The 56475-nt window shown below is 73.1% G+C and carries 51 protein-coding genes and 1 pseudogene (2 of these 52 cut by a window edge); 30 read left to right on the top strand and 22 right to left on the bottom strand.

Going from position 1 to position 56475, the window contains the following annotated elements; translation table 11 throughout:
• The 3 genes in view from HHL19_RS02505 to HHL19_RS02495 are tightly spaced (at most 51 nt apart) and all read left to right on the top strand, a layout consistent with a single transcriptional unit that may run on beyond the window.
• Positions 1-1402, top strand: partial view of an FGGY family carbohydrate kinase gene (locus HHL19_RS02505; RefSeq protein WP_169085062.1) — the 3' portion only. Its footprint begins 38 nt before the window's first position; only the last 1402 of its 1440 coding nucleotides appear in the window; its start codon lies off the left edge, out of view; it ends in the stop codon at positions 1400-1402.
• 51 nt (positions 1403-1453) lie between these two features.
• Positions 1454-3187: an ABC transporter ATP-binding protein gene (locus tag HHL19_RS02500; protein ID WP_169085060.1), complete on the top strand. Its 1734-nt coding sequence runs from the start codon at positions 1454-1456 to the stop codon at positions 3185-3187.
• Entirely contained in the window at positions 3187-5115 is a 1929-nt protein-coding gene (locus tag HHL19_RS02495) for an ABC transporter ATP-binding protein (protein WP_169085058.1), read from the top strand. Before HHL19_RS02500 ends, HHL19_RS02495 begins: the two co-directional genes overlap by 1 nt.
• Before the next feature lie 103 nt (positions 5116-5218).
• On the opposite strand, the pseudogene HHL19_RS02490 reads toward HHL19_RS02495, so the two are convergent.
• The 6 genes and pseudogenes from HHL19_RS02490 to HHL19_RS02465 all read right to left on the bottom strand — a co-directional run.
• A pseudogene (locus HHL19_RS02490) lies at positions 5219-6130 on the bottom strand (RNA polymerase sigma factor); the annotation flags it as partial.
• Positions 6131-6348: 218 nt separating this feature from the next.
• Entirely contained in the window at positions 6349-8253 is a 1905-nt protein-coding gene (dnaG, locus tag HHL19_RS02485) for a DNA primase (RefSeq protein ID WP_169085056.1), read from the bottom strand.
• Positions 8254-8275: 22 nt separating this feature from the next.
• A complete protein-coding gene (locus HHL19_RS02480) occupies positions 8276-9538 on the bottom strand; it encodes an FAD-dependent oxidoreductase (protein ID WP_169085054.1) in 1263 nt (420 codons plus the stop codon).
• A gap of 127 nt (positions 9539-9665) precedes the next feature.
• Positions 9666-10967: a deoxyguanosinetriphosphate triphosphohydrolase gene (locus tag HHL19_RS02475; protein ID WP_169085052.1), complete on the bottom strand. Its 1302-nt coding sequence runs from the start codon at positions 10965-10967 to the stop codon at positions 9666-9668.
• A gap of 35 nt (positions 10968-11002) precedes the next feature.
• Positions 11003-11872 carry a sirohydrochlorin chelatase gene (locus HHL19_RS02470; protein WP_206324480.1) on the bottom strand — a complete coding sequence of 290 codons (870 nt, stop codon included), beginning with the start codon at positions 11870-11872 and terminating at the stop codon, positions 11003-11005.
• A gap of 248 nt (positions 11873-12120) precedes the next feature.
• A complete protein-coding gene (locus HHL19_RS02465) occupies positions 12121-12582 on the bottom strand; it encodes a GNAT family N-acetyltransferase (RefSeq protein WP_169085050.1) in 462 nt (153 codons plus the stop codon).
• A 75-nt stretch (positions 12583-12657) separates the two neighbouring features.
• On the opposite strand from HHL19_RS02465, the gene HHL19_RS02460 reads away from it, so the two are divergent.
• From HHL19_RS02460 to HHL19_RS02450, 3 genes are all read left to right on the top strand, one after another.
• Positions 12658-13380 (top strand): aquaporin, encoded by a 723-nt coding sequence (locus HHL19_RS02460; RefSeq protein ID WP_169085048.1) that lies wholly within the window; start codon positions 12658-12660, stop codon positions 13378-13380.
• A gap of 56 nt (positions 13381-13436) precedes the next feature.
• Positions 13437-14114 (top strand): ElyC/SanA/YdcF family protein, encoded by a 678-nt coding sequence (locus HHL19_RS02455; protein ID WP_169085046.1) that lies wholly within the window; start codon positions 13437-13439, stop codon positions 14112-14114.
• Between the two features lie 73 nt (positions 14115-14187).
• Positions 14188-16269 carry a molybdopterin oxidoreductase family protein gene (locus HHL19_RS02450; RefSeq protein WP_169085045.1) on the top strand — a complete coding sequence of 694 codons (2082 nt, stop codon included), beginning with the start codon at positions 14188-14190 and terminating at the stop codon, positions 16267-16269.
• On the opposite strand, the gene HHL19_RS02445 is transcribed toward HHL19_RS02450, so the two are convergent.
• The 3 genes from HHL19_RS02445 to HHL19_RS02435 are packed head-to-tail and all read right to left on the bottom strand — an operon-like array spanning position 16235 to position 17593.
• On the bottom strand, positions 16235-16633 hold the full coding sequence (locus HHL19_RS02445) for a gamma-glutamylcyclotransferase family protein (protein WP_169085043.1): 399 nt from the start codon (positions 16631-16633) through the stop codon (positions 16235-16237). The genes HHL19_RS02450 and HHL19_RS02445 overlap by 35 nt on opposite strands.
• Positions 16630-16974 (bottom strand): divalent-cation tolerance protein CutA, encoded by a 345-nt coding sequence (cutA, locus tag HHL19_RS02440; protein ID WP_169085041.1) that lies wholly within the window; start codon positions 16972-16974, stop codon positions 16630-16632. Before cutA ends, HHL19_RS02445 begins: the two co-directional genes overlap by 4 nt.
• Before the next feature lie 19 nt (positions 16975-16993).
• Complete coding sequence (locus tag HHL19_RS02435) at positions 16994-17593, bottom strand: NAD(P)H-dependent oxidoreductase (RefSeq protein WP_169085039.1); 600 nt, start codon at positions 17591-17593, stop codon at positions 16994-16996.
• A gap of 102 nt (positions 17594-17695) precedes the next feature.
• On the opposite strand from HHL19_RS02435, the gene HHL19_RS02430 reads away from it, so the two are divergent.
• The 4 genes from HHL19_RS02430 (at position 17696) to HHL19_RS02415 (ending at position 20798) form a co-directional block, all read left to right on the top strand.
• A complete protein-coding gene (locus HHL19_RS02430) occupies positions 17696-18517 on the top strand; it encodes an aminotransferase class IV (protein WP_169085037.1) in 822 nt (273 codons plus the stop codon).
• Between the two features lie 9 nt (positions 18518-18526).
• On the top strand, positions 18527-19336 hold the full coding sequence (locus HHL19_RS02425) for a sporulation protein (RefSeq protein ID WP_169085035.1): 810 nt from the start codon (positions 18527-18529) through the stop codon (positions 19334-19336).
• Positions 19337-19579: 243 nt separating this feature from the next.
• Positions 19580-20092 carry a hypothetical protein gene (locus HHL19_RS02420; protein WP_169085033.1) on the top strand — a complete coding sequence of 171 codons (513 nt, stop codon included), beginning with the start codon at positions 19580-19582 and terminating at the stop codon, positions 20090-20092.
• 85 nt (positions 20093-20177) lie between these two features.
• Complete coding sequence (locus HHL19_RS02415) at positions 20178-20798, top strand: class F sortase (RefSeq protein WP_169085031.1); 621 nt, start codon at positions 20178-20180, stop codon at positions 20796-20798.
• Positions 20799-20810: 12 nt separating this feature from the next.
• Here HHL19_RS02415 and HHL19_RS02410 read toward each other — a convergent pair whose 3' ends face one another.
• The gene (locus HHL19_RS02410) at positions 20811-21596 is read right to left on the bottom strand and encodes a TSUP family transporter (RefSeq protein ID WP_169085029.1); all 786 of its coding nucleotides are present in this window, start codon (positions 21594-21596) and stop codon (positions 20811-20813) included.
• Between the two features lie 182 nt (positions 21597-21778).
• On the opposite strand from HHL19_RS02410, the gene HHL19_RS02405 reads away from it, so the two are divergent.
• From HHL19_RS02405 to HHL19_RS02380, 6 genes are all read left to right on the top strand, one after another.
• Positions 21779-22969 carry an FAD-dependent oxidoreductase gene (locus tag HHL19_RS02405; protein WP_169085027.1) on the top strand — a complete coding sequence of 397 codons (1191 nt, stop codon included), beginning with the start codon at positions 21779-21781 and terminating at the stop codon, positions 22967-22969.
• Positions 22966-25488: a nitrite reductase large subunit NirB gene (nirB, locus tag HHL19_RS02400; RefSeq protein ID WP_169085025.1), complete on the top strand. Its 2523-nt coding sequence runs from the start codon at positions 22966-22968 to the stop codon at positions 25486-25488. The genes HHL19_RS02405 and nirB overlap by 4 nt, the downstream gene beginning before the upstream one ends.
• On the top strand, positions 25485-25814 hold the full coding sequence (gene nirD / locus HHL19_RS02395; RefSeq protein WP_169085023.1) for a nitrite reductase small subunit NirD: 330 nt from the start codon (positions 25485-25487) through the stop codon (positions 25812-25814). The genes nirB and nirD overlap by 4 nt, the downstream gene beginning before the upstream one ends.
• 48 nt (positions 25815-25862) lie before the next feature.
• On the top strand, positions 25863-26447 hold the full coding sequence (locus HHL19_RS02390; protein ID WP_169085022.1) for a TetR/AcrR family transcriptional regulator: 585 nt from the start codon (positions 25863-25865) through the stop codon (positions 26445-26447).
• 99 nt (positions 26448-26546) lie between these two features.
• The gene (locus tag HHL19_RS02385; RefSeq protein WP_169085020.1) at positions 26547-27902 is read left to right on the top strand and encodes an MFS transporter; all 1356 of its coding nucleotides are present in this window, start codon (positions 26547-26549) and stop codon (positions 27900-27902) included.
• Positions 27903-27925: 23 nt separating this feature from the next.
• Complete coding sequence (locus HHL19_RS02380) at positions 27926-28687, top strand: SDR family oxidoreductase (RefSeq protein ID WP_169085018.1); 762 nt, start codon at positions 27926-27928, stop codon at positions 28685-28687.
• 17 nt (positions 28688-28704) lie between these two features.
• Here HHL19_RS02380 and HHL19_RS02375 read toward each other — a convergent pair whose 3' ends face one another.
• Positions 28705-29118, bottom strand: a complete 414-nt coding sequence (locus tag HHL19_RS02375; protein WP_169085016.1) for a VOC family protein — start codon at positions 29116-29118, stop codon at positions 28705-28707.
• Positions 29119-29247: 129 nt separating this feature from the next.
• On the bottom strand, positions 29248-29715 hold the full coding sequence (locus tag HHL19_RS02370) for a group III truncated hemoglobin (protein WP_169085014.1): 468 nt from the start codon (positions 29713-29715) through the stop codon (positions 29248-29250).
• Positions 29716-30066: 351 nt separating this feature from the next.
• On the opposite strand from HHL19_RS02370, the gene HHL19_RS02365 reads away from it, so the two are divergent.
• A complete protein-coding gene (locus HHL19_RS02365; protein ID WP_169085012.1) occupies positions 30067-31227 on the top strand; it encodes an alkaline phosphatase PhoX in 1161 nt (386 codons plus the stop codon).
• Here the strand turns inward: HHL19_RS02365 and HHL19_RS02360 are convergent.
• The 4 genes from HHL19_RS02360 to HHL19_RS02345 all read right to left on the bottom strand — a co-directional run bounded on the left by HHL19_RS02360 (position 31197) and on the right by HHL19_RS02345 (position 37967).
• Positions 31197-32225, bottom strand: coding sequence for a winged helix-turn-helix domain-containing protein (locus HHL19_RS02360; RefSeq protein ID WP_169085009.1), 1029 nt, complete (start codon positions 32223-32225; stop codon positions 31197-31199). The two genes, HHL19_RS02365 and HHL19_RS02360, sit on opposite strands and share 31 nt — an antisense overlap.
• 497 nt (positions 32226-32722) lie before the next feature.
• The gene (ppdK, locus tag HHL19_RS02355; RefSeq protein WP_169086222.1) at positions 32723-35434 is read right to left on the bottom strand and encodes a pyruvate, phosphate dikinase; all 2712 of its coding nucleotides are present in this window, start codon (positions 35432-35434) and stop codon (positions 32723-32725) included.
• 358 nt (positions 35435-35792) lie between these two features.
• Complete coding sequence (gene dusB / locus HHL19_RS02350) at positions 35793-36929, bottom strand: tRNA dihydrouridine synthase DusB (RefSeq protein WP_169085007.1); 1137 nt, start codon at positions 36927-36929, stop codon at positions 35793-35795.
• A gap of 165 nt (positions 36930-37094) precedes the next feature.
• Positions 37095-37967: a helix-turn-helix domain-containing protein gene (locus HHL19_RS02345; protein WP_169085005.1), complete on the bottom strand. Its 873-nt coding sequence runs from the start codon at positions 37965-37967 to the stop codon at positions 37095-37097.
• A gap of 100 nt (positions 37968-38067) precedes the next feature.
• Between HHL19_RS02345 and HHL19_RS02340 the strand changes: the two genes are divergently transcribed.
• Entirely contained in the window at positions 38068-39510 is a 1443-nt protein-coding gene (locus tag HHL19_RS02340; protein WP_169085003.1) for an MFS transporter, read from the top strand.
• A gap of 60 nt (positions 39511-39570) precedes the next feature.
• On the opposite strand, the gene HHL19_RS02335 is transcribed toward HHL19_RS02340, so the two are convergent.
• Positions 39571-39747, bottom strand: a complete 177-nt coding sequence (locus tag HHL19_RS02335) for a DUF6243 family protein (RefSeq protein WP_169085001.1) — start codon at positions 39745-39747, stop codon at positions 39571-39573.
• 244 nt (positions 39748-39991) lie between these two features.
• Between HHL19_RS02335 and HHL19_RS02330 the strand changes: the two genes are divergently transcribed.
• The 3 genes from HHL19_RS02330 (at position 39992) to HHL19_RS02320 (ending at position 42413) form a co-directional block, all read left to right on the top strand.
• Positions 39992-40999, top strand: coding sequence for an aldo/keto reductase (locus tag HHL19_RS02330; RefSeq protein ID WP_169084999.1), 1008 nt, complete (start codon positions 39992-39994; stop codon positions 40997-40999).
• Between the two features lie 17 nt (positions 41000-41016).
• Positions 41017-41610 carry a TetR family transcriptional regulator gene (locus tag HHL19_RS02325; protein ID WP_169084997.1) on the top strand — a complete coding sequence of 198 codons (594 nt, stop codon included), beginning with the start codon at positions 41017-41019 and terminating at the stop codon, positions 41608-41610.
• A gap of 92 nt (positions 41611-41702) precedes the next feature.
• On the top strand, positions 41703-42413 hold the full coding sequence (locus tag HHL19_RS02320) for a VC0807 family protein (RefSeq protein ID WP_169084995.1): 711 nt from the start codon (positions 41703-41705) through the stop codon (positions 42411-42413).
• An 86-nt stretch (positions 42414-42499) separates the two neighbouring features.
• Here HHL19_RS02320 and HHL19_RS02315 read toward each other — a convergent pair whose 3' ends face one another.
• Complete coding sequence (locus tag HHL19_RS02315) at positions 42500-43882, bottom strand: glycine--tRNA ligase (RefSeq protein WP_169084993.1); 1383 nt, start codon at positions 43880-43882, stop codon at positions 42500-42502.
• Positions 43883-44048: 166 nt separating this feature from the next.
• Between HHL19_RS02315 and HHL19_RS02310 the strand changes: the two genes are divergently transcribed.
• The 4 genes from HHL19_RS02310 to HHL19_RS02295 are packed head-to-tail and all read left to right on the top strand — an operon-like array spanning position 44049 to position 47199.
• Positions 44049-45056, top strand: coding sequence for a metal ABC transporter substrate-binding protein (locus tag HHL19_RS02310; protein ID WP_169084991.1), 1008 nt, complete (start codon positions 44049-44051; stop codon positions 45054-45056).
• A 9-nt stretch (positions 45057-45065) separates the two neighbouring features.
• Positions 45066-45830: a metal ABC transporter ATP-binding protein gene (locus tag HHL19_RS02305; protein WP_169084989.1), complete on the top strand. Its 765-nt coding sequence runs from the start codon at positions 45066-45068 to the stop codon at positions 45828-45830.
• 2 nt (positions 45831-45832) lie between these two features.
• Positions 45833-46729 carry a metal ABC transporter permease gene (locus tag HHL19_RS02300; protein ID WP_169084987.1) on the top strand — a complete coding sequence of 299 codons (897 nt, stop codon included), beginning with the start codon at positions 45833-45835 and terminating at the stop codon, positions 46727-46729.
• A 59-nt stretch (positions 46730-46788) separates the two neighbouring features.
• Positions 46789-47199 carry a Fur family transcriptional regulator gene (locus HHL19_RS02295; protein WP_169084985.1) on the top strand — a complete coding sequence of 137 codons (411 nt, stop codon included), beginning with the start codon at positions 46789-46791 and terminating at the stop codon, positions 47197-47199.
• Between the two features lie 149 nt (positions 47200-47348).
• On the opposite strand, the gene HHL19_RS02290 is transcribed toward HHL19_RS02295, so the two are convergent.
• The 3 genes from HHL19_RS02290 to HHL19_RS02280 form a co-directional block, all read right to left on the bottom strand.
• Positions 47349-48173 (bottom strand): isoprenyl transferase, encoded by an 825-nt coding sequence (locus tag HHL19_RS02290; protein WP_169084983.1) that lies wholly within the window; start codon positions 48171-48173, stop codon positions 47349-47351.
• 13 nt (positions 48174-48186) lie between these two features.
• A complete protein-coding gene (gene recO, locus HHL19_RS02285; protein ID WP_169084981.1) occupies positions 48187-48936 on the bottom strand; it encodes a DNA repair protein RecO in 750 nt (249 codons plus the stop codon).
• Positions 48937-49070: 134 nt separating this feature from the next.
• Complete coding sequence (locus HHL19_RS02280) at positions 49071-49286, bottom strand: hypothetical protein (RefSeq protein WP_169084979.1); 216 nt, start codon at positions 49284-49286, stop codon at positions 49071-49073.
• A gap of 671 nt (positions 49287-49957) precedes the next feature.
• Here HHL19_RS02280 and HHL19_RS02275 point away from each other — a divergent pair.
• From HHL19_RS02275 to HHL19_RS02255, 5 genes are all read left to right on the top strand, one after another.
• The gene (locus HHL19_RS02275) at positions 49958-50398 is read left to right on the top strand and encodes a hypothetical protein (RefSeq protein ID WP_169084977.1); all 441 of its coding nucleotides are present in this window, start codon (positions 49958-49960) and stop codon (positions 50396-50398) included.
• A 33-nt stretch (positions 50399-50431) separates the two neighbouring features.
• Positions 50432-51235: a hypothetical protein gene (locus HHL19_RS02270; RefSeq protein ID WP_169084975.1), complete on the top strand. Its 804-nt coding sequence runs from the start codon at positions 50432-50434 to the stop codon at positions 51233-51235.
• A gap of 144 nt (positions 51236-51379) precedes the next feature.
• Entirely contained in the window at positions 51380-52747 is a 1368-nt protein-coding gene (locus HHL19_RS02265; protein ID WP_169084973.1) for an FAD-dependent oxidoreductase, read from the top strand.
• Positions 52748-52839: 92 nt separating this feature from the next.
• A complete protein-coding gene (locus tag HHL19_RS02260) occupies positions 52840-54489 on the top strand; it encodes a helix-turn-helix transcriptional regulator (RefSeq protein WP_346768234.1) in 1650 nt (549 codons plus the stop codon).
• Between the two features lie 79 nt (positions 54490-54568).
• Positions 54569-55939, top strand: a complete 1371-nt coding sequence (locus HHL19_RS02255) for an FAD-binding oxidoreductase (RefSeq protein ID WP_169084971.1) — start codon at positions 54569-54571, stop codon at positions 55937-55939.
• 17 nt (positions 55940-55956) lie between these two features.
• Here the strand turns inward: HHL19_RS02255 and HHL19_RS02250 are convergent, their stop codons facing one another.
• Positions 55957-56475: the 3' portion of a TerB family tellurite resistance protein gene (locus HHL19_RS02250; RefSeq protein WP_169084969.1), read on the bottom strand. The gene runs 174 nt beyond the window's last position; only the last 519 of its 693 coding nucleotides appear in the window; the start codon falls outside the window, past its right edge; its stop codon occupies positions 55957-55959.

Below are 56475 nucleotides of genomic sequence, written 5' to 3'. Positions count from 1 at the left end.
CACGCGCATCGTGGTCTGTGACACGGACACCGGGGCCGTACTGCGGCAGGGGCACGCCCCGCACCCGGTCGACGCCAAGGCCACCGACGTCGATCCGCAGACCTGGCTGCTCTCGCTCGGGGAGGCCGCGACCGGCGGGCTCCTCGAAGGCGTGGAGGCCATCGGCGTCTGCGCGCAGGCCCACGGCGTCGTCCCGCTGGACGCGCAGGGCGGGCTCGTGCGGCCCGCACTCGTCGGCAACGACAAGCGGGCCCAGGTCGCCGCCGCCGACCTCGTCGAGGCCCTCGGCGGGCGCGAGGCCTGGGGCGAGGCCGTCGGCGGCGTCCCCCAGTCCGGCCTCCCCGTCGCCAAGCTCCGCTGGCTCGCCCGGAACGAACCCGAGCACGCCGCCCGGATCGCCGCCGTCCTCCAGCCGCACGACTGGCTGGTCTGGCAGCTCCTCGGCCGCCCGGCCCGCCGCACCACCGACCGGGGCGCCGCCTCCGGCACCGGCTACTGGTCCGCCCGCACCGGCGCCTACCGCCCCGACCTCGTCGAGCTCGCGCTCGGACACGGCGTCGCGCTGCCCGAGGTGCTCGGGCCCGCGGAGCCCGCCGGGACCACGCCCGAGGGGCTGCTGATCTCCGCCGGCACCGGCGAGACCATGGCCGCCGCCTTCGGGCTCGGGCTCGGCGCCGGCGACGCCGTCGTCTCCCTCGGCGCCTCCGGCTCCGTCATGGCCGTGCACCACGAGGCCCTCGACCGGCCGGGCGCCGCCGTCACCTCGTACGCCGACGCCACCGGCATGCACCTGCCGGTCGTCTCCGTCAGCAACGCCGTCCGCACCCTGCGCGGCACCGCCGAGATGCTCGGCGCCGAGTCGCTGGAGGAACTCTCCGCGCTCGCCCTGAAGTCCACCCCTGGCTCCTCCGGCCTGGTGCTCCTCCCCTACCTGGAGGGCGAGCGGGTCCCGCACCTGCCGCACGCCGCCGGCACCCTCACCGGGCTGCGCCGCGAGGCGATGAAGCCCGAGCACCTGGCACGGGCCGCCTTCGAGGGCATGCTGTGCGGGCTCGCCGACGCCCTGGACGTGGTGCGCGGCCGCGGGGTCGAGGTCCGGCGGATCTTCCTGCTCGGCGCCACGGCCGCGCTGCCCGCCGTGCAGGCCTTGGCGCCCGCGCTGTTCGGCACCCAGGTCGTCGTCCCCCAGCCGGCCGACTACGCGGCGCTCGGCGCCGCCAAGCAGGCCGCCTGGGCGCTCGGCGTCGCCCGCGGCACGCTCTCGCCGTCCGCTCCCCCGGCCTGGCAGGGCGCCGCCGCGCAGGTCCTGGAGCCGGGCGAGGAGCTGGCGGTCGGACAGGCGGTGCGCCAGCAGTACGTGGCGACGCGGGAGCAGATCCACCCGGGGGCCTTCGGCGGCTGACAGGCCTAAACCAGTCGTAACGCCCGGCGCCCTCGGGCGATAGTGGGAACCGTGCTCATAAGACTTCTCCGAACCCACCTGCGGCCCTATCGAAAACCCATCGCCCTGCTCGTCCTGCTCCAGTTCCTGGCGACCTGCGCGAGCCTCTACCTGCCCACCCTGAACGCCGACATCATCGACGAGGGCGTCGTCAACGGGGACACCGGCTACATCCTGCGCTTCGGCGCGCTGATGATCGGCGTCTCGGTCGTCCAGGTGGTGTGCAACATCGGGGCCGTGTACTACGGCGCGCGGACCGCCTCCGCGGTCGGCCGTGACCTGCGCGGCGCCGTCTACGACCGGGTGCAGTCCTTCTCGGCCCGCGAGCTGGGGCAGTTCGGCGCGCCCTCGCTGATCACCCGGACGACCAACGACGTCCAGCAGGTCCAGATGCTGGTCCTGATGGCCTTCACCCTGATGGTCTCCGCGCCCATCATGTGCGTCGGCGGCATCGTGATGGCCCTCGGCCAGGACGTGCCGCTCTCCGGCGTGCTGCTCGCCGTGGTGCCGGTGCTCGGCATCTCGGTCACGCTGATCGTGAAGAGGATGCGGCCGCTGTTCCGGACCATGCAGGAGCGGCTCGACACGGTGAACCGGGTGCTGCGCGAGCAGATCACCGGCAACCGCGTCATCCGCGCCTTCGTGAAGGACGGGTACGAGGAGGAGCGTTTCCGCGGTGCCAACGGCGAGCTGACAAGTGTGTCGCTCTCCACCGGCCGGCTGATGGCGCTGATGTTCCCGACCGTGATGACGGTCGTGAACGTGTCCAGCGTGGCCGTGGTCTGGTTCGGCGCGCACCGCATCGACAGCGGCGGGATGGAGATCGGCGCGCTGACCGCCTTCCTCGCCTATCTGATGCAGATCGTGATGGCGGTCATGATGGCCACCTTCATGTTCATGATGGTGCCGCGCGCCGAGGTCTGTGCCGAGCGCATCGAGGAGGTCCTCGGGACCTCGTCCAGCGTGGTGCCGCCGGCCGCGCCGGTCACCACCCTCGACCGGCGCGGGCACCTGGAGGTCAGGGCGGCGGACTTCCGCTACCCGGGCGCCGAGGAGTCCGTGCTCCAGGACGTGGAACTGGTGGCCCGCCCCGGCGAGACCACCGCCGTCATCGGCTCGACCGGCTCCGGCAAGTCGACGCTGCTCGGCCTGGTGCCGCGGCTCTTCGACGTGACCGGCGGCGAGGTCCTCGTCGACGGGGTGGACGTGCGGAAGCTGGACCCGGCGCTGATGGCGCGGACGGTCGGGCTCGTCCCGCAGAAGCCGTACCTGTTCTCCGGGACGGTGGCGTCGAACCTGCGGTACGGCAATCCCGACGCGACCGACGAGGAGCTGTGGCACGCCCTGGAGGTGGCCCAGGCCGCCGACTTCGTGCGGAAGCTCGAACGCGGTCTGGACGCGCCGGTGGCGCAGGGCGGCACCAATGTGTCGGGCGGTCAGCGGCAGCGGCTCGCGATCGCGCGGACGCTGGTGCAGCGGCCGGAGATCTACCTCTTCGACGACTCGTTCTCCGCGCTCGACTACGAGACGGACGCCCGGCTGCGGGCGGCGCTCGCCGACGAGACCTCGGACGCGACCGTGGTGATCGTCGCCCAGCGGGTGTCGACCATCCGGGACGCCGACCGGATCGTGGTCCTCGACGAGGGCCGGGTCGTCGGCACCGGCCGCCACCACGAGCTGATGGCGGCGAACGAGACGTACCGGGAGATCGTGCTCTCCCAGCTGACCGAGGCGGAGGCAGCCTGATGGCCGGTCCTGGCGGACGCATGATGGCCGGGGGCGCCCCGGGTGAGCGGTCGATGGACTTCAAGGGTTCGTCGAAGCGGCTGCTGAAGCAGCTCGCGCCGGAGCGGACCGCGCTCTGGGTGATGCTGCTGGCCGGCGTGCTGTCGGTGGCGGGCGCGGTCGTCGGCCCCAAGATCCTCGGCCGGGCGACGGACCTGGTCTTCGCGGGCGTGGTCGGGCGGCGGATGCCCGAGGGCGTGACGAAGGCGCAGGCCCTGGCGAAGCTGCGGGCCGACGGTGACGGCGGGATGGCCGACATGCTGTCCGGGGTCGACTTCACGCCCGGGCGCGGCATCGACTTCGGCGCGGTCGGCGAGGTGCTGCTGCTCGCGCTGGCGGTGTACGTGGCGGCGGGCCTGCTGATGCTGGTCTCCACCCGGATGTCGATCAGGGTGATCAACCGCACCGTGTACCGGATGCGGGAGGACGTCCAGACGAAGCTGTCGCGGCTGCCGCTGTCGTACTTCGACAAGGCGAAGCGCGGCGAGGTGCTGTCGCGGGCGACCAACGACCTCGACAACGTCGGGCAGACGCTGCAGCAGTCGATGGGCCAGCTCATCAACTCGCTGCTCACCATCGTCGGCGTGCTGGCGATGATGTTCTGGATCTCGCCGCTGCTCGCCCTGGTCGCGCTGGTCACCGTGCCGGTGTCGGTGGTGGTCGCGGCGCGGATCGGCAAGCGCTCGCAGCCGCACTTCGTGCAGCAGTGGAAGTCGACGGGCGCGCTCAACGCGCACGTGGAGGAGATGTACACCGGGCACACCCTGGTGAAGGTCTTCGGCCGGCAGGACGAGGCCGCGAAGGACTTCCGCGAGCAGAACGAGGCGCTGTACGAGGCCGGGTTCAAGGCGCAGTTCAACAGCGGCATGATGCAGCCGGTGATGTTCTTCGTCTCGAACATCAACTACGTCCTGGTGGCCGTGGTCGGCGGTCTGCGGGTGGCGAGCGGCACGCTCTCCATCGGTGACGTGCAGGCCTTCATCCAGTACTCGCGCCAGTTCTCGATGCCGCTGACGCAGGTGGCGTCGATGGCGAACCTGGTGCAGTCGGGCGTCGCCTCGGCGGAGCGGATCTTCGAGCTGCTCGACGCCGAGGAGCAGGCGCCGGACGCGCCCGCCGCCGAGGAGGAGCGCGACTTCAAGGGCAAGGTCGCCCTGGAGCACGTCTCCTTCCGCTACGAGGCCGACAAGCCGCTCATCGAGGACCTGTCGCTCACCGTGGAACCCGGCCAGACGGTCGCGATCGTCGGCCCCACGGGCGCCGGCAAGACCACCCTGGTCAACCTCCTCATGCGGTTCTACGAGGTGACCGGCGGCCGGATCACGCTGGACGGCACGGACATCGCGTCGATGTCCCGGGAGGAGCTGCGGGCCGGGATCGGCATGGTCCTCCAGGACACCTGGCTCTTCGGCGGGACGATCGCCGACAACATCGCGTACGGCGCCACCCGCGAGGTGACCCGGGCGGAGGTCGAGGAGGCCGCGCGGGCGGCCCACGCCGACCGCTTCGTCCGCACCCTGCCGGAGGGCTACGACACGGTCGTCGACGACGAGGGCGCGGGCGTCAGCGCGGGCGAGAAGCAGCTGATCACCATCGCCCGGGCGTTCCTGTCGGACCCGGTGATCCTGGTCCTCGACGAGGCGACGAGCTCGGTGGACACCCGTACCGAGGTGCTGATCCAGAAGGCGATGGCCCGGCTGGCCCAGGGCCGTACCTCCTTCGTGATCGCGCACCGGCTCTCCACCATCCGGGACGCGGACGTGATCCTGGTGATGGAGAACGGCTCGATCGTGGAGCAGGGCAGCCACGAGGAGCTGCTCGCGGCGGGCGGCGCCTACGCCCGGCTGTACGCGGCGCAGTTCGCGGAGGCGGTCGTCGAGGTCGACTGACCCGGACGATCGACCGCGCGGTGACCCGTGCCGCATCGTGTGCGTCACGGGTCACACGACCGAGAGTTCCTGGGTGCCGTCGGTCACCCTGCGGGTCGGGGCTCTAGTCGAGGTAGCCGCGCAGCTGGTCGGCGTAGGTGTGGTCGCGCAGCTTGGAGAGGGTCTTGGACTCGATCTGGCGGATCCGTTCGCGGGTGACGCCGAAGAGTTGTCCGATCTCCTCCAGGGTGCGGGGGCGGCCGTCGTCGAGGCCGTAGCGGAGCTGGACGACCTTGCGCTCGCGCTCGCCGAGGGTGGACAGGACGTCCTCCAGGTGGCGGCGGAGCAGCAGGAAGGCGGCGGACTCGACGGGCGAGGCGGCGTCGCCGTCCTCGATGAGGTCGCCGAGGTCGACGTCCTCCTCCTCGCCGACGGGGGTGTGCAGGGAGACGGGTTCCTGGGCGAGCCGGAGGACCTCGACGACCCGCCCGGGGGTGAGGTCGAGGTGGGCGGCGACCTCCTCGGCGGTGGGCTCGGTGCCGCGTTCCTGGAGGAGCCGGCGCTGGACGCGGATGACGCGGTTGATGAGTTCCACGACGTGGACGGGGACGCGGATGGTCCGGGCCTGGTCGGCGAGGGCCCGGGACATCGCCTGGCGGATCCACCAGGTGGCGTAGGTGGAGAACTTGTAGCCGCGGGCGTAGTCGAACTTCTCGACGGCCCGGATGAGGCCGAGGTTGCCCTCCTGGACGAGGTCGAGCATGGTCAGGCCGCGGCCGACGTACCGCTTGGCGACGGAGACGACGAGCCGCAGGTTGGCCTCGATCAGCTTCCGTTTGGCGATCCGGCCGAAGACGACGAGCCGGTCGAGGTCGTACGCGAGCTGCGAGTCGAGGTCGGGGGTGCGGGCCAGTTTCTCCTCGGCGAAGAGGCCGGCCTCGACGCGGCGGGCCAGCTCGACCTCCTCCTCGGCGGTGAGGAGGGGGATGCGGCCGATCTCGCGGAGGTACTGGCGGAAGAGGTCGGCGGAGGGGCCGTTGCCGCCGGGGTCGGCGGCGCGGCGCCGCTGGGCCGGGACCTCGGGGAGCGGGGGCAGTTCGTCCGGTTCGGTGGTCTGGATCTCGGTCTGCACGGCGGGCGACCTCCAGGAGGGGCGGAACGGCTCCGTCACCCGCCCCAGTGTGGAGTACGACACAACGCCGCCACGAGGGGCGTGCGGTGACTTTTTGAGTCCGGTCCGTGACCGAACGTGCCTCAGAGCGCGGCGGCGCCGTGGTTGCGGAGGGACTGGCCGTACTGGGTGAGGACCCACAGCTCGTTCTGCACGGCGGCGAGCTGTTCGGGGTCGCCGTGGGCGCCGAGCCGGGCGAGGGTGCCCTGGACGTCGCGGATGCGCCGGTCGACGGCGCGGAGCCGGACCTGGACCAGCTGGGCGCCCGCGTACACCTCGTCGATGGTCTTGGCGAAGATCGTCTCGACGGCGAGTTCGGTGACCAGGGCGCGGACGGTGTCGTTGGGCGCGGCCTCGCGGACGGCGTCGAGGTAGTCGGCGGGGGCGCCGTCGGCGCCGCCGGCGTCCTGGACGCACTGGCGGACGGCGGCGTAGGGCGGGGCGGTGAACTCGTCGGTGCCGTAGGCGTCGAAGGCCGGGGAGACGAGCGCCGGGTACTGGAGGGCGAGCTTGAGCAGCTCGCGCTCGGTGCGGTGGGCGGGGCTGCGCAGGTTGAGCGCGGGTCCGGCGGGGCCGCTGGGGGCCTGGACCTCGCCGTACGAGCGCTGCTGCCGCTGTCCGTCGCCGCGCTGGGGGCCGCCCTGCTCCTTGCCGCCGCCGCGCTGCCAGCGGGCGATCTGGGCGACCCGGCGGACGACGAACTGGGTGTCGAGGATGCCGACGAGGCCGGCGAGCTGGACGGCGACCTCGTGCTGCGAGGAGACGTTCTTGATCTTGGCGACGACGGGGGCGGCCTCGTCGAGGGCGGCGGCCCGGCCGGCCGGGGTGTCCAGGTCGTAGCGGTTCACGATCTGGCGGAGGGCGAACTCGAAGAGCGGGGTGCGGGGCTCGACGAGGTCGGCGACGGCGTCGTCGCCCTTGGCGAGGCGCAGCTCGCAGGGGTCCATGCCGTCGGGGGCGATGGCGATGTACGTCTCGGCGGCGAACTTCTGGTCGTCCTCGAAGGCGCGCAGGGCGGCCTTCTGGCCGGCGGCGTCGCCGTCGAAGGTGAAGATGACGCGGGCCGAGCCGTTGTCCATGAGGAGCCGGCGGAGGATCTTGATGTGCTCGCCGCCGAAGGCGGTGCCGCAGGTGGCGATGGCGGTGGTGACGCCGGCCAGGTGGCAGGCCATGACGTCGGTGTAGCCCTCGACGACGACGGCCCGGCTGGTCTTGGCGATCTCCTTCTTGGCGAGGTCGACGCCGTAGAGCACCTGGGACTTCTTGTAGACCGGGGTCTCGGGGGTGTTGAGGTACTTGGGGCCGTTGTCGTCCTCGCGCAGGCGGCGGGCGCCGAAGCCGACGATCTCGCCGCCGACGTCCCGGATGGGCCACATGAGGCGGCCGCGGAAGCGGTCGATGGGGCCGCGGCGGCCTTCCTGGGAGAGGCCGGAGACGATCAGTTCCTTGTCGGAGAAGCCCTTGCCGCGCAGGAAGCGGGTGAGGTGGTCCCAGCCGGCCGGGGAGTAGCCGACGCCGAAGTGCTCGGCGGCGGCCTGGTCGAAGCCGCGCTCGGCGAGGAACTTGCGGCCGATCTCGGCCTCGGGGGAGGCGAGTTGGGCGACGTAGAACTCGGCGGCGACCTTGTGGGCCTCGATCAGGCGGATGCGCTCGCCGCGCTGGTGGCCGGGGTTGTAGCCGCCCTCCTCGTAGCGGAGGGTGATGCCGGCCTTGGCGGCGAGGCGCTCGACCGTCTCCGAGAAGGAGAGGTGGTCGATCTTCATCACGAAGGCGATGGTGTCGCCGCCCTCCTGGCAGCCGAAGCAGTGGAAGAGTCCCTTGCTGGGGCTGACCTGGAAGGAGGGCGACTTCTCGTCGTGGAAGGGGCAGAGTCCCTTGAGGTTCCCGCCGCCGGCGTTGCGGAGCTGGAGGTATTCGGACACCACGGAGTCGATCGGGACCGCGTCCCGGACCGCCTTCACGTCGTCATCGTTGATCCTGCCTGCCACGCATGAAGTGTACGGGGGTCCCCTACGGAACCAGGCCGTCCAGGGGTACGGAGGGGTCGCAGAGGGCATCGGGGTCCACGGTGGCACGCGAGCGGATCAGCTTCTGGATCGGCTCTGTGACGTCCCACACGTTCACGTTCATCCCGGCGATCACCCGGCCCTCGTGGAGCCAGAAGGCGATGAACTCGCGCTTGCCGGTGTCGCCGCGGACCACGACCTGGTCGTACGAGCCCGGGGGCGCCCAGCCGGAGTACTCCATGCCGAGGTCGTACTGGTCGGTGAAGAAGTACGGGATCCGGTCGTAGGAGACCTCCTGGCCGAGCATGGCGCGGGCGGCGGCGGGGCCGCCGTTGAGGGCGTTGGCCCAGTGCTCGACGCGGATGCGGTGGTGGAGGAAGGGGTGGTCGAAGGCGGCGACGTCGCCGGCGGCGTAGATGTCGGGGTCGGTCGTGCGCAGGGAGGAGTCGACGGCGATGCCGCCGCCGTCGGCGCGGTCGACGAGGGCGAGGCCGGCGTTCTCGGCTAGGGCGGCGCGGGGGGCGGCGCCGACGGCGATGAGGACGGCGTGGGCGGGGTGCTCCTCGCCGTCGTCGGTGCGGACGGCGAGGACCATGCCGTCCTGGCCGGTGATCTCGGTGATGCGGGCGCCGAAGTGGAAGCGGACGCCGTGCTCGGTGTGGAGGTCGGCGAAGAGCTGGCCGAGCTCGGGTCCGAGGACCCGGTGGAGGGCGGTCGGCTCGTACTCGACGACGGTGACCTCGGCGCCGTAGGTGCGGGCGGCGGCGGCGACCTCCAGGCCGATCCAGCCGGCGCCGGCGATGACGAGGTGGCCGTTGTCCCGGCCGAGGGCCTTCAGCTCGTCGCGGAGCCGCTCGGAGTGGGAGAGCCGGCGCAGGTGGTGGACGCCGGCGAGGTCGGTGCCGGGGATGTCGAGGCGGCGGGGCTCGGAGCCGGTGGCGAGGAGCAGTTTGTCGTAGCGGATGACGGTGCCGTCGCCGAGGCGGACGGTGTGGGCGTCCCGGTCGACGGCGGTGACGCTCTGGCCGAGGTGGAGCTCGACGTCGTGGGCGGCGTACCAGGCGGGTTCGTGGACGAGGGTGGAGTCCCGGTCCTTCTTGCCGAGGAGGTAGCCCTTGGAGAGCGGGGGGCGTTCGTAGGGGTGGTCGCGCTCGTCGCCGATGAGGATCACCCGGCCGTTGAAGCCCTCGGCGCGGAGCGTCTCCGCCGCCTTGGCGCCGGCCAGGCCCCCGCCGACGATGACAAAGGTCTGATCTGCGTCGACCACGGTGATTCCTCCTCATTGCGACCGATTCTCTACGCTACGCCCCCGGGCCCGGCCCCGGTCGCACCGCCCCGGGACGTGCATGCGAGGGTCCCGCACGGCGCCGGAAGGCGAAAGAGGGCGAACGACCCTAGGGACCGGGGGTTCGGAGGCGGGCGTGGAGGGCCCGGGCGGACGCGTCGGTGAGGGAGGCGATCTGGTCGACGATCACCCGCTTGCGGGAACGGTCGTCGGGGGCGGCGGCGAAGAGGGCGCGGAACTGCGGTTCGAGTCCGTCGGGGGCGCGGGCGACGAGCGCCTCGGCGAGTTCGGCGACGACGATCCGCTGGTCGGCGCGGAGCGCCTCCTGTTCGGCGCGCTGCATGACGTACCGGTCGGCGACGGCCTTGAGGACGGCGCACTCGTTGCGCGTGGCGCGGGGGACGACGAGTTCGGCGCCGTAGCGGGTGAGGCGGCCGGAGCCGTACGCCTGCCGGGTGGCGCCCTCGGCGGCGAGGCAGAAGCGGCCGATGAGCTGGCTGGTGGCGTCCTTGAGGCGGGCCTGGGCGACGGCGGAGCCGTCGTAGCCGTGCGGCCACCACTCCTGGTCGAGGAGGCGGTCGAGGGCCTCGGCGAGTTCGGCGGGGTCGGTGTCCTCGGGGACGTAGCGGCCGAGGGCGACGGCGAAGACGTCGGCGCGCTCGGGCTCGGCGTGGAGGAGGTTGGGGTCGATGTGGCCGGCGTGCAGGCCGTCCTCGAAGTCGTGGACGGAGTAGGCGACGTCGTCGGACCAGTCCATGACCTCGGCCTCGAAGCACTTGCGCTGGTCGGGGGCGCCGCGCCGGATCCACTCGAAGACGGGCAGGTCGTCCTCGTACACGCCGAACTTGGACGAGCCGGGTTCGGTGGGGTGGCCGCCGCGCGGCCAGGGGTACTTGGTGGCGGCGTCGAGGGCGGCGCGGGTGAGGTTGAGGCCGACGGAGACGGGCTCGCCGTCGGGGCCGGGGACGAAGCGCTTGGGTTCGATGCGGGTGAGGAGGCGGAGCGACTGGGCGTTGCCCTCGAAGCCGCCGCAGTCCTTGGCGACGTCGTTGAGCGCCTGTTCGCCGTTGTGCCCGAAGGGCGGGTGACCCATGTCGTGGGAGAGGCAGGCGGCTTCGACGAGGTCGGGGTCGCAGCCGAGGGCGGCGCCGAGCTCGCGGCCGACCTGGGCGCACTCCAGGGAGTGGGTGAGCCGGGTGCGGGGGCTGGCGTCCCAGGCGTATCCCCGGGTGCCGGGGGTGACGACCTGGGTCTTCCCGGCGAGCCTGCGCAGGGCGGCGGAGTGCAGCACGCGGGCGCGGTCGCGCTGGAAGGCGGTGCGGCCGGGGCGCTTGTCGGGCTCGCCGGCCCAGCGCTCGGTGGCGGTCGGGTCGTACCCGGGGGTCTCGCTGGTGCCGTCGTAGCCTGCCATGCCTCGACGGTAACCGGAGGGACCGACAAAAGGGTTCAGATGGCGGCGAGTTCCCGCGAGGGAGTGGTGGGAGCGGCGGGGCGGCCGGTGCGGGCCAGGTCGTAGCGGTGCAGGACGAGCCGGGCGAGGGCCGGGTGGGCGCCGAGCGGGTCGGCGGCGATCCAGGGGGCGTGGGCGGCGGCGCGGGCGGCGAAGAGGCCGGGGGCGGTGAAGCAGGAGGCGACGGCGATCCGGTGGCGGCCGCGGGCGGTGAGCGCGGCGACGGCCTCGGGGACGGTGGGGGCGGCGGCGGAGGCGTACGCGGCGACGACCGGGGTCCCGCCGAGGCGTTCGCCGAGGGCGGTGGCGATCCGGCGGAGGGTGGCGGCGGAGCGGGGGTCGCGGGAGCCGGCGGAGGCGAGGACGACACCGGTGGCGCGGGAGGCGGAGTCGGCGGGCGTCCAGCCGGCCTGGGCGAGCCGGTCGGCGAGGGCCTCGACGAGCAGCGGGTGCGGGCCGAGCGGCTCGGCGACGCGGGCCGGCAGGTCCGGTACGGCGGCGAGGGCGGCGGGCAGGTCGTGGGTGACGTGGTAGCCGGGGGCGAGGAGGAGCGGGACGAGCACGGCCTCGCGGCCCTCGGCGGCGAGGCCCGCGAGGGTGTCGTCGAGGAGCGGCGCGTTCAGCTCGATGTGGGCGAGCCGCACGTCGAGCCCGGGGCGCAGCTCACGGACCCGGTCGAGGAGGCGGGCGAGCGTGGCACGCGCGCGTGGGTCCCGGCTGCCGTGCCCTACGGCGACGAGCACGGGCACGGGACGGCCGGTACCGGACCAGGTGTCGGTGCCGGTCCGGGGGCCCGTGCCGGACCAGTTGCCGGCGGCGGGCCGGGGGGCGGTGGTGGTGCCGGGGAGCTGTGCGAACGGCTGCATGGGCGACGTACCTCCTGCTCGGGCTTCCCCGCCGGGGCGTCGTACGGGCGCACCCGGCGGAGCTGGAGTCCGAGCTGTTCCGCGACCCGCCCCAGCAGGGCGGCGGCGTCCGCGAACGTGCTGTCCGGCTCCGTCATGGACCGATCCTGGCCCCGGCACGTTGCCTGCCCGTTGCGCGCCGGTCACGACTCTTTTCCAGGACCGCACACGGGTGTTTCACCGGGCTCACGCGCGCGTGGGGCCGGGTGTCAGGCGGGGCCGGGGCGCCACACGTACCGGACGTCCGGCTCGCGCTCCTCGTTGCGGCTGCCGTCGGTGTGCTCGGCGGCGACGAAGCCGTGCCGTTCGTAGAAGCGCCGGGCCGGGGCGTTGACCTGGAAGGTCCACAGTTCGAGGCCGGCCGGGCTGGTCCGCTTGGCCAGCTCCACGAGGCGGTCGCCGATGCCGTGGCCGCGCCAGGGCGGGTCGACGTAGAGCTGGTCCAGGTCCTCGCCGTCGAGCACCATCATCGCGACGACCGCGCCGTCGGCCGTCGCCACCCAGGTCTCCTGGTGGGGCACGACCACGTGCCGGAGCCAGGAGCGGACTTCGTCGTCGGTGTGGGCCCGGCGGACGTCGGGGAGGGCGGCAGTGTACGAGCGCAGCCAGACGTCGGCGACGGCGGTGGCGTCGGCGGGGCCGGCGCGGCGGATGTCGAGGTCGTTGATCACCGCCGGATCGTACGGAAGGCGCGCCCCTCTCCTCCCCTCTTTTTTCATTCCGAATCACGGAATATCTTTTCCGTTATGAGAATGTCCCCCGCGTCGCTCCCCCGGCGCGTCGCCGCCGAGTTCACCGGCACCGCCGCCCTGGTCGCCGTGATCGTCGGCTCCGGCCTCCGCGCCGACTCCCTCAGCCAGGACGTCGGGGTCCGGCTGCTCGCCAACGCCACCGCCTCCGCCCTCGGCCTCGGGCTGCTGATCGCGCTCCTCGGGCCGCTCTCCGGCGCCCACTTCAACCCCGTCGTCACCCTCTCCGAGTGGTGGGGCCGGCGCCGTGAGCAGGAGGGCCGCGAGGTCCTCGCCTACGTCACCGCCCAGGTCGCCGGCGCGGTCTCCGGCGCCCTGCTCGCCGAGGCGATGTTCGGCCGGGCGCCCGGCTCCTGGTCCACCGAGCCGCGCGCCGCGCTCCACCTGCTGCTCGGCGAGGCCGTCGCGACCGCCGGGCTCGTCCTCGTCGTCCAGGGCCTGCGGCACATCGGCCGCCCCCAGCTGGCGCCCGTCGCCGTCGCCGGGTACATCGGCGCCGCCATCTGGTTCACCTCCTCCGGCTCCTTCGCCAACCCGGCGGCCACCGTCGGCCGCTCCCTCACCGACTCCTTCACCGGCATCGCCCCCGCCTCGGTGCCCGCCTACGCCGCCGCCCAGCTCCTCGGGATGCTGCTCGGGATGGGGCTCGCGAGTGTGCTCTACGGAACAGACAGGGGCTCCGCCGAACCGCGGAGGGCCTCCGCGCGTCGGACCGGGTGACAGCCCGTCCCCTTCCCGTCCCTTCCCGCCCCTTCCCGCCCCTGGAGGCACAGTCGATGCAGGTCCGGTTCCCCCGCACCGTCCGGGCCCGCCGCCGCACCGTCCAGGCCGTGATGGCCGCCGCCGTCCTGGCCCTCGCCCCCGCGACCTGGACGCACACCGCCGCCGCGGGGAAGCTGCGGACCACCGCCGACGTGCCCGCCCGGGACGTCGCCGTGGTCTTCGGCGCCGGACTGTGGAACGGCCGCCCGACGCCGTACCTCGCCCACCGGCTCGACACGGCCGCCGAGCTCTACCGCACCGGCAAGGTGAAGGTCCTCCTCGTCACCGGCGACAACAGCCGGACCGCCTACGACGAGCCGAGCGCCATGCGCGCCTACCTGGCGACCCGGGGCGTCCCGGACGAGAAGGTCGTCAGCGACTACGCGGGCTTCGACACCTGGGACAGCTGCGTCCGGGCCCGGAAGGTCTTCGGCGTCGACCGGGCCGTCCTCGTCACCCAGGACTTCCACGTCAAGCGGGCCGTCGCCCTCTGCGAGCGGGCCGGAGTGGCCTCGTACGGCGTCGGCGTCGCCGAACCGCACGACACCACCTGGTACTACGGCACCACCCGCGAGCTCTTCGCCGCCGGGAAGGCCGCCCTGGACGCCGCCGTCCGCCCCGACCCGCGCTTCCTCGGCCCCCGGGAGAGCGGGGTCACCGAAGCCCTCGCCTCACCCCGCACCACCCCGTGACCTGAGCGGAGAGCACCGCGCCCGTAATACAGGGCGCCGCCGCCCGTAACACGCCCGACGCACCCTTGACGGCATGTCCGACGCCACCACGGTCCCCACCCACTGCCCCTACTGCGCCCTGCAGTGCGGCATGAAGCTTCGCCCGACCGGCACGGCGGAGCTGCCCGCCGAGGTGGTCGAGCGGACCGACTTCCCCGTCAACCGGGGCGCGCTGTGCGGCAAGGGCCGCACCGCCCCCGCCGTACTCTCCTCCCGGGTCAGGCTCACCGAGCCCCTGGTCCGCCGCCCTGACTCCGGGGCGCTCGAACCGGCCTCCTGGGAGGAGGCACTCTCCGCCGTCGCCGAGGGGCTACGCCGGACCCGCGCCGACCACGGCCCCGACGCCGTGGGGGTCTTCGGCGGCGGCGGACTCACCAACGAGAAGGCGTACACGCTGGGGAAGTTCGCCCGGCTTGTACTCGCCACCTCGCAGATCGACTACAACGGCCGCTTCTGCATGTCCTCGGCGGCCGCCGCCCACCAGCGGGCCTTCGGCCTCGACCGCGGCCTGCCCTTCCCCCTTGAGGACATCCCGAAGACGGGCTGCGTGATCCTCGTCGGCTCCAACCTCGCCGAGACCATGCCGCCCGCCCTGCGCTACCTCACCGAGCTGAAGGAGAACGGCGGGAAGCTGATCGTCGTCGACCCGCGCCGCACCCGCACCGCCGAACAGGCCGACCTCCACCTCGCCCCCCGCCCCGGCACCGACCTCGCGCTCGCCCTCGGCCTGCTCCACCTGGTCGTCGCCGAGGGCCGCGTCGACGAGGAGTTCGTCGCCGGGCGCACCTCCGGCTGGGAGGCCGCCCGGGCCGGCGCGATGGCCCACTGGCCCGAGCACGTCGAGCGGATCACCGGCATCCCGGTGCCCGCCCTGCGCGAGGCCGTCGCCCTGTTCTGCGACGCCCCCACCGGCATGGTGCTCACCGCGCGCGGCCCCGAGCAGCAGTCCAAGGGCACCGACACCGTCGGCGCCTGGATCAACCTCTGCCTCGCCACCGGCCGGGCGGGCCGGCCGCTCTCCGGCTACGGCTGCCTCACCGGACAGGGCAACGGCCAGGGCGGCCGCGAGCACGGCCAGAAGGCCGACCAGCTGCCCGGCTACCGCAAGCTCGACGACCCCGCCGCCCGCGCCCACGTCGCCGGGGTGTGGGGCGTCGCCCCCGAGACCCTGCCGGGGCCGGGGCGCAGCGCGTACGAACTCCTCGACGCGCTCGGCGGCGAGGTGAGGTCGCTGCTCCTGATGGGCTCCAACCCGGTCGTCTCCGCGCCGCGCGCGGCCCACGTCGAGGAGCGGCTGCGCTCGCTCGACTTCCTCGCCGTCGCCGACGTCGTCCTCTCCGAGACCGCCGCGCTCGCCGACGTCGTCCTGCCGGTGACCCAGTGGGCCGAGGAGACCGGCACGATGACCAACCTGGAGGGCCGGGTGCTGCTGCGCCGCCGCGCCCTCGCCCCGCCGGAGGGGGTGCGCACCGACCTGGAGGTGCTGCACGCGCTCGCCGGGCTGCTCGGCTGGGAGAAGGGCTTCCCCACCGACCCGGAGGAGGTCTTCGAGGAGCTGCGGCGGGCCTCCGCCGGCGGTCCCGCCGACTACGCGGGCATCAGCTACCGGCGGATCGAGGAGGAGCAGGGCGTCTTCTGGCCGTGCCCGGAGGAGGACCACGGGGGCACGCCCCGGCTCTTCCTCGACCGGTTCGCGACCGCCGACGGGCGGGCCCGCTTCGTACCGGTGACGCACCGTCCGGCCGCCGAGGAGACCGACGCCGACTATCCGGTGGTGCTCACCACCGGCCGGGTCGTCTCCCAGTACCAGTCGGGGGCGCAGACCCGGCGGGTCGCGGAGCTGAACGCCGCCGCGCCCGGCCCCTTCGTGGAGCTGCACCCGCGGCTCGCGGAGCGGCTCGGGGTCGCGGAGGGCGAGCCGGTCGCGGTGGTGTCGCGGCGCGGGCGGGCGGTGGCGCCGGCCCGGATCACCGGCGCGATCCGCCCGGACACCGTCTTCATGCCCTTCCACTGGTACGGGGAGGGCAGGGCCAACTCACTGGTGAACCCGGCGCTCGACCCGGTCTCCCGGATGCCCGAGTTCAAGGTGTGCGCGGTGCGTCTGGAGCGCGTCTGAACCAGTCGCCGGAGGCGATGAGCGGGCCGACCGGGGTGCCGGGGGCGGCGAGGTAGACCCAGGCGCGGACGGCGGCGCCGTCGCCGGTGCGGACGGTGTCGCGGGCCGCGCGCTCGTACCCGGCCTCGTACTCCATACGGTCGAGGACGGCGAGGAGTTCGCCGTACGCCTCGGGGACCGGGGTCACCAGGCTGCCGCGGACCGTGCCCTCGCCGGGGACGGCGTACGGGTAGCCGGGCCCGTCGTGGAGGAGCGCGCCCGGGAGGAGGGCGTCCTCCTCGGTGGCGGTGCGCCCGAGGAGGAGCCGGTCGTGGTGGCGCGCGCCGGGGCGGAGCGTGCCGTAGACGAAGAATGGCAGGGTCACGCGGTGCCGACCTCGGTTTCCAGCCACTCCAGGTAGGCGGCGGAGGCGTGGACGACCGGGACGGCAAGGATCTCCGGGGTGTCGTAGTCGTGCGCGGCGAGGAGGTGGGCCTCCAGGGCGGCGTACCGGCCCTCGGTGGTCTTGTAGAGGACCTGCCACTCCTCGGCGGTCTCGACGGCCGACTTCCAGTGGTAGACGGCGGTCACGGGCCCGGTGACCTGGGCGCAGGCGGCGAGCCTGGCCTCGACGGCGCCGCGCGCGAGCGCCTCCGCCTTCTCCCGGCTGTCGGTGGTGGTGGTCACGGTGAGGGCGGTGGGCGCGCCCGGCTTCTGGTCGGTCACGCCCCCACCGTACGGGTCCTCAGGCGGCGTACGGGCGCACGGCCTTGGCGTCGCGGAGGGCGGTCCCCCACCAGGCGAGCTGGTCGAGCATGAGCTTGGCGCCGGCCTCGGGCCCGGCCGGGTCCTTGAACCGGCCGTCCTCGTCGAACTGCCCGTGGACGTCGGGCAGGACGACCCCGTCCCGGACGGTGACGGCGTGCAGCTCGGCGTAGACCTGGCGGAGCTGTTCGACGGCCCGGATGCCGCCGGAGATCCCGCCGTAGGAGACGAAGCCGACGGGCTTGGCGCGCCATTCGGTGTAGTGGCGGTCGATGAGGTTCTTGAGGGAGGCGGGGAAGGAGTGGTTGTACTCGGGGGTGAGGACGACGAAGGCGTCGGCGGCCTCCAGGACGGGGGTGACGCGGGCGAGTTCGGCGCGGACGGCGGGGTCGGGGTCGTACGAGAGGGAGGTGGGGAGGGCGACCTCGGCGAGGTCGACGACGGTGAGCGCGAAGTCGTCGCGCTCGGCGACGCGGGAGCGGAACCAGTCGGCGACGACGGGGGCGAGACGGCCTTCGCGGTCGCTGGCGACGACGAGGGCGAGGGTCAGGGGGGCCGCGGTGGCGTTCGTGATGTCCATGACGAGGATCGTGGTACCTCAAGCTTGGTTGAGGTCAAGCACGTTTCCGGGGCCCGTCCGAACGGGCCCCGTCCGGACGGCCTCCCTGACTACGGTGGGCCCATGACGACTCCCCCCGCTCCGGCCCCCGCGCACATCGAGATCGACGGGGTGCCGGCCGCCGATCCCGGCACCCTCGCGGCCGTGATGAGCGGCTACGGCCACTTCACCGCGGCGCAGGTGCGGGACGGCCGGGTGAAGGGCCTCGGCCTGCACCTCGACCGCCTCGACCGGGCCACCCGCGAGCTGTTCGGCGCACCGCTGCCCGGCGAGCGGGTGCGGGAGCTCCTGGCGCGGGCGCTCGGGCGGGCGGGGCGGCGGGACGCGTCGGCACGGGTGTACGTGTACGAGGGCGGGTCCGGCTTCCTGGTGGCGGTCACCGTACGCGAGGCCGCGCCCGACGGCCCCGGCGCGCCGCAGCGGCTGACGGCCGTCGACTACCTGCGCCCGGCGGCGCACCTCAAGCACCTGGGCGGCTTCGGGCAGAGGTACCACGGCGACGCGGCCCGCCGGGCCGGCTTCGACGGGGCGCTGCTGACCACGCCGGCGGGCGAGGTCGCCGAGGGTGCGGTCGCCAACATCGCGTTCTGGGACGGCACTTCGCTGGTGTGGCCGACGGCCCCGCACCTGGACGGGGTCACCATGGCGCTGCTCGCGTCCCGGCTGCCGTCGGTCCACCGGTCGGTGACGGTCTCCGAACTCCCCGGCTTCCGGGCCGCGTTCGTGGTGAACGCGCGGGAGATCGCGCCCGTGACGGGCATCGACGAGGTCGCGTACCCGGTCGACGGGGCGCTGATGGAGCGGGTGTCGGCCGCGTACGCGCAGGCGCCGGGCGAGGAGATCGTTTCCGGTGACGGGGACGGATCCGCCCGTTCCGCCGGTTAGCCTGCGGCCATGGTGTTCAGAAGACTTTTCGGCAAGGGCGGCATCCCGCTGGAGATCGACACGATCGTCCCCGACGAGCCGGTCCGTCCCGGCGGGAAGGTGCGCGGCGAGGTCGTGGTCCGCGCGCCCGAACGCGACCTGAAGATCGAGTCCATACGGATGCGGATGGTCGTCAACGCCTCCCTCACGCACAAGGGGGACGGCGACGGCACGAACGACGGCGCGACCCTCTGCTACCCCACCGCCAGCGGCTGGTTCGAGATGAAGAAGGGCGAGGAGCGGCGCATCCCGTTCTCCGAGCGCCTGAGGTGGGAGACCCCGCCGAACGAGCTGCGCGGCGAGCGGCTCGGCGTCTCGATCGGCATCCGGACCGAGGTGGAGGCGGTCGGCGTCAAGGCGGCGACCGACCTGGACCCGGTGCGGGTGGAGACGCTGCCGCTCCACGAGGCGGTCCTCGACGCCTTCGCGGCCGAGGGGTACGCCTTCGAGAGCTCCCGGGTCCACGAGAACTCGATCGCCCCCGCGGAGTACCACCTCTACCTGTGGCAGGGGTTCCGGCTCGTCGACCGGAAGGGCGGGGAGGGCCGGCCGCCGCAGCTGGAGCTGGTCTTCCACACCAACGCGGTCGGCTCCGAGATCTTCCTCCGCCGGTTCCGGCAGAGCGCCGACGGCTACTGGGGCGACCAGCCGAAGGCCCTGCGGTTCGCCGCCGCGCACCACGAGGTCGGGGCCCGTGACTTCGACGCCGACGCCCGGCAGTGGCTGGAGGGCCTCGCCCGGCTGAAGCACGGCAAGGGCGAGCGCGAGGACGAGGACTGACGGCGGTGGCCCGAGGCGCGGGCACCCTCCTCCGGGGCCCGCTCACCCGTTCGGCACGACGCGTCAACTGACGCCTCGTAACCAGCTCTGACCTGCGAAAACGTCCTGATTCCAGTCGACGCGCCGTATCGGACGGAGCAATCCTGACGTGCCATCAGGAGGCGGGGGGCGCGCCGGGGCCGTTTGCTCGGTCGTACGGAAGACCGTACGACCGAACGACCGCGCGCCCCGGAGGACCCCACCATGCGCCCCACCACCCGCCTGCTCACCGGAACCGCGCTGACGGTCGTCGCCCTCGGCGCCTTCGCGGCGCCGGCCGCGTACGCGAACAACGACGGACCCGAGACGCTGGAGATCTACCCCTCCTCCGCCTCCCCCGGCACCACCGTCACCGTGAACACCCTGGCCTGCGGCAAGAACGGCCACGGCGTCGGCGACGCGAACTCGGTGGGCGCCGGGGAGTTCCAGCTCAGCCCGAGCACGCACAAGGAGGTCGTGGTGGGCCAGTTCACCCTGCCCCAGCACGCCAAGCCCGGGACCCACTGGATCGCCGTCGCCTGCGACAACGGCAGGACCGCCCGCGGCGAGCTGACCGTGAAGCACCGCGAGCCCAGCGGTCATGTGAAGACCGGTGTCGGCGGCAGTATCGGCCCCGACACCGCCCAGGTCACGGCGGGCGCGGCGGTGCTGGCCGCGGCTGCCGTCGGCGGTGTGTGGCTCATGCGGCGCCGGGCGAGCGGCGCCCAGGGCCACTGATCACACCGCCCCGTCCCGCCCCCGACCGGCTCCCGCACACGGCCGGCCGGGGGCGGGTCCTTCCCCCCGATCCCGAGGAAACGACGTGAGCAACAGGAGCAAGGGCTGGGGCATAGCGGTGGCCGCCTGCGTCGGCCTCTGGCTCGTCCAGAACGGCTCGCAGGACGTCACCCCGCCCGTCCCGTCCGCCGCCCAGGCCTTCGCCGCCGGGCCGAGCGTCCACACCGACGCCGCCGCCGACCCGCTGCCGTCGTCCCCGCCGGTGCGGCTGCGCATCCCGGAGACGGACGTGGACGCGCCGATGACCCGGCTCGGCCTCGCCGCGAACGGCTCCCTGGAGGTGCCGCCGGCCGAGGACCGCAACCTCGCCGGCTGGTACGGGGACGGCGTCACGCCCGGCGCGAAGGGCACCGCGATCGTCGCCGGCCATGTCGACAACGCCGGCGGCCCCGCCGTCTTCTACACGCTCGGCGCCCTGCGGAAGGGGCACCGGATCGAGATCGACCGGGAGGACGGGAAGACCGCGGTCTTCACCGTCGACGCCGTCGAGGTCTACGACAACGACGCCTTCCCCGACGAGAAGGTGTACGGCGCCACCGACCGCGCCGAGCTCCGCGTCATCACCTGCGGCGGCGGCTTCTCCGCGAAGCGCGGCGGCTACCAGGGCAACGTGGTCGCCTTCGGGCACCTCATCGGCGTGCGCTGAGCCGGTCCGGGCTCACGCCCACTGGTCCCAGCCCAGCTTCGCCACCATCGAGAGGACCACGACCAGCAGCACCCCGCGGACGAAGCCCGAGCCCTTGCTCAGCGCCATCCGGGCGCCGACCATCCCGCCGGCCAGGTTGAAGGCGGCCATGAGCGCGGCCAGCTGCCAGTAGACGGTGCCCTGGTAGGCGAACATGGCGAGCGCGCCCGCGTTGGTGCAGACGTTGACGATCTTGGCGGTGGCGGAGGCCGTCACCAGGTCGAGGTGGAGCACCGCGGTCAGCGCGAGCACCAGGAACGTGCCGGTGCCGGGCCCGAACAGCCCGTCGTAGAAGCCGATCCCGCCGCCGACGACGACGATCGCCGTGACGATCCTGGCCCGGGTGAGCCGGACCCGGTCCTCGCCCTCGGGCCGCGTACCGAAGGTCGGCTTGAGGATGACGAAGGCCGCGACCGCGACGAGCACGACCATGATGAGCGGGCGCAGCAGCTCCTTGTCGATCATCGTCGCGAAGAGGGCGCCGACCGAGGAGCCGGCGAGGGCCGCGAGCCCGACCCGTACCGCCGTCCGCACCGGCACCTTCGTCTTGCGGGCGTAGGTGATCGCCGCGCCCGTCGTGCCGACGATCGCGACCGCCTTGTTGGTGCCGAGGACGTAGCCGTTCGGGGCGGCCGGGATCCCGATCAGCAGCGCCGGCAGGAGCAGCAGCCCTCCCCCGCCGACCACGGCGTCGATCCAGCCCGCGGCGAGGGCGGCGATACACAGCAGGACGAGGGTGGTGAGGGCGATGTCGGGCATGGCTGTGACCCTAGGGACGGGATCGTTGGCCCCGCCATCGATCGGCCGAATCTTGAGCAAGCTCTGAGCTTGGGGCGGCCCCGCGCCCTCACAGCCCGCCCCTCCCCCGGCTGAGATCAGCGTTCCGTGCGGGTAACAGTCGGGATGCCACCGGGAAACACCGGGCCCGCACCCTTCCGGGTATGAGTACACGGATCGTGGTGGTCGGAGGCGGAACGGCGGGCCTCCGCCTCGCCCAGCGCCTGCCGGTCACCCTCCTCGGCGAGGAGCCGCACACCCCGTACAACCGGGTGCTGCTCGCCGACGTCCTCGCCGGACGGTACGCCCCCGAGGTCGTCGCCCTGCCCGAGCCGCGCGAGCCGGTGCGCCGCGGGGTGCGGGTGGTGGGGATCGACCGGGCGGCCCGGACGGTGGAGTGCTCCGACGGCGAGCTCGTCCCGTACGACCGGCTGGTGCTCGCCACCGGCTCGAACCCGGTGCTGCCGCCGCTGCGCGGGCTGCGCGGCGCGGCGCTCCCGGAGGGCGTGCACTCCTTCCGTACGCTCGACGACTGCCTGGCGCTGCGGGACGTCGTACGGCCCGGGGTGCGGGCGGTCGTCATCGGCGGCGGCCTCCTCGGGGTGTCGGCGGCGCGGGCGCTGGCCGCGCTGGGCGCCGAGGTGGTCCTCACCCAGCAGGGCGAGGGCCTGATGGAGCGCCATCTGGACCCGCACGCCTCCGCTCTCCTCCGGGAGCACCTGGACGGGCTCGGCGTCGAGACGCACACCGAGTGCCGGGTCAGCGGCCTGCGGCAGCGCGACGGGGCGGTGACGGCGGTCGAGCTGGCCGACGGCTTCGTCCTGGACGCGCAGGTCGTGGTCCTGGCCTGCGGGGTGCGCCCCCGGGTGGCGCTGGCCCGCGAGGCGGGGCTCGACGTCCGCACCGGCGTCGTCGTCGACGACGAGCTGCGGACCTCGGACCCGTACATCCACGCGATCGGCGACTGCGCCGAGCACGACGGCCGGGTCTACGGCCTGGCCGGCCCGGCGCTCGAACAGGCCGACGTCCTCGCCGACGTGCTGTCCGGCACCGCCGGGCCCCGCTACACCGGCACCCGGGCCCTCACCCGGCTCACCCTCGGCGGCGCGCAGCCGCTGGACCTCGCCGCCTTCGGCGAGGCCACCCCGCGGCCGGGGGACGACGTCGTCCAGCTGGCCGACGCGACCAAGGGCGCCTACCGCAAGGTCGTCGTCCGCGACAACCGGCTCGTCGGGGGCGTCCTCCTCGGCGATCTGGCCGCGGTCGGCGCGCTCGCCCGGGCCTGGGAGGGCGACGAAGCCCTCCCGGAGGCCCCCCTGCTCCACCTGCTCACCCACGACGGAGGCTCCTCATGACCACCCCCACCATCGTCCTGGTCGGCCACGGAATGGTCGGCCAGCGGTTCCTGGAGGCGCTCGCCGACCGGGGCGTCACCGAGCGGGCCCGGATCGTGGTCCTCTGCGAGGAGCCGCGGCCCGCGTACGACCGCGTCCAGCTGACCTCGTACTTCTCCGGGAAGACGCCCGACGACCTGTCGATGGTCGAGGACGGCTTCATGGAGAAGCACGGCATCGAGCTGTACACGGACGAGCCCGTCGTGGGCATCGACCGCGCGGCCCGGACGGTGACCGCCCGGTCGGGCCGGGTCGTCGCCTACGACCACCTGGTGCTCGCCACCGGCTCGTACCCGTTCGTCCCGCCGGTGCCCGGCAAGGACGCCCGCGGCTGCTTCGTCTACCGGACGATCGAGGACCTCCTCGCCATCGAGGAGTACGCGAAGACGGCGACGACGGGCGCGGTGGTCGGCGGCGGTCTGCTCGGCCTGGAGGCGGCGGGCGCGCTGAAGGGCCTCGGGCTGGCCACGCACATCGTGGAGTTCGCGCCGCGGCTGATGCCGGTGCAGGTCGACGAGGGCGGCGGCGCGGCGCTGCTGCGGACGATCGAGCAGATGGGGCTGACCGTGCACACCGGCACGGGCACCCAGGAGGTCGTGACGGCCGACGGGGCCGTGACCGGCATGAAGCTGTCGGACGGTTCCGAACTGGCCACCGACATGGTGGTGTTCTCGGCGGGTGTACGCCCCCGGGACCAGCTGGCGCGCGACTGCGGGCTCGACGTGGGCGAGCGCGGCGGCATCGCCGTCGACGAGCTGTGCCGCACCTCCGACCCGGCGGTCTTCGCGATCGGCGAGTGCGCGCTCGCCTCGGACGGGCGGGTCTACGGCCTGGTAGCGCCGGGGTACGAGATGGCGCAGACGGTGGCCGCGGTGCTCGCCGAGGAGGCCGACGAGGAGACCGGCTTCACCGGCGCCGACCTGTCGACCAAGCTGAAGCTGCTCGGTGTGGACGTCGCCTCCTTCGGCGACGCGCACGGCACCGCCGAGGGCTGCCTCGACGTCGTCTACTCGGACTCCCGCGCGGGCGTCTACAAGAAGCTGGTGGTGGACGGCGAGGGCCGGCTCCTCGGCGGCGTCCTGGTCGGCGACGCCGAGTCGTACGGCCTGCTGCGTCCGCTGACCGGCACCAGGCCGCCCGTCTCCCCCGAGCAGCTGGTCCTCCCGGCGGGCGCCGGGGCGCCGGTGGCGCTCGGCCCGTCGGCGCTGCCGGACGACGCCGTCATCTGCTCCTGCCACAACGTGACCAAGCACGCCATCACCCAGTGCACCTCGCTGCCCGAGGTGAAGAAGTGCACCAAGGCCGGTACGGGCTGCGGCAGTTGCGTGAAGGTCATCGAGAAGCTGCTGCCGAAGGCGGCCGACAAGGGCCTCTGCGACTGCTTCCCGTACACCCGCAGCGAGCTCTACGAGATCGCCCGCACCCTGCGGGTGACCTCCTTCGCCGCGCTGCTCGACTCGCACGGCCGGGACGGCGCCAAGGGCGGCGAGGGCTGCGAGGTCTGCAAGCCGACCGTCGGCTCGATCCTCGCGTCCCTCAACAACGGCTACATCCTCGACGGCGAGCAGGCCGCCCTCCAGGACACCAACGACCATCACCTCGCCAACCTCCAGCGCAACGGCTCCTACTCGGTGGTCCCCCGCATCCCCGGCGGCGAGATCACCCCGGAGAAGCTGATCGTGATCGGCGAGGTGGCCCGCGACTACGGCCTCTACACGAAGATCACCGGCGGTCAGCGGATCGACCTCTTCGGCGCCCGCGTCGACCAGCTCCCGGCGATCTGGACCCGCCTGGTGGACGCCGGATTCGAGTCCGGCCACGCCTACGGCAAGGCGCTGCGCACCGTGAAGTCCTGCGTGGGGCAGACCTGGTGCCGCTACGGCGTCCAGGACTCGGTGAAGATGGCGATCCAGCTCGAACTGCGCTACCGCGGCCTGCGCGCCCCGCACAAGCTGAAGTCGGCGGTCTCCGGCTGCGCCCGCGAGTGCGCCGAGGCCCAGTCGAAGGACTTCGGCGTGATCGCCACGGCGAACGGCTGGAACCTGTACGTCGGCGGCAACGGCGGCGCGACCCCGCGCCACGCCGACCTGCTCGCCCAGGACCTGTCGGACGCCGAACTGATCCGGCTCATCGACCGCTTCCTGATGTTCTACATCCGGACGGCGGACCGCCTGGAGCGGACGTCGGTGTGGCTGGAGCGCCTGGAGGGCGGGCTCGACCACCTGAGGGACGTGATCGTGAAGGACTCGCTGGGCCTCTGCGACGAGCTGGAGGGCCTGATGGCGGCGCACGTCGCCGACTACCAGGACGAGTGGGCGCAGACCCTCGACGACCCGGAGCGGCTGCGGCGCTTCGTCTCCTTCGTGAACGCGCCGGAGACGCCCGACCCGACGGTGCGGTTCGTGCCGGAGCGCGACCAGATCAAGCCGGACCTCACGATCCTGACGATCGGCACCCTGGAAGGAGCCACCTCCCGATGACAAGTGTGCAGCTCAGCCCCGCCCCCGACTCCTGGATGACGGTCTGCGAGGAGGCCCGGCTGACCCCGGGCCGCGGCCTGGCGGCGCTGCTGCCGGACGGCCGGCAGGCGGCGGTCTTCCGGGACCGGGCGGGCCGTGCGTACGCGATCGACAACCGCGATCCGTTCACCGGGGCGCAGGTGCTGTCCCGGGGGCTGATCGGGACGGCGGACGGCCGTCCGTTCGTGGCCTCGCCGCTCCTGAAGCAGCGCTTCGACCTGGAGACCGGGCGGTGCCTGGACGACGACGCGGTGACGGTGGCGGTCTATCCGGTGCGGCTGACCTGAACCCGGGTTACTTGACCGATCGTTCCATACAGGGGTAGCGTCCGGGGCGTGGCCAGGACCAAGGAATTCGATCCCGAGGCCGCGCTCCAGGCAGCGCTCGACCTGTTCTGGGCGCGCGGCTACGAGGCGACGTCGATGGCCGACCTCGTGGAGCACCTCGGGATCGGCCGGGCCAGCCTCTACGCGACCTTCGGCAACAAGCACGAGCTGTACCTGAAGGCGATGGACCGCTACCTGGAGACCCGGGACCCCCGGCTCGTCGAGGAGTTGTCCGCGCCGGGCCCCGCACTGCCGGCCGTCCGGGCGCTCGTCCGCCGCTTCGCCGACGAGGCGACGGCGGAGGGCCTGCGCCAGAGCGGCTGCCTCGTCACCAACTCGGCGGCGGAGCTGGCCCCGCGCGATCCGGTGGTGGCCCGCCGGGTCGAGCTCAGCTGGGAGCAGGTCGAGACCCTGCTGTACGCGGCGCTCACCCGGGCCCGCGCCCAGGGGGAACTGCCGGAGGGCCGCGATCCGCGCACCCTCTCCCGGATGCTCCTGGTCCTGCTCCAGGGGATCCGGGTGGTCGGCAAGGCGTCGACGGAGCCGGCCAGGGTCCGGGACGCGGCGGAAGAGGCCCTGCGACTGCTCGACTGAGCGGCCGGAAGGACGGGCGCCCTCAAGGGGGCGCCTTTTCTCGGGGCCAATTCTGGAATGAACGGTCAAGTACACACGTGCGCCACACAGGGGGACGGCATGACGACCTACGGAAGAACCGCGGCACCCACACGACGGGGGCACCCCGCACGGGGCTTCGCCCTCCTGGGCACCGTGCAGGCGACGCTCGTCTTCACGCTCGCCTCGCTGGCCGTGCCGCTCCCCCGGATCGCCGCCGAATTCGGCCTGGACCAGGGGCGGCTGATCCTCCTCAGCGCCGCGTACGGGCTGACCTTCGCCGGACTCCTGCTGCTCGGCGGACGGCTCGCCGACCGGTACGGCGCCCGGCGGGCGCTCACCGCCGGGCTGCTCCTCTTCGCCGCCGCCTCCGCGCTCGCCCCGCTCGCCACCGGTTACGCCGCCCTGCTCGGCGCCCGCTTCGCCCAGGGCGCCGGCGCCGCGCTCGTCGCCCCGGCCGCGATGGGCGCGCTGCGCGCCCTGTACCCCGAACCCGCCGCGTACGGGCGGGCGATGGGCACCTGGGGCGGCCTCTCCGTCCTCGGCGCCACCGCCGGCAACCTGCTCTCCGGCGTCATCACCGCCGCCGCCTCCTGGCGCGCCTCCTTCGCCGTGCCGGTCGCCGTCGCGCTCGCCGCGCTGCTCCTCGCGCCCCGGCTGCTGCCCGCCACCCCGCCCGGCGCGGACCGCGCCCTCGACCTGCCGGGCGCCCTCCTCGCCACCGCCGGCATCGTGCTCGCCAGCACCGGCCTGGTGCTGACCGACGCCCACCCGTGGGGCTCCGCGCCCGTCCTCGTACCGCTGCTCGGCGGGCTCGCCCTGCTCGCCGGCCTCGCCCGCGCCGAACGCCGGGCCGCCGACCCGCTGCTCCCGCCGGACTTCCTGCGGGACCGGCGGCGGCTCCTCGGGCTCGCCGCGATCGCGCTCACCGCCGCCGGCACGGCCACCGTCTTCGTCCTGCTCTCGCTCGACCTCCAGCGGCAGCGCGGCTACTCGGCGCTGCTGACCTCGGCCGCCTTCGTGCCCTTCGCCGCCGCGCTGCTCGGCGCCGGCCGGCTCGCGGGGCCGCTGCTCGGCCGGTACGGGCCCGGCCGGGTCACCGCCGCCGGACTCGGCACGGCGGGCGCCGGGCTCGCGCTGCTCGCGGCCGGCGCGGGCGACCCCGCCCTCCCGTACGCGTACGGGCTGCTGCCCGGGCTGCTCCTGCTGCCCGCCGGCGGGGCGCTCTCCTTCGCGGGCGCCGCCGTCCTCGCCACCGAACGGGTCCCGGCCGACCGGGCCGGGCTCGCCGGCGGCGTCCTGAACACGGCGATGGAGCTCGGGCCGACCGTGGTCTTCGCCGCCCTGCTCACCCTCGGCGGCTCGGCCGCGCCGCTCGCCGCGGCGGCCGTCCTCTTCGCCGCCCTCACCCTTGCCGTCATCCGTCTCGCCCAGTAGCCAGAGTTCCCAGGGGAGTTCCCATGTCCGCACGTTTCACCGGCCGCTCCGTCCTCGTCACCGGCGCCGGCTCCGGCCTCGGCCGGGAGATCGCCCGCGCCTTCGCCGCCGAGGGCGCGAGGGTGGTGGCCGCGGGGCGCACCGCCGCGGCCCTCGACGCGACCGTGGCCCTGATCGAGGCCGAGGGCGGTACCGCCACCGCCGTCACCGCCGACGTCACGGACCCCGCCTCCGGCCGCGCCCTGGTCCGGCGCGCGGTGGAGACGTACGGCGGGCTCCACGTCGCCGTCAACAACGCGGGGATCTTCCGGGGCGGCCACAGCGCCGCCGACTTCCCCCTCGACGACTGGCAGGCCCTCCTCGACACCAACGTCACGGGGGTCCTGAACGCCCTCCAGGCCGAGGTCGCCCACATGCGGGCGCACGGCGGCGGCGCGATCGTCAACATCTCGTCCAACCTGGGCGCGCACGTCCGGGTCCCCGGGGTCTTCGGCTACCAGGTGTCCAAGGCGGCCGTCTCGGCGCTCACCCGCGCCGCGGCCCGCGACCACATCGCCGACGGGGTGCGGATCAACGCGGTCAGCCCGGGTGCCTCGGAGTCCACGATGTCGCTGCTGCCCGGCGAGACGGAGGCCGAGCGGGAGGTCCGGATGAAGGAGCAGTCGCCGCTCGGCCGGATCTCCTCGGCCGCCGAGATCGCGGCGGCCGTCCTGTACCTCGCGTCGGACGCGGCGGGCTCCGCCGTCGGCACGGACCTGGTGGTCGACGGCGGCGTCTCCGCCTGAGCCCTCCGGGGCGCCGCTCAGCCCTGGGCGGCGGCCGGGTCCATCCAGAAGACCTCCCAGTGGTGGCCGTCCGGGTCGGCGAAGGAGCGGCCGTACATGAAGCCCATGTCCATGGCCTCCTTCGCCGGGCCGCCGCCCGCCTCCAGGGCCAGGTCGGCCAGTTCGTCGGCCTTCTCGCGGCTCTCGGCGCTCAGGGTCAGCAGCACCTGGGTGGTGGCGGAGGCGTCGGCGATCGCCTTGCCGGGGGCGGTGAAGGTGCCGAACTTCTCCTCGGTGAGCAGCATGACGAAGATGGTGTCGCTGATCACCACACAGGCGGCGGTCTCGTCGCTGAACTGCGGGTTGATCGAGTAGCCGAGCTTCTCGTAGAAGGCCTTGCTGACGTCGAGGTCCTTCACGGGCAGGTTCACGAAGATCATCTGCGGGGCCATGGTGTGCTCTCTTCTCCGTCGTGCGGTCTGTCGTTCGGTGCCGTCGTGCGGTGCTGTCGTGCGGTGCTGTCGAGAGGTAGGACGGGCCGCCCGGCCCGAACTCATCGCTCCGCGGAGAAGTTTTTTCGATCAGGCGGCCGAGCGCAGGGTGAGCGCCGCCAGCGGGACGAATCCGCCGGTCCCGCCCGCGGCCGCCTCGGCCTCCGCGCCGGGGCCGCCGAGCCGCTTCAGCATCGAGACGGCGATCCGCTCCCCCAGCGCCTTGGCCCGGTCCGCGAGCGGCCCCCGGTGGAGCCCGTCGACGGTGGCGTGCCAGAGCTGCGTCCAGCGCCCGAAGTGGGCGGGCGTGAGCGGGCGGGCGGAGTGCAGGGCCGCGTGCGGGGCGAAGGCGTCCCGCCCGTACGCGGCCGTACGGAACAGGGCCCGCTCCCAGAAGTCGGCGATGCGCGGGAGGTGGACCTCCAGGTCGGTGCCGGCGACCTCGGTGAAGAAGGGCCCGATGAGGGGATCGGCGAAGGCGGCCTCGTAGAAGCGGCGCAGCAGCACGTCGAGGTCGTCGCGGCCGCCGATGTCGGTGAGCTCCCGGGTCTCGCGCATGCGTCCAGTCTGCCGGGCGGAGCCCCCCGGCCCCCAGTGCCGAAGGTCCCGGCCGTGACCACCTTCGGAGGCATGGGCGGCCGCGCCCGGCGGCCGTACCGGTCCCGGCAGGCGTGCGGTGGTCGCCCCGCAGCGCGCGGCCCCCCGTGTCGCCCCCGGCCCCGGCAGCCCCGGTGGTCGCCATGGCGCGAAACCGACGTCCTGCTCAGGTCGCGACTCCCCCGCCCCGCGCTCGCCCCTTCCCGGTCACCGTTTGTTGATGCACAGTCAACTCCACACTCCTAGATTCCCCTCGCGCGGCCCCGCCGCCGACCGGGCGGCGGGCGGTCACGACACCCCTGGAGAGAAGACGTGGAGCGACGCAGTTTCCTGCGCGGAGCGGTCATCGGCACGTCGGCGGCGGCCTTCGGCGGCACCCTGATGGCGGGGGCCGCCTACGCGGCGCCCGCCCAGCCCGGCGCCGGCCCGTACGGCGCGCTCGGCTCGGCGGACGCGAACGGCATCATGCTGCCGGCCGGGTTCACCAGCCGGGTCGTCGCCCGCTCGGGACAGACCGTCCCCGGCACCTCGTACAAGTGGCACAGCGCCCCCGACGGCGGAGCCTGCTTCGCCGACGGCACCGGCTGGATCTACGTCTCCAACTCGGAGATCTCCAGCACCGGCGGCGCGAGCGCGATCAAGTTCGACTCGTCCGGCACCGTCACCTCGGCCTACCGCATCCTGTCCCGCACCAACCGCAACTGCGCGGGCGGCAAGACCCCGTGGAACACCTGGCTCTCCTGCGAGGAGGTCGACACCGGCTACGTCTACGAGACCGACCCGTGGGGCGTGAACCCCGCCACCCGCCGGGCCGCGATGGGCCGCTTCAACCACGAGGCCGCCGCGGCCGACCCGGTGCGCCGGGTCGTCTACCTGACCGAGGACAAGTCGGACGGCCGCTTCTACCGCTTCGTGCCGAGCACCTGGGGCGACCTCTCCTCCGGCACCCTCCAGGTCCTCACCGCCGGCACCGCCACCTCGGGCTCCTTCTCCTGGGCAAACGTCCCCGACCCGGACGGCTCCCCCACCGCGACCCGCTACCAGGTCTCCGGCGCGAAGAAGTTCAACGGCGGCGAGGGCTGCCACTACGCCGACGACAAGGTCTGGTTCACCACCAAGGGCGACAACCGCCTCTGGCAGCTGAACCTCACCAACAACACCTACGAGCTCGCCTACGACGACTCCCTCGTCCCCGGCGGCGCCGCCCCGCTCACCGGCGTGGACAACGTCACCGGCGCCTCCTCCGGCGACCTGTACATCGCCGAGGACGGCGGCAACATGGAGATCTGCCTGATCACCCCGGACGACACCGTCGCGCCCTTCCTGCGGATCACCGGCCAGTCCGGCTCCGAGATCACCGGACCGGCCTTCTCGCCCGACGGCACGCGGCTGTACTTCTCCAGCCAGCGCGGCACCTCGGGCAGCTCCTCGGGCGGCATCACCTACGAGGTGACCGGCCCGTTCCGCGCGTAACAGCGCTCGCTCCGACGCCGCTGGGCCTCGCCTCCCCCCAGGAGCGCCGCGCCCAGCGGCGTCAGCGTGTGCAGCACCGCGTTCCCGTGCCGCAGGGTCGCGATCAGCCCGGCGTCCCGGAGCACGCCCGTGTGCTGGCTGGCCGAGGCGAGCGAGACCCCGGCCCGGCGGGCCAGCTCGCTGGTCGTCCCGCCGTCCCCGATGGCCTGGAGGACCTCCGCGCGGGTCTGGCCCACCAGCTTCGCCAGCGAGGACGCGCCCGGCGGCCGGACCGTCGGCGCCTCCCCGTGGGTCACCGGGTAGACGAGCACCGGCGGCAGCGCCGGGTCCCGCAGCATCACCGGCGTACCCCGGCAGAAGTACGAGGGCTGGAGCAGCAGCCCCCGCCCGTCCAGGTGCACGTCCCGGTCGACCGGATAGGTCGCCTCCAGGACCGGCGCCCGCCAGGTCAGCATCGGCGGCAGCGAGTCGAGGAGCTCCTCCGCGCCGCCGTCCAGGACGGCCCGGCCCCGGCGCGCCCTGTCCGCCTCCACCCGGGCCCGTATGTGCGCCCAGTACGGCTCCACGGCCGCCCGGTGGTAGCTGCGCAGCGCCCCGAGGAGCCGGTCGAAGGGCTCAGGGCCGCCGTCGGCGAGGGCCCGCAGCGAATGCGGCACCGTGCGGCCGCCCGACCGGTCGGCGGCCAGCAGCGAGAGCTCCGAGCGGAGCCGGCCGTGCGGCGTGCCGCGGACCGCCCCGAGCCCGTCGTCGAGGCCGTGGAGGCCCTCCGCCGGGGTGAGGAAGTCGGGAAAATAGCCGCGGCTCGGGACGAGGGCGGCGAGCAGCCGGGTCTCCCCGCCGAGCCGCGCCCTGGTTTCCGTGCGCCATCCGCCGAACACCACCGGGCCGCGCCGGTCCCTTAAACGGTGAAAGCTGAGAATCGTTTCCCACAGGACGTCAGGACGGGCGGCGATCCGCACCCCCGCCAGATCGTCCGCAGTGAAATGAATACGAAGCATGAAGTCCCCACCTGTGCACTCGCAACCACCCCGCGATCGAGTATGCACTCCATCACAGCACGTTACCAGGGTGTTTCAGCCACAGATGAAAAGCATCGCGGCGAACACAGCCCAACGGAAATGCTGTGCGGGTCGGACAGGAAACCTTCAGGACCGAGGTGACGTGGTGAAGACCGTGGGGGGCTTTGCCCGTCCGGCGGCGGTCGGCGAGGGTTGCGGCTCACCTGCCCGACACAGTGAAAAGGGAGCGGCCCCCGGGTGGGGATCCGGGGGCCGCGACCGAAACGCCCGCAAACATAGACGTTCAATTTCCAATAATTCAATGCGGACGTAATTACGCACGAATCTGACGTGAAAACGACGGGACGGACACCTCCGCACAAGGTGTCCGTCCCGTCGTTATCGGTTCCGGGACCGCCCTCCGCCGGTGAGGGTACGGAAGGGATGGCCGACGGCGGCCCCGGGGGCTCACGGGGCCCGGCAGGCCCCTGGAGGGGTCAGCGGCTGTCGCTGCCCTTCGCCTCGGCGGCCGCGCGGCCGGCCTCCAGGCGCGCCACCGGGATCCGGAACGGCGAGCAGGAGACGTAGTCGAGGCCGACCTCGTGGAAGAAGTGCACCGACTCCGGGTCACCGCCGTGCTCGCCGCAGACGCCGAGCTTGATGTCGGGGCGGGTGGCCCGGCCGGCCTGGACCGCGGAGCGGACCAGGGCGCCGACGCCGTCCTTGTCGATGGTCTCGAAGGGGCTGACGCCGAAGATGCCCTTCTCCAGGTACGCGGTGAAGAAGCTGGCCTCCACGTCGTCGCGGGAGAAGCCCCAGACCGTCTGGGTGAGGTCGTTGGTGCCGAAGGAGAAGAACTCGGCGGCCTCGGCGATCTGGCCGGCGGTGACGGCCGCGCGGGGCAGCTCGATCATGGTGCCGAGCGCCAGCTTCAGCTCCACACCGGTCTCCGCCACGACCTCGGCGATGACCTTCTCGGCGTCCTCGCGGACGATCTCCAGCTCCTGGACGGTGCCGACGAGCGGGATCATGATCTCGACGCGCGGGTCGCCCTTGGCGTCGATCCGCTGGGCCGCGGCCTCGGCGATCGCCCGGACCTGCATGGTGAACAGGCCGGGGATGACCAGGCCGAGGCGGACGCCGCGCAGACCCAGCATCGGGTTCTGCTCGTGCAGCCGGTGCACGGCCTGGAGCAGGCGCAGGTCGTTCTCGTGCGGCTCCTTGCGGGACTCGGCGAGGGCGACGCGCACCGACAGCTCGGTGATGTCGGGCAGGAACTCGTGGAGCGGCGGGTCGAGCAGGCGGACCGTGACCGGCAGCCCGTCCATCGCCTCGAAGAGCTCGACGAAGTCGGTCTTCTGCAGCGGCAGCAGGGCCTTGAGGGCGTCGTCGCGCTCGGCGTCGGTGTCGGCCAGGATCAGCCGCTCGACGTACTGGCGGCGCTCGCCGAGGAACATGTGCTCGGTGCGGCACAGGCCGATGCCCTGGGCGCCGAAGCGGCGGGCGCGGGAGGCGTCCTCGGCGTTGTCGGCGTTGGCGCGGACCCGCAGGCGGCGGACGCGGTCGGCGTAGGCCATGATCCGGTGGACGGCCTGGACCAGCTCGTCGGCGTCGTCAGCGCCGGCGTGCATGCGGCCCTCGAAGTACTCGACGACCGGGGACGGTACGACGGGTACCTCACCGACGTAGACCTTGCCGGTGGAGCCGTCGATGGAGACGACGTCGCCCTCCTCGATGACCGTGCCGGAGGCGGTGGTCATGCGGCGGCGCTTGGTGTCGACCTCCAGCTCCTCGGCGCCGCAGACACAGGTCTTGCCCATGCCGCGGGCGACGACGGCGGCGTGCGAGGTCTTGCCGCCGCGCGAGGTCAGGATGCCCTCGGCGGCGATCATGCCGTCCAGGTCGTCCGGGTTGGTCTCGCGGCGGATCAGGATGACCTTCTCGCCGGAGCGGGACCACTTGACGGCCGTGTACGAGTCGAAGACGGCCTTGCCGACGGCCGCGCCCGGGGAGGCGGCGATGCCGCGGCCGATCTGCTCGACCTCGGCGCGCTCGTCGAACTTCGGGAACATCAGCTGGGCGAGCTGGGCGCCGGTGACGCGCTGGAGCGCCTCGGCCTCGTCGATGAGGCCCTGGTCCACGAGCTGGGTCGCGATGCGGAAGGCGGCACCGGCGGTGCGCTTGCCGACGCGGGTCTGGAGCATCCAGAGCTGGCCGCGCTCGATGGTGAACTCGATGTCGCAGAGATCCTTGTAGTGGGTCTCCAGGGTCGACATGATCTCCATGAGCTGGTCGTACGACTTCTTGTCGATCGACTCGAGCTCGGCGAGCGGCACGGTGTTGCGGATGCCGGCGACGACGTCCTCGCCCTGCGCGTTCTGCAGGTAGTCGCCGTAGACGCCCTGGTGGCCGGAGGCGGGGTCGCGGGTGAAGGCGACGCCGGTGCCGGAGTCCGGGCCGAGGTTGCCGAAGACCATGGAGCAGACGTTGACGGCGGTGCCGAGGTCGCCGGGGATGCGCTCCTGGCGGCGGTACAGCTTCGCGCGGTCGGTGTTCCACGAGTTGAAGACGGCCTCGATGGCGAGGTCCATCTGCTCGCGCGGGTCCTGCGGGAAGTCGCGGCCGGTCTCGGCCTTCACGATCTTCTTGAACCCCTCGACGACCTTCCGGAGGTCGGCGGCGTCCAGGTCGGTGTCGCTCGCGACCTTCTTCTCGGCCTTGGCCTCGTCCAGGGCGTCCTCGAAGAGCTCGCCCTCGACGCCGAGGACGGTCTTGCCGAACATCTGGATGAGGCGGCGGTACGAGTCCCAGGCGAAGCGCTCGTTGTCGGCCTGGCGGGCGAGGCCGGTGACGGACTCGTCGGAGAGGCCGATGTTGAGGACCGTGTCCATCATGCCCGGCATGGAGAACTTGGCGCCCGAGCGGACCGAGACCAGGAGCGGGTCGTCCGCCTGGCCGAGCTTCTTGCCCATCTTCTGCTCAAGGGCGTCGAGGTGGGCCGTGACCTCGTCGCGCAGGGCGACGGGCTCCGAGCCGGACTCGAGGTAGACCTTGCACGCCTCGGTGGTGATCGTGAAGCCGGGAGGGACCGGGAGACCGAGGTTGGTCATCTCGGCGAGGTTGGCCCCCTTGCCACCGAGCAGGTCCTTCAGGTCCCTGTTGCCCTCGGTGAAGTCGTACACGAACTTCTGATCAATATTTTCCGACACGGGTCTCGACTCCTCGACGACTCGGTTGGCTGCCCTGACGGCGAGGAACATACCCAGATCGAAGGCTTCTGGGGAGGGACGCCTACCGGTCACACGGCCGTAACCACCCGTCCGCCCCCACTTCGAAAGTTACCGACGCGAAGCTTCCGCATTCACGCCCCGAAGCCCGCTTGACCCAATCCAGGGACAGGGCGCTCAGGTGAGCGGCTTCCCTGCGCATTTGCGTTCAAGAGTTGAACACAAAAGGGGTGGCACCCAGTGCCACCCCTTCAAGCCCCACACCCCCCGGTAACGTGCTCATCTGAGCACCACCCCCCTCAAGGGTGGCGAGGATCACTCGCCCGGTCGCCCGGAAATCTCAGCCGCCGGACGTGTCCAGCTCCGCGTCCTCGCTCACTCCGGCGCAGTCGTAGGGGTCCTTCAACCAGCCGTCCGGCAGGACGACCCGGTTGTTTCCGGACGTACGGCCCCGGGGGCCGTCCGCTCCCACCGGCCACGGCTGGTCCAGGTCGAGCTCGCTCAACTGAGCGCTCAACTCCTCCAGGGACGAGGTGATCGCGAGCCGCTTCCGCATCTCCGAACCGACCGCGAACCCCTTCAGGTACCAGGCCACGTGCTTGCGGAAGTCGATGACACCGCGCGACTCGTCGCCGATCCACTCACCGAGCAGCGTCGCGTGCCGCACCATCACCTCCGCGACCTCCCGCAGCCCCGGCGTCCGGTACTCCCCGGTGCCCTCCAGACCCGCCACCAGGTCCGCGAAGAGCCACGGCCGGCCCAGGCAGCCGCGCCCCACGACCACGCCGTCGCAGCCGGTCTCGCGCATCATCCGCACCGCGTCGTCCGCCGACCAGATGTCGCCGTTGCCGAGCACCGGGATCTCCGGCACGTGCTCCTTGAGCCGCGCGATCGCGTCCCAGTCGGCCGTACCGCCGTAGTGCTGCGCCGCCGTCCGCCCGTGCAGGGCGATCGCCGTCACGCCCTCCTCGACCGCGATCCGGCCCGCGTCGAGATAGGTGATGTGGTCGTCGTCGATGCCCTTGCGCATCTTCATCGTGACCGGCAGGTCCCCGGCGTTCGTCACGGCCTCGTGGAGGATCGCGCGCAGCAGCGGCCGCTTGTACGGCAGCGCCGAGCCGCCGCCCTTGCGGGTCACCTTGGGCACCGGACAGCCGAAGTTCAGGTCGATGTGGTCGGCGAGGTCCTCGTCGACGATCATCCGCACCGCCTTGCCTACGGTGACCGGATCCACCCCGTACAGCTGGATCGACCGCGGCTTCTCGGTCTCGTCGAAGCGGATGAGCTGCATCGTCTTCTCGTTGCGCTCCACCAGCGCCCGCGTCGTGATCATCTCGCTCACGAAGAGGCCCTTGCCGCCGGAGAACTCGCGGCAGAGCGTGCGGAAGGGGGCGTTGGTGATGCCGGCCATGGGCGCGAGCACCACCGGGGGCTGCACGAGGTGCGGGCCGATGGAGAGGGGGGAGAACGCGGTCATGGCCCCATTGTCCCGTACCGCGGGGAACGGCCGTCGGGAGTACGGCGGGGGGTAGGTCTGGGGGTAGATGTCGGGGGACAGGTCCGGGGTACGCCTCCGCCCGCGTACGGGACCCACCGCCGAACGGCCCCACCTCCGTACGGCCCCACCTCTGTACGGCCCCGGTCAGGCGGCGGACCGGGCCGCCCGCTCCCCCGCCACCAGCTCCAGGAGCCGGGCGCAGCCGGCCCGGGTCTCCTCGTCGAGCGGCACGTACGTGACGAGGACGGGCCCGGGACCGGGCTGGAGCCACAGGTCGGTGTGCTCGAAGCTGAGCGGCCCGACGAGCGCGTTGCGGACGACCTTGGCCATGCTCTCGGAGGAGACCACGTCGTGCCGGGCCCAGACCTCGCGGAATTCGGGCGAGGCCGCTTCGAGCCGCTGGACGAGCCGCTTCCAGGCGGGTTCGACCAGGCACCCGGCCATCCGGGCGCGCAGCTTGCCCGCGAGGCGGGCGATCAGGTCCGGGTCGGTGACGGCGGCCCGGAACTCCGGGTCGGTGCAGGCCAGCCAGAGCGTGTTGCGGTCCTCGGGCGGCAGCGTGTCGAGGTCGCGGAAGAGCCGTCCGAAGACGCGGTTGTGGGCGAGGATGTCGAAACGGCTGTTCTGGACGGCGGCGGGCACGGGCTCCAGCTGGTCGAGCATCGCCCGTACGGCGGGCGTGACGGCCGGGCTCGGCAGGCCGGGCCGGGGGTCGGGCTGCCCGGAGAGGGCGAAGAGGTGGGCGCGCTCGGCCGGGTCGAGGAGGAGCGCCCCGGCGAGGGCGTCGAGGACCTGCGGGGAGACCTGGATGTCCCGGGCCTGCTCGATCCAGGTGTACCAGGTGACGCCGACGGCGGAGAGCTGGGCGACCTCCTCGCGGCGCAGGCCCGGGGTGCGGCGCCGGCGGCCCCTGACCAGGCCGACCTGTTCGGGGGTGACGCGCTCGCGGCGGCTGCGCAGGAAGGCGGCGAGTTCCCGCCGCCGGGCCTCGGGTCCGGTCGTCACGGCGATGCTCATGATCCCAGCGTGCCCGCCCGCGGAGTCCGGTGCCAGGCACTTCCGGTACCAGGATGAGGAGACTCTGGTACCAGGCAGGCGGGGCGCCGAAGGTCGGGACGTGACCACGACGACCCACCGCTCCCGCACCCGTCCCGCTCCCCTCGCCCCCGGCGCCCCGGCGCCGGCCCTCGGCTCCCTGGGCCTGTTCACCGTCCTCCTGGGGGCCGCGCTGCCCCTGGTCGACTTCTTCATCGTCAACGTCGCCCTGCCGTCGATCGGCCGTGACCTCGGCGCGGACGAGTCGCTCCTCGAACTGGTCGTCGCCGGATACGGCCTGGCGTACGCGGTGCTGCTGGTCCTCGGCGGCCGGCTCGGCGACCTCTTCGGCCGGCGCCGGCTCTTCCTCGTGGGCCTGGTGGCCTTCGGCGTGACGTCCCTGCTCTGCGGGCTCGCCCCGGGCGCCTGGTCGCTCGTCGCAGCACGGGTGGCACAGGGTGCCACGGCGGCGCTGCTGCTGCCGCAGGTGCTCGCGACCCTTCATTCCTCGACGACAGGCGCCCGCCGGGCGCGGGCGATCGGCCTGTACGGGGCGACCACCGGGCTGGCGTTCGTCACCGGCCAGATCCTGGGCGGCCTGCTGGTCGCCGCGGACGTGGCGGGCCTCGGCTGGCGCGCGGTCTTCCTGGTGAACGTACCGGCGGTGCTGCTCGTCCTGCCGCCGGCGCTCCGCACGGTCCCGGAGACCCGCGCCGCGGCCCCGGCGCCCCTGGACGTCCGGGGCACGGTCCTCCTCGCCCTGGCCCTGGTGTCGCTGCTCGCCCCGCTGACGGAGGGCAGGGCGGCGGGGTGGCCGCTGTGGACGTGGGGCGCGCTCGCCGCCTTCCCGCTCCTGGCGGCGGCGTTCTGGCGCACCGAGCGGCACACGGAGCTCCGGGGCGGCACCCCGCTGGTCCCGCCGTCGCTCCTCCGCCTGACCCCGCTCCGCCGGGGCCTCGTCCTCGTGCTGCCCCTCTCGGGCGGCTTCGGCGGCTTCATCCTGGTGATCGCGGTGGCCCTCCAGCAGGGCCTGGAGCTGGGCCCGGTCGCCTCGGGCGCGGCCCTCGCGCCGATGGCGCTCGCCTTCTTCGCCGCCTCGCTCGCGGGCCCGCGGCTGGTGGCCCGCTGGGGCACCAGGGTCGTCCCGGCGGGCGCGGTCCTCCAGGCGGCCGGCCTGGGCATGCTGGCCTGGACGGCCTGGCACTCCTGGCCGGACGTCACCCCCTGGACCCTGGCCCCGGGCATGGCGGTGGCCGGCCTCGGCCAGGGCCTCCAACTGCCGGTCCTCTTCCGAGTGGTCCTCGCCGAGGTCCCGTCGGACCGGGCCGGCGTAGGCAGCGGCGTGATGGTGACGACCCAGCAGTCGGCCCTGGCCCTCGGCGTGGCGACCCTGGGCTCGCTCTTCCTGACGCTGGCGGCGACGGCCCCCATGGGCACCGCCCTGGCGACCACCCTCCTCGTCCAGCTGGCCCTGGCCCTCCTCACCGCCCTCTACGCCCTCCGCCTGCCGAGGACGACGGCCTGAGCGGACACGGCAAAGGGCCCGGGCCGCTGGTGTGCGGCTCGGGCCCTCCGGTGTCGGTGACTACTCGGCGGCGCCGTCCTGGGTGCGCTCGCGCATCTTCTTCAGGAGGTCCTGCTTCCTCTCGTCCGCGGAGCGGACGTCGGCGGCGCGGCCCTGCCGGGCGCCGTTCTGTTCGGCGCGGGACAGCTTCTTGCGCTGTCCGCCGACGCCGAGGAGGTTGTTGCGGCTCTTGGCCATGGGGTTCTCCCCTTCGGTGAGGTGTGCGGTGGGTCGTCGGTGGTCCGCCGGAGCGGCGCCGCCCTCACTCGTAGATCGGGAGGTGTGCGTGCATGCCCCGCACGGTAGCGGGGCGGCTCGGCGTGGTGCATCCGGTTTTCCGGGGCCACCATCCCAGCCGAATGACAAATATTGAAATCTGTCATCGGTCATGCCATGGTTGTAGGGCAGCACTCCTCCCCCTCCCTCCCCTCAGGAGACCCTCATGCTTCCCACCCGCTCCCTCGGCACCACCGGCCCCGCCGTCTCCGCGCTCGGTCTCGGCTGCATGGGCATGTCCGCGCTGTACGGCGAGGCCGACCGCGCCGAGTCGATCGCGACCATCCACGCGGCCCTGGAGGCCGGCGTGACCCTCCTCGACACCGGCGACTTCTACGGGATGGGCCACAACGAGCTGCTCATCGCCGAGGCGCTGCGCACCGCCCCCGCCGACCGCCGCGAGCAGGCCCTGACCAGCGTCAAGTTCGGCGCGCTGCGCACCGTCGAGGGCGGCTTCACCGGCTACGACGGGCGCCCGGCCGCGGTGAAGAACTTCGCCGCGTACTCGCTCCAGCGACTCGGCACCGACCACATCGACGTCTACCGGATCGCCCGCGTCGACCCCGACGTGCCGATCGAGGAGACCGTCGGCGCCATCGCCGAACTGGTCGAGGCCGGGCACGTCCGGCACATCGGCCTCTCCGAGGTCGGCGCGGACACCCTGCGCCGGGCCGCCGCCGTCGCCCCGATCGCGGACCTCCAGATCGAGTACTCGCTGATCTCCCGCGGCATCGAGGAGAAGATCCTGCCGACCGCCCGCGAGCTGGGCATCGGCGTCACCGCGTACGGGGTCCTCTCCCGCGGCCTGATCAGCGGCCACTTCACCCGCGACCGGGCGCTCGCCGCGGACGACTTCCGCGGCATGAGCCCCCGCTTCCAGGGCGAGAACCTGCACCGCAACCTGGACCTCGTGGACCGGCTGCGGGCCGTCGCCGAGGCCAAGGGCGTCTCGGTGGCGCAGACCGCCATCGCCTGGGCCCTGGCGCAGGGCGACGACATCGTGCCGCTGGTCGGCGCCCGCACCCGGACCCGGCTCGCCGAGGCGCTCGGCGCCCTGGACGTCACGCTCGACGCCGCCGACCTGGCCGCGATCGAGGACGCCGTCCCGGCGGGCGCGGCCGCGGGCGAGCGCTACCCGGCCGCGCAGATGGCCCACCTGGACAGCGAGCACTGACAGGTACTGTCGGTCCCATGGCCGCCACCGAAACCCTCACCGCCGAGCGCATCCTCGAAGCCACCGAGGAGGTGCTGCGGCGCTACGGCCCCGCGAAGGCGACGGTCGTGGACGTGGCCCGGGCGCTCGGCGTGAGCCACGGCAGCGTCTACCGCCACTTCCGCACCAAGGCGGCGCTACGCGAGGCGGTCACGGAGCGGTGGCTGGAGGGGACGATCACCGAGCTCCGCCCGTACGCGGAGGGGACCGGCCCGGCCGACGAGCGGCTGACCGGCTGGCTGACGGCGCTCTTCGCGCTGAAGCGGAACAAGGCGGGCGGCGACCCCGAGCTGATGGCCACCTTCCAGGTCCTCATCGGCGAGAACAGCGCGGTGGTCGACCGGCACGTGGCACACCTCGTGGAGCAGATCGCCGCCATCATCGCGAGCGGGATCCGGGACGGGATCTTCACCGCCTCGGATCCCGAGGTCACCACGACCGCCCGGGCCGTCTTCGACGCCACGGACCGCTTCCACGACCCGGCGCACGCCGCCGACTGGTCCGCACCGGACATCGAAGCCGCCTTCGAGGCGGTCGTCTCCCTGGTCCTCAGGGCGCTCCGCCGGGCCTGAGACCTTTTTGAAGATCATTTGGCCTGGATTTTCCCCCTCCCTGTCCTGTACCTGACTAGCCTCTCCCCGACCGCACGCTCTCAGGGGGAGACATGTCCGACATCGCCCGGCCGCCCGGCCCGCCGGCCCGTTCCGGGAAGGCGTCCGCCCTCGGCTGGATCCTGACCATCGGGCTCAACGTCGTCGCGCCGATCGTCACGTACAACACGCTGACGGAGGACCACGGCTGGTCCGAGTTCTCCGCGCTGCTGCTCAGCAGCGCCTGGCCGGTGCTGGACAGCGCGATCATGGTGGCCTGGCGGCGCAAGCTCGACGAGTTCGCCGTCGTCACCCTGGTCTTCCTGGTCATCACGGCCGTCGTCTCGCTGGTCGGCGCGCACACCGCCCGCGCGCTCCTGGTGAAGGACTCCGGTGTGACCGGCCTGTTCGGCCTGCTCTGTCTGGGCACCCTGCTCGCGCCGCGCCCGCTGATGTTCTACTTCGGGCGGAAGTTCGCCACCGACGGCACCCCGGAGTCCACCGCCTGGTGGAACGGCCTGTGGCAGTACGAGGGCTTCCGCTCCACCATGCGCACGATGACGCTGGTGTGGGGCGTGGCGTACGCGGCGGAGGCGCTGGCCCGGATCGCGCTCGCGTACACCCTGCCGACCGACACCATGGTCGTGGTCAGCCCGGTGATGATCTACGGCGTGCTGGGCGCGCTCGGCGTCTGGACGGCCTGGTTCGGCAAGCGGCGGGCGGCCGAGGGGGCCCGGCGCCAGGCCGAGGCCGAAGCGGCGGCCGCGGCGACCGCGGCGGCCTGAGCCCGGTACGCACGAAGGGCACGTACGGGAGAGCCCCCGGTCCGACACTCCGGACCGGGGGCTCTCCCGTACGCGTACGACCGAGGTCAGCAGCCGATGAGGCGGGTGGCCAGGTAGCCCTGGATCTGGTCGAGGGAGACGCGCTCCTGCTTCATGGTGTCGCGCTCGCGCACGGTCACCGCGTTGTCCTCGAGGGTGTCGAAGTCGACGGTGATGCAGTACGGGGTGCCGATCTCGTCCTGACGGCGGTAGCGGCGGCCGATGGCACCGGCGTCGTCGAAGTCGATGTTCCAGTTCTGCCGCAGGTCCGCCGCGAGGCCCTTGGCCTTCGGGGAGAGCTGCGCGTTGCGGGAGAGCGGCAGGACCGCGGCCTTGACCGGGGCCAGGCGGTGGTCGAGGCGCATGACGACGCGCTTCTCCATGACGCCCTTGGCGTTGGGGGCCTCGTCCTCGGTGTAGGCGTCGAGGAGGAAGGCGAGCATGGTGCGGCCGACACCGGCGGCGGGCTCGATGACGTACGGCGTGTAGCGCTCGCCGGACTCCTGGTCCAGGTACGTCAGGTTGGCGCCGGACGCCTTGGAGTGGGCCGTCAGGTCGTAGTCGGTGCGGTTGGCGACGCCCTCCAGCTCGCCCCACTCGCTGCCGCCGAAGGAGAAGCGGTATTCGATGTCGGCGGTGCGCTTCGAGTAGTGGGAGAGCTTCTCCTGCGGGTGCTCGAACCAGCGCATGTTCTCCTCGCGCAGGCCGAGGTTGGTGTACCAGTTCCAGCGCTGCTGCATCCAGTACTCCTGCCACTCCTCGTCCTCGCCCGGCTTGACGAAGAACTCCATCTCCATCTGCTCGAACTCGCGGGTCCGGAAGATGAAGTTGCCCGGAGTGATCTCGTTCCGGAAGGACTTGCCCATCTGCGCGATGCCGAACGGGGGCTTCTTGCGCGCGGTGGTCTGCACCTGGGCGAAGTTGGTGAAGATGCCCTGGGCGGTCTCGGGGCGCAGGTAGGCGACCGAGCCGGAGTCCTGGGTCGGGCCGAGGTGGGTGGAGAGCAGGCCCGAGAAGTTCTTCGGCTCGGTGAAGGTGCCCTTGTTGCCGCAGTTGGGGCAGTTGAGGTCGGCGAGGCCGTTCTCGGGGAGGCGGCCGTGCTTCTCCTCGTACGCCTCCTCCAGGTGGTCGGCGCGGAAGCGCTTGTGGCAGGAGGTGCACTCGGTCAGCGGGTCGGTGAAGGTCGCGACGTGACCGGAGGCCTCCCAGACCTCGGTCGCCAGGATGACCGACGAGTCGATGCCGACGACGTCCTCGCGCGAGGTGACCATGTAACGCCACCACTGGCGCTTGATGTTCTCCTTGAGCTCGACGCCCAGGTGCCCGTAGTCCCAGGCGGCGCGCTGACCGCCGTAGATCTCACTGCAGGGGAAAACGAAGCCACGGCGCTTGCTGAGGCTGACGATGGTGTCGATCTTGTCGGCGGCCACGGTGCTCTCTTCATTACGACGACGAAGTGCGAATGCCACAGGTTACCGGCGCCCATGGGCCCCGTATCAAATCGGTATGCCGGCGGCTCCGGGGTGGCCGGGACCACACCCCGGAGCCGCCCCGGGCAATTGACAACCGTTTCCAATTTTGTTGAAAATGAGTGTCATGAACGTACGCCGTCTGATACCCACCACCGCCGTCGCCGGAGCCGTCGCCCTCGGTCTCGTCACCCTCACCGCCTGCGGCGGGGACTCCTCGGCCGCCGACAAGGGAACGGACGGCAAGCTGGACGTCGTCGCGTCGTTCTACCCCATGCAGTACCTGGCCGAGCAGATAGGCGGCGGCCACGTGGCCGTCCAGACCCTGACCAAGCCCGGCGTCGAACCCCACGACCTGGAGCTCAAGCCCCGGCAGATCGGCGAGCTCGCCGACGCCGACGTCCTCCTCTACCTCAAGGGCATCCAGCCCGCCGTCGACGAGGCCATCGCCCAGGCCGGCGTGAAGACCACCGTCGACGCCGCCACCCTCACCACCCTCGAAGCCCACGGCACCGGGGCCGGCGAGGGGCACGAGCACGAGGGCGAGGCCCACGCGGGCGAGGAGCACGCCGAGGAGGAGTCCCACGAGGGCCACGACCACGGCTCCGAGTCCGGCACCGACCCGCACGTCTGGCTCGACCCCGTGAAGTACGCCGAGGTCGCCAAGGGCGTCGGCGCCGCCTTCGCGAAGGCCGACCCGGACCACGCCGCCGACTACGAGAAGAACACCGCCGCCCTGGTGAAGAAGCTCGGCGACCTGGACACCCGGTTCGAGACGGGCCTGAAGAACACCACGACCCGCACCTTCATCACCACCCACTCCGCCTTCGGCTACCTCGCCGAGCGCTACCACCTGGACCAGGAGGGCATCTCCGGCGTCGACCCCGAGTCGGAGCCGAGCCCCGCCCGCATCAAGGAGCTCCAGGACATCGCGAAGGCGGACAAGGTCACCACCGTCTTCTTCGAGACCCTCGCGAGCGACAAGACCGCGAAGACCCTGGCGCAGGACACCGGTCTGAAGACCGACGTGCTCGACCCGCTGGAGGGAATCACGGACAAGTCCCGGGGCGATGACTACATCGAGGTCATGCAGGCCAACCTCGCCGCCCTGAAGTCCGCGCTCGGCGCCAAGTAGGAGACACCCGTGAACGACGACCCCGTCATCTCCGTCCGCGGAGCCACCGCCGCCCTCGGCGCCCGCCCCGTGCTGCGGGGCGTCGACCTCACCGTCGGCCGCGGCGAGGTCGTCGCCCTGCTGGGCGCCAACGGCTCCGGCAAGTCCACCGCCGTCCGCGCGGTCATCGGCCAGGTGCCGCTGACCGGCGGCTCCATCGAGCTGTTCGGCACCGACCGGAAGCGGTTCCGCGACTGGGCCCGGGTCGGCTACGTCCCCCAGCGCACCACCGCCGCGAGCGGCGTCCCCGCCACCGTCCGCGAGGTCGTCGCCTCGGGCCGGCTCGCCCGCCGCAGGTTCGGCTGGGTGTCCAAGGCCGACAAGGCCGCCGTCCAGCGGGCCATGGAGCTGGTCGGCCTCGCCGACCGCGCCAGGGACGCCGTCACCGCCCTCTCCGGCGGCCAGCACCAGCGGGTCCTCATCGCCCGCGCGCTCGCCTCCGAACCCGACCTCCTGATCATGGACGAGCCGATGGCCGGCGTGGACCTCGGCAGCCAGGAGATCCTCGCCGCCACCCTGCGCGAGCAGGTCGCCGGCGGCACCTCCGTCCTCCTCGTCCTGCACGAACTGGGCCCGCTGGAGCCGCTGATCGACCGGGCCGTCGTCCTCCGCGACGGCTGCGTCGTCCACGACGGCCCGCCCCCGAAGGCCGTCGGCCAGCACGCGCTGCCCGGCCACGACCACGTCCACCCCCACGCGGCCGACGAGCCGCTCCGCACGGGACTGCTGACCTGACCATGGACTTCCTCGAACCTGCCTTCATGCAGCGGGCGCTCCTCGCGGCCGTCCTCGTCGGCATCACCGCCCCCGCCGTCGGCATCTACCTCGTCCAGCGCCGCCAGGCGCTGATGGGCGACGGCATCGGCCACGTGGCGATGACGGGCGTGGGCCTCGGCTTCCTGCTCAACTCCAGCCCGGTGTGGATGGCGACCCTCGTCGCGATCGCGGGTTCCGTCGCCATGGAGCTGATCCGGGCGTACGGCAGGACCCGCGGCGACCTGGCGCTCGCGCTGCTCTTCTACGGCGGCATGGCCGGCGGCGTCATGCTGACCAGCCTCTCGACGACCGGTTCCAACGCCAACCTGACCTCGTACCTCTTCGGCTCGCTCTCCACGGTCTCGTCGGAGGACATCACCGCGATCGCACTCCTCGCCGCCTTCGTGATCCTCGTCACCGTCGGTCTGCGCCGCCAGCTCTTCGCCGTCAGCCAGGACGAGGAGTTCGCCCGCGTCACCGGCCTGCCGGTGCGGCTGCTCAACCTGCTGATCGCGATCACCGCGGCCGTCACCGTGACCGTCGCGATGCGGGTCGTCGGCCTGCTCCTGGTCAGCGCGCTCATGGTGGTCCCGGTCGCGGCGGCCCAGCAGCTGACCCGGTCCTTCAAGGCCACCTTCGTGCTCGCCGTCCTCATCGGCACCGGCGTCACCCTGTCCGGCACGATCACCTCGTACTACCAGGACGTACCGCCGGGCGCGACGATCGTGCTCCTCGCGATCGGCGTCTTCATCGCCCTCGCCGTACTGGCGACTCCGCTCGCCCGACGGCGGGCACGGATCGCCGAACGGGCGGCGGCGGAGTGCGACGCCCGCTGCGTGCCGGAGACCCGGCGGCCGACGGACGACGTCAGGGTCTGACCCGGCACAGGGGGGACTGGCAGAATGGCGGGGGCAACGGATACATCAAGGAGGCCCCCGTGGCGACGGCAGGACCCCCCGTACGCGGCCGCTCCACCAGGCAGCGCGCCGCCGTGTCGGCCGCGCTGAGCGAAGTGGACGAGTTCCGCAGCGCCCAGGAGCTGCACGACATGCTCAAGCATCGCGGCGACTCGGTCGGCCTGACCACCGTCTACCGCACCCTCCAGTCGCTGGCGGACGCGGGCGAGGTGGACGCGCTGCGCACCAGCGAAGGCGAGACGGTCTACCGCCGCTGCTCGTCCGACGACCATCACCACCACCTCGTCTGCCGCGCCTGCGGCAAGGCCGTCGAGGTCGAGGGCCCGATGGTGGAGCAGTGGGCCGAGACGGTCGCCGCGGAGCACGGCTTCGTGAACGTGGCGCACACCGTCGAGATCTTCGGCACCTGCGCGGAGTGCGCGGCGAAGTAGGCCGGAAACCGACAGGGAAGGGGCCCGCACCGGACGATTCCAGTGCGGGCCCCTTCCCGTGCCCGTCGCATGCGGGTGAGGTGGCGGTCCAGTACCGCGCGGTGCGGCCGTGCCGCAGCGGGACGCGTCCCCCTCTCCGCCGGCCGGGCCTACGCCTTGTCGAGGACGGCGAGGTCGGCCGGGTCGACGCCGCCGAAGCGGCGGTCGCGCTGGGCGTACTCGACACAGGCGCGCCACAGGTCGCGGCGGTCGAAGTCGGGCCACAGCACGTCCTGGAAGACCATCTCGGCGTACGCGCTCTGCCAGATCAGGTAGTTGGAGGTGCGCTGCTCGCCGCTGGGCCGCAGGAAGAGGTCCACGTCCGGCATGTCCGGGTAGTAGAGGTACTTCTGGATCGTCTTCTCGGTGATCTTCGCCGGGTCGAGCCGGCCCGCCTTCACGTCCTCCGCGAGCGCCTGCGCCGCGTCCGTGAGCTCCGCGCGGCCGCCGTAGTTCATGCAGAAGTACAGCGTGAGCTTGGTGTTGTCCTTGGTCTGCTCCTGGGCGACCTGGAGCTCCTTGGCGACCGACTTCCACAGCTTGGGCATGCGGCCGACCCAGCGGACCCGGATGCCGAGCTCGTCGAGCTGGTCGCGGGTCTTGCGGATGAAGTCGCGGTTGAAGTTCATCAGGAAGCGCACCTCCTCGGGGGAGCGCTTCCAGTTCTCGGTGGAGAAGGCGTACAGCGAGATCGCGCCGACGCCCATCTCGATCGCGCCCTGGAGCACGTCGAGCACCTGCTCGGCGCCGACCTTGTGGCCCTCGGTGCGGGGCAGTCCGCGCTCCTTGGCCCAGCGGCCGTTGCCGTCCATGACGATCGCGACGTGCTGCGGCACAAGCTCGGCCTGGAGCTTCGGCGGGCGGGCGCCGGACGGGTGCGGCTCGGGGGTCCTGTACTCCCGACGCTGGCGCCCGAGGAGTCGTGCGATGGCCATGACGTGGTCTCTCCTAGCTTTTCTCTACGTACCGCAGGGAGCGCAGGCCGCGCTCCAGGTGCCAGTGCAGATAGGCGGACACGAGCCCGCTGCCCTCCCTGACGTGACGCGGCTCGCACGCGTCCGCCGTCGCCCAGTCGCCGGTGAGCAGGGCGCTGAGCAGGCCGATGGCCTCCGCCGAGGGTACGACGCTTCCGGGCACCCGGCAGTCGCCGCATATGACGCCGCCCGCGGCGACCGAGAAGAAGCGGTTGGGGCCGTCGAGTCCGCATTTCGCGCAGTCCGAGAAGCTGGGCGCGTAGCCGTTGACGGCGAGGGAGCGGAGGAGGAAGGCGTCGAGGATGAGGTGGGGGGCGTGCTCGCCGCGGGCGAGGGTCCGCAGTCCGCCCACGAGCAGGAGGTACTGCTGGACGGCCGGCTCGCCCTCGTGGTCGGTGAAGCGCTCCGCGGTCTCCAGCATGGCGGTGCCGGCGGTGTAGCGGGCGTAGTCGGTGACGATGCCGCCGCCGTACGCGGCGATGGTCTCGCTCTGGGTGCAGAGCGGCAGGCCGCGGCCGACGAGCTCGCTGCCGCGGGCGAAGAACTGCACGTCCACGTGGGAGAAGGGTTCGAGCCGCGCCCCGAACTTCGACTTGGTCCGCCGCACTCCGCGCGCGACGGCCCGCACCCGCCCGTGGCCGCGCGTGAGGATCGTGATGATGCGATCCGCCTCGCCCAGCTTCTGGGTGCGCAGCACGACGCCGTCGTCACGGAACAGACTCATGGGCCCCATTCTCCCGTACGCGGGTGGCGGCGCGGGCCGCCCGTCCGCGACGGGGTCCCGCCGCTTCAGGGGCCTCGCCGCTTCAGGGGCCTCGCCGCTTCAGGGGGCCCGCCGCTTCAGGGGGCCCTGCTTCTTCAGGGGACCTCGCCGCGGCTGCGGGCGTTGGCGTGGGCGGTGGCGGCGCTGAGGCGCTCCGCGGAGGTGGCCTCGCGGACCTCCTCGGGGGCGACGTCCCACTCGCGTCCGCCGCCGAGCGGGCGGATCTGGACGTACGGGCCCTCGTGGCCCATCACTCTCGCGACCCGCCCGGTGCGGATCTCCACGACGTACGCACCGATCTGCAGTGCCATGACCGGCCCTCCTCCCCGGCGGCCCCGGGCCGGCGGGGTGCGCCGGGCCTGGCCACCGTGCGGTGTCCCTTGCGAACGAGCGAACGAGCGGCCGAGGGGACGGCGGAGCGGCGGGGCCGCCTGCCGCCGGGTCCGGGCCGGGGGGTGATTCCCTCCGCGCCGTTCCCGCGCAATTCCGGCTCCGCGCGCCGCGCTCGCTCCGACTTCCCCCGTGGTCGTTCTCTTCTGGTGTCTTCCTTCACCAACGTATGCCTTTCTGAATCCATTTCCCGCTTCCCCACTCCCGGGCGACCCGTGCTCCGTAGAATCGTCGGACGCACCAAGGGAGTTCGGGACGTTCCCGCACGCCACCGGGGGCGGGATGTTCGAGCGGATGATTCGATTCGCGGCCGTCGGGTCGGTCGCGGAATCGCTGAAGTCCCGTAAATCCGGAGGATTGTCGAACTGTCGTCCCGGGGCGTCGTGGAATTGTTCCCGGAGCCTTCGGTTTTCGCTCCGGCGTGCGCCGGGGGCGCGTGAAGGGAGCGCGCGGGGCGGTCCGTCCGGAGCGGCCTCCGGGGGCCCGGACGTGGTGCGGGGAGTGCCGGTGCCCCTACGATCGGCGAGGGAGCGTCGCCCTGCCGCCCGGCGGCGCCCCGGGACCGACCGACGGCGGCGGAGGAACGCGGACGATGACGGCCACCCCTTCTCTGGTCCTGCACGGTGGCGAATCGGTTCTCCACTTCGCGGGCGGGCCGGTCACCCTGCACCGGCCGGACAAGGAACACCACATACCGCTGGCGGCGATCTCCTTCGTCCACGCCGAGGGCCGGTCGCTCGCGATCGTCCTGACCGCCTCGGGCGCGACCGAGCCGACGATCTACCGCGTCACCGGTGTCGACGAGGCCGCCGCGCTCGCCTTCGGGGAGGCCGTGACGGCCGCGCTCCCCGCGGACCCGGCCCCCGACGGCGCCGCGCTCGTCACCACCCGCGCGCCCGGCGCCCCGGAGCCCGCCGGCACCCCCTGGACCCATGGCGTCCCCTGGAAGCCGGTCGCCGTCACCGTCCTGCTCATCGCCCTGGCGGTGTTCGCGGTCTTCACGGTGTCCGCGGTGATCACGACAAGGGGCTGACCCGGACCCGTCCCCGGCTCTACGATCACGCCCATGTCGACACCCCTCTCCTCCCTCCCGGTGCTCCGGGGCCGGGAGGGAACCGTCCTGTTCGCCGAAGACGGCGGTCTGGTCCTGGACCTCCCGACCGAGCAGGTCACCTTCACCGCCGACGGGCTCGGCCGGATACGCGCCGAGGGGCGGACGGTCCTGATCGAGCTGCGGTCGAGGGCCGGGACGACGCCGCTCGTCCACCGGATCGACGACGTGGACGCGGAGGCGGCGGTCCGCTTCGCCGACGGGATCAACGCGCTGCTCGCGAACCGCACGGACAGCGACGACGTCGACGGCGCCCCCTTCGCGGTGATCCGCTCGCTCCGCCCGACCTGGCGGAAGACGTTCCACCGCCGGCTCCTGCGGGGCGTACTGGCCTATCTGCTGGCGCTCGTCGCCCTCATCGTGATCGCCGCGGCGCTGGGCGAGGGGGACCTGGCCGTCATCCTGATCCCGCTCGGCGGGCTGAGCTGGCTGGCGCTCTGGTGCGGGGCGTACGGCGCGGGGCGCTCGCGGCGGGAGAAGTGGCTGCTCACCCACGGCGTCACGACGACCGCCGTCCGGGCCACCCGCGGCGGGTACATCTACCCGGACGGGACCGGTGCCTGGCGCGGCCTCCTCCACAGCCGGCCCGAGCCGTCGGTCCCCGTGGCCTTCCCCCCGGACGACCCCGCGGACGTGCTCGTGCTGTCACCCCCGTTCACGCAGCTGGTGAACGCCCTGGCCGGGGTGGTCCTGCTCTTCGGCGGCGCCGCGCTGACCCTGCTGACCGCCGTGATGACCGTCCTCTTCCTCATCGACTGAGCACCCCAGCCCTCCTTTGAGAAGTCATAAGTTCGCCTTATGGGGGCATAGGCCAGGGTCGGGTACCGCTTCCCGCGCGGGGTTCATTAGGGTGGCCTAAGTGTCGGCGGCTTCGCCGCACCCCGTATGCGAAGGGAATCAGTCATGCCCCGCCCCCTCCGGGTCGCGATCGTCGGCGCCGGCCCCGCCGGCATCTACGCCGCCGACGCGCTGCTGAAGTCCGACACCGCCACCGAGCCGGGCGTGTCCATCGACATCTTCGAGCGGATGCCGGCCCCCTTCGGCCTCATCCGCTACGGCGTCGCCCCCGACCACCCGCGGATCAAGGGCATCATCACCGCCCTCCACCAGGTCCTCGACAAGCCGCAGGTCCGCCTCTTCGGCAACATCGACTACGGCACCGACGTCCACCTCGACGACCTGCGCTCCTTCTACGACGCCGTGGTCTTCTCCACCGGCGCCATGGCCGACCGCGAGCTGAAGATCCCCGGCGTGGAGCTGAAGGGCTCGCTCGGCGCCGCCGACTTCGCCTCCTGGTACGACGGCCACCCGGACGTCCCGCGCACCTGGGACCTGTCCGCCGAGAAGGTCGCCGTCCTCGGCGTCGGCAACGTCGCCCTCGACATCGCCCGCATCCTCGCCAAGACCGCCGACGAGCTGCTGCCGACCGAGATCCCGGCCAACGTGTACGAGGGCCTCAAGGCCAACAAGGCCCTGGAGGTCCACGTCTTCGGCCGCCGCGGCCCGGCCCAGGCCAAGTTCAGCCCCATGGAGCTGCGCGAGCTGGACCACTCCCCCAACATCGAGGTCATCGTCAACCCCGAGGACATCGACTACGACGAGGGCTCGATCGCCGAGCGGCGCAAGAACAAGCAGACCGACATGGTCGCCAAGACCCTGGAGAACTGGGCGATCCGCGACGTCGGCGACCGCCCGCACAAGCTCTTCCTGCACTTCTTCGAGTCGCCCGTCGAGATCCTCGGCGAGAACGGCGAGGTCGTCGGCCTGCGCACCGAGCGCACCGAGCTCGACGGCACCGGGAACGTGAAGGGCACCGGAGCCACCACCGACTGGGACGTCCAGGCCGTCTACCGCGCCGTCGGCTACCTCTCCGACGAGCTGCCCAAGCTCCCCTGGGACACCATCAGCGGCACCGTCCCCGACGAGGGCGGCCGGGTCATGGAGGGCACCGAGCCGATGGCCTCCACCTACGTCACCGGCTGGATCCGCCGCGGCCCGGTCGGCCTCATCGGCCACACCAAGGGCGACGCCAACGAGACCGTCGCGAACCTCCTGGAGGACTTCGCCGCCGGCCGGCTCCTCACCCCCGCGAACCCGGAGACCGACGCGATCGTCGCCTTCCTGGAGGGCAAGGGCCTCACCTACACCACGTGGGAGGGCTGGTACGCGCTCGACGCCGCCGAGAAGGCGCTGGGCGAGCCGCAGGGCCGCGAGCGCGTGAAGATCGTCGAGCGCGAGGACATGCTCCGCGCGAGCGGCGCCATCGACTGACCGGCACACCACCGCGCGCGAAGGGGGCACCCACCGGGTGCCCCCTTCGCGCGTCCCGTCCTAGGCTGGAGGGACCGGAAGGGGTGAGGCACGTGTCCGCACCCGTGATCGACCGGGCCGGGCGGGCCCGGGACGCCGTGGCGCGCGAGGCCTGGGGAGAGGCGTACGCGCTGCTACACGCCTGCGACCGGCACCCGGACCAGGCGCTGACCGCCGAGGACCTCGACGCGCTCTCCGACGCCGCCTGGTGGTCCGGGCACCTCGACGAGTCCGTCGCCGCCCGGCTGCGGGCGCACTCCGCCCACGTCGCCGCCGGCGACCACCGGAGCGCCGGCCTTGACGCCTGGTGGCTCCACTACGAGTACGCCGGCCTCGGCAGGCCCGCCGTCGCCGCGGGCTGGCTGCACCGCGCCCGCCACCACCTGGACGGGCTGCCGCCCTGCCCCGAGCAGTCCTTCCTCGCCTGGACCGACGCCGAGGAGGCCACCGCCCGCGGCGACGGGGCCGCAGCGCTCGCCGCGACCGCCCGCATGAACCTGCTCGCCGAACGCTCCGGCAGCCCCGACCTCCTCGCCCTCAGCCGCCAGGCGGGCTCCGCCGCCCTCCTCGCCCAGGGCCGCCGCGCCGAAGGGCTCGCGCTCCTCGACGAGGCCATGTGCGCGGCCGAGGCCGGCGAGCTGAGCGGCCTCTTCACCGGCTGGCTGTACTGCCTGGCCCTCACCCAGTGCATGGAGACGGCCGACTTCGGCCGGGCCGTGGAGTGGACCCGTACCGCGATGGAGTGGTGCGCCACCACGGACGACGGCGAGAACCCCTTCCGCGGGGTCTGCCGGTCCCACCGGGTCGAGGTCCTCGGCCTGCTCGGCGACTGGACGGCGGCCGAGGAGGAGGCGCGGCGGGCCTGCCGGGAGGTGCCGGTGGACTGCCTGGAGTCGGCGGCCGCCGCCTACCGCGCCGCCGGTGACGTACAGCGCCGCCAGGGCCGGCTCGACGAGGCGGCCCGCTCCTACTCCCACGCCCACGAGCTGGGCCTGCTCCCCCAGCCCGGGCTCGCCCTGCTGCGGCTCGCCCAGGGCCGCGCCGACGCGGCGGCGGCCGGGCTGCGGCTCGCGCTCGCCTGCCAGGACACCCACCGGGGCCCGCTGGCCCGGGCCCGGCTCCTCGCCGCCGCCACCGAGGTCTCCCTCGCCGTCGGAGCCGTACGGGACGCGGCCGGCGCGGCGGCCGAGCTGGACGCGCTCGCCGGTGACGTGCCGCTGCTGCGCGCCCTCGCCGACACCGCGACCGGCGCGGTGGCCCTGGCCGAGGACCCCGAGGCGGCGCTGCCGCTGCTGCGCCGGGCCCTCGACGGCTGGCTGCGGCTGCGGGTGCCCTACGAGGCGGCGCAGACCCGGATGCTGGTCGCGGCGGCCGACCGGGCGGCCGGGGACGAGGAGGCCGCCCGCCTCGAACTCGCCTTCGCCCGGGACGGCTTCGAGCGGCTCGGCGCCGCGCCCGACGCCCGCCGGGCCGCCGCGCTGCTCTCGGCGGCCGCCCGGCGCCGGCTGCCGGGCGGACTGACCGCCCGCGAGGCCGAGGTGCTGCGGCTCGTCGCCGGCGGCGCCACGAACAAGGGCGTCGCCCGCGCCCTGGTGATCAGCGAGCACACGGTCGCCCGGCACCTCAACAACATCTTCGCCAAGCTGGGCGTCTCCTCCCGCTCCGCCGCGACCGCCTACGCCTACGCGCACGGCCTGGTCTGAACGGCCCATCCGGCGGCGCCCCCGGAGATGGGCGGTACGGGCGACGCGGCCGCCGGGCCCGGCCGCGTACACCGGGAGCATGACCACTTCGACGGAGACCCTGGACACGCTCCGCGGTGCCGTGCGCGGCACCGTCGTCACCCCCGGCGACCCCTCGTACGAGGAGTCCCGGCGGGTCTACAACGCCCTGCACGACCGCCGGCCGGCCGTCGTCGTCCACGCCGTGGACGCCGGCGACGTGATCGCGGCGGTCCGCCACGCGCGGGAGCGCGGCCTCCCGCTCGCGGTGCGCGGCGGCGCCCACTCGGTGGCCGGCTTCGGCACGGTCGACGACGGCCTGGTGGTGGACCTCTCCCCGATGCGGGAGGTACGGGTCGACCCGGAGGCCCGGACGGCCCGGGCCGGCGGGGGCGCCACCTGGGGCGACTTCGACCACGCCGCCCACGCCTTCGGGCTCGCCACCACCGGCGGGGTGATCTCCACGACCGGCATCGCCGGGCTGACCCTCGGCGGCGGCATGGGCCACCTCGCCCGCCGGTACGGCCTGAGCTGCGACAACCTGACGGGCGCGGAGGTCGTCACCGCCGACGGCACCCTCGTCTCCTGCGACGCCGAGCGCCGGCCCGACCTGTTCTGGGCGCTGCGCGGCGGCGGCGGGAACTTCGGGGTGGTCACCGAGTTCCGCTACCGGCTGCACCCGCTGACCGAGGTCTTCGGCGGGCTGACCTGCTATCCGCTGGACCCGGCGGTGATCCGCGCCTGGTACGAGGCCGTCACCGCCGCGCCGGAGGAGCTGAACGTCATCATGGTGCTGGCCCTCGGCCCGGAGGAACCGTTCCTGCCGGAGCGCTGGCACGGGCGCCCGATCTGCGCCGCGTTCACCTGCTCCAGCGGCCCGCCCGAAGGCGACGGAAAGACCCTGGCGCTCCTCGACGCCCTGGGCCCCGTCGTGGGCCGGTTCATGGAGCGGATGCCGTACCCGGTGATCAACACCCTCTTCGACGCGCAGCTGCCCGCCGGGCTCCACCACTACTGGAAGGGGAACTTCAGCCGCGGTCTGAGCGCCGGGGCCGCCGCCGCGCACGCCGAGTACGGCGCGACCATGCCGACCATGGAGTCGGACACCGCGCTCTTCCCCATCGACGGGGCCTGCCACCGGACCGGGCCGGAGGAGACCGCCTTCGCCTACCGGGACGCGGACGTCTCGCACTCCTTCGGCGCCACCTGGACCGACCCGTCCGGCACCGCCGCGAACGTGGCCTGGACCCGCGCCTACGACGGCGCGCTGCGCCCGCACACCGAGGCCGGCGGGTACGTGAACTTCATGGACACCGACGACCAGGACCGGGTCCGGGTCAACTACCGGCAGAACTACGCGCGGCTGCGGGAGGTGAAGCGCCGCTACGACCCCGACAACGTGTTCCGGCTCAACCAGAACATCGTCCCGTAGGCCGGTCGCGCCGAAGGTCAGGAGACCGTGCGGGCGGTGGCGAGCAGCCGCAGGACGTCCTCGGGCGGCAGGCCGAGCGCCGTGCCGACGGTGCCCAGGACCTCCTGCTCGGCGGGGCTGTAGCCGCCGTCGGCCAGCGCGATGCCGGCCGCCTGGAGCAGCAGCGTCTCCCGGCCGACCGGCTCCAGGTGCGGGGTGAGCGGGGCGACCGCCTCGTGGATCTCGATGGCGAGGAGGGCGCCCTCGGGGTTGATCTCGGGCATGAAGCGGCCGGTGTCCGCCTCCAGGGCCTCGACCAGGTCGACGAGCTGGACGGCCGTGCAGTCGGCGTATCCGGCGGAGCGGACGGCGTGCACGGCCCGGTCGAGGACCTCGCGGGAGCCGGTGCCGCCGGCCGTGAGGACGGCGAGGGCGACGGTGTGGACGGCGTCCCGCAGCAGGGCCGAGAACCGTCCGGTGGTGGGCCGGTCCAGGACCTCGGTGCCGAAGCGGGTCTGGCAGGCGGCGCACTCCACCACCGGCCCCGTACAGCCCCG

Source organism: Streptomyces sp. R302, from assembly GCF_012927245.1.
Taxonomy (GTDB): Bacteria; Actinomycetota; Actinomycetes; order Streptomycetales; family Streptomycetaceae; genus Streptomyces.
This window is presented reverse-complemented; position numbering and strand designations above follow the sequence as displayed.

Coding starts and splice junctions, on each gene's coding strand:
- HHL19_RS02430 (WP_169085037.1), top strand. CDS start 17,696: ATGACGACTCCCCCCGCTCCGGCCCCCGCGCACATCGAGATCGACGGG.
- HHL19_RS02280 (WP_169084979.1), bottom strand. CDS start 49,286: ATGGCACTGCAGATCGGTGCGTACGTCGTGGAGATCCGCACCGGGCGG.
- HHL19_RS02425 (WP_169085035.1), top strand. CDS start 18,527: ATGGTGTTCAGAAGACTTTTCGGCAAGGGCGGCATCCCGCTGGAGATC.
- dusB (WP_169085007.1), bottom strand. CDS start 36,929: ATGACCGCGTTCTCCCCCCTCTCCATCGGCCCGCACCTCGTGCAGCCC.
- HHL19_RS02275 (WP_169084977.1), top strand. CDS start 49,958: ATGACGGCCACCCCTTCTCTGGTCCTGCACGGTGGCGAATCGGTTCTC.
- HHL19_RS02470 (WP_206324480.1), bottom strand. CDS start 11,872: ATGCAGCCGTTCGCACAGCTCCCCGGCACCACCACCGCCCCCCGGCCC.
- HHL19_RS02475 (WP_169085052.1), bottom strand. CDS start 10,967: ATGGCAGGCTACGACGGCACCAGCGAGACCCCCGGGTACGACCCGACC.
- HHL19_RS02270 (WP_169084975.1), top strand. CDS start 50,432: ATGTCGACACCCCTCTCCTCCCTCCCGGTGCTCCGGGGCCGGGAGGGA.
- HHL19_RS02455 (WP_169085046.1), top strand. CDS start 13,437: ATGCAGGTCCGGTTCCCCCGCACCGTCCGGGCCCGCCGCCGCACCGTC.
- HHL19_RS02290 (WP_169084983.1), bottom strand. CDS start 48,173: ATGGCCATCGCACGACTCCTCGGGCGCCAGCGTCGGGAGTACAGGACC.
- HHL19_RS02320 (WP_169084995.1), top strand. CDS start 41,703: ATGTCCGACATCGCCCGGCCGCCCGGCCCGCCGGCCCGTTCCGGGAAG.
- HHL19_RS02300 (WP_169084987.1), top strand. CDS start 45,833: ATGGACTTCCTCGAACCTGCCTTCATGCAGCGGGCGCTCCTCGCGGCC.
- HHL19_RS02450 (WP_169085045.1), top strand. CDS start 14,188: ATGTCCGACGCCACCACGGTCCCCACCCACTGCCCCTACTGCGCCCTG.
- HHL19_RS02310 (WP_169084991.1), top strand. CDS start 44,049: ATGAACGTACGCCGTCTGATACCCACCACCGCCGTCGCCGGAGCCGTC.
- HHL19_RS02405 (WP_169085027.1), top strand. CDS start 21,779: ATGAGTACACGGATCGTGGTGGTCGGAGGCGGAACGGCGGGCCTCCGC.
- HHL19_RS02460 (WP_169085048.1), top strand. CDS start 12,658: ATGAGAATGTCCCCCGCGTCGCTCCCCCGGCGCGTCGCCGCCGAGTTC.
- HHL19_RS02335 (WP_169085001.1), bottom strand. CDS start 39,747: ATGGCCAAGAGCCGCAACAACCTCCTCGGCGTCGGCGGACAGCGCAAG.
- HHL19_RS02265 (WP_169084973.1), top strand. CDS start 51,380: ATGCCCCGCCCCCTCCGGGTCGCGATCGTCGGCGCCGGCCCCGCCGGC.
- HHL19_RS02360 (WP_169085009.1), bottom strand. CDS start 32,225: ATGCTTCGTATTCATTTCACTGCGGACGATCTGGCGGGGGTGCGGATC.
- HHL19_RS02255 (WP_169084971.1), top strand. CDS start 54,569: ATGACCACTTCGACGGAGACCCTGGACACGCTCCGCGGTGCCGTGCGC.
- HHL19_RS02385 (WP_169085020.1), top strand. CDS start 26,547: ATGACGACCTACGGAAGAACCGCGGCACCCACACGACGGGGGCACCCC.
- recO (WP_169084981.1), bottom strand. CDS start 48,936: ATGAGTCTGTTCCGTGACGACGGCGTCGTGCTGCGCACCCAGAAGCTG.
- HHL19_RS02345 (WP_169085005.1), bottom strand. CDS start 37,967: ATGAGCATCGCCGTGACGACCGGACCCGAGGCCCGGCGGCGGGAACTC.
- HHL19_RS02330 (WP_169084999.1), top strand. CDS start 39,992: ATGCTTCCCACCCGCTCCCTCGGCACCACCGGCCCCGCCGTCTCCGCG.
- HHL19_RS02375 (WP_169085016.1), bottom strand. CDS start 29,118: ATGGCCCCGCAGATGATCTTCGTGAACCTGCCCGTGAAGGACCTCGAC.
- HHL19_RS02410 (WP_169085029.1), bottom strand. CDS start 21,596: ATGCCCGACATCGCCCTCACCACCCTCGTCCTGCTGTGTATCGCCGCC.
- HHL19_RS02325 (WP_169084997.1), top strand. CDS start 41,017: ATGGCCGCCACCGAAACCCTCACCGCCGAGCGCATCCTCGAAGCCACC.
- HHL19_RS02435 (WP_169085039.1), bottom strand. CDS start 17,593: ATGGACATCACGAACGCCACCGCGGCCCCCCTGACCCTCGCCCTCGTC.
- HHL19_RS02495 (WP_169085058.1), top strand. CDS start 3,187: ATGGCCGGTCCTGGCGGACGCATGATGGCCGGGGGCGCCCCGGGTGAG.
- nirB (WP_169085025.1), top strand. CDS start 22,966: ATGACCACCCCCACCATCGTCCTGGTCGGCCACGGAATGGTCGGCCAG.
- HHL19_RS02380 (WP_169085018.1), top strand. CDS start 27,926: ATGTCCGCACGTTTCACCGGCCGCTCCGTCCTCGTCACCGGCGCCGGC.
- HHL19_RS02370 (WP_169085014.1), bottom strand. CDS start 29,715: ATGCGCGAGACCCGGGAGCTCACCGACATCGGCGGCCGCGACGACCTC.
- HHL19_RS02420 (WP_169085033.1), top strand. CDS start 19,580: ATGCGCCCCACCACCCGCCTGCTCACCGGAACCGCGCTGACGGTCGTC.
- nirD (WP_169085023.1), top strand. CDS start 25,485: ATGACAAGTGTGCAGCTCAGCCCCGCCCCCGACTCCTGGATGACGGTC.